The 56,819-nt window shown below is 66.2% G+C and carries 49 protein-coding genes and 2 tRNA genes; 29 read left to right on the top strand and 22 right to left on the bottom strand.

Annotation, left to right across the window (positions count from 1 at the left end; genetic code table 11):
* Positions 1–74 precede the first annotated feature (74 nt).
* The 10 genes from F579_RS0103980 (at position 75) to F579_RS0103935 (ending at position 8,260) form a co-directional block, all read left to right on the top strand.
* Entirely contained in the window at positions 75–932 is an 858-nt protein-coding gene (locus tag F579_RS0103980) for an alpha/beta hydrolase (RefSeq protein WP_019024166.1), read from the top strand.
* 164 nt (positions 933–1,096) lie between these two features.
* The gene (locus tag F579_RS0103975; protein ID WP_026301027.1) at positions 1,097–1,990 is read left to right on the top strand and encodes a hypothetical protein; all 894 of its coding nucleotides are present in this window, start codon (positions 1,097–1,099) and stop codon (positions 1,988–1,990) included.
* 72 nt (positions 1,991–2,062) lie between these two features.
* The gene (locus F579_RS0103970) at positions 2,063–2,809 is read left to right on the top strand and encodes a class I SAM-dependent methyltransferase (protein ID WP_019024168.1); all 747 of its coding nucleotides are present in this window, start codon (positions 2,063–2,065) and stop codon (positions 2,807–2,809) included.
* 5 nt (positions 2,810–2,814) lie between these two features.
* On the top strand, positions 2,815–3,072 hold the full coding sequence (locus tag F579_RS0103965) for a DUF167 domain-containing protein (protein ID WP_231365775.1): 258 nt from the start codon (positions 2,815–2,817) through the stop codon (positions 3,070–3,072).
* A gap of 66 nt (positions 3,073–3,138) precedes the next feature.
* Entirely contained in the window at positions 3,139–4,176 is a 1,038-nt protein-coding gene (gene pyrC / locus F579_RS0103960) for a dihydroorotase (protein WP_019024170.1), read from the top strand.
* Between the two features lie 124 nt (positions 4,177–4,300).
* Positions 4,301–4,765, top strand: coding sequence for a hypothetical protein (locus F579_RS0103955; RefSeq protein WP_019024171.1), 465 nt, complete (start codon positions 4,301–4,303; stop codon positions 4,763–4,765).
* A gap of 7 nt (positions 4,766–4,772) precedes the next feature.
* The gene (locus F579_RS0103950) at positions 4,773–5,264 is read left to right on the top strand and encodes an O-acetyl-ADP-ribose deacetylase (RefSeq protein WP_019024172.1); all 492 of its coding nucleotides are present in this window, start codon (positions 4,773–4,775) and stop codon (positions 5,262–5,264) included.
* A gap of 98 nt (positions 5,265–5,362) precedes the next feature.
* Entirely contained in the window at positions 5,363–6,448 is a 1,086-nt protein-coding gene (locus F579_RS0103945; RefSeq protein WP_019024173.1) for a PA0069 family radical SAM protein, read from the top strand.
* A gap of 57 nt (positions 6,449–6,505) precedes the next feature.
* Positions 6,506–7,312: a hypothetical protein gene (locus F579_RS0103940; RefSeq protein WP_019024174.1), complete on the top strand. Its 807-nt coding sequence runs from the start codon at positions 6,506–6,508 to the stop codon at positions 7,310–7,312.
* Positions 7,313–7,321: 9 nt separating this feature from the next.
* The gene (locus F579_RS0103935; protein ID WP_019024175.1) at positions 7,322–8,260 is read left to right on the top strand and encodes a mechanosensitive ion channel family protein; all 939 of its coding nucleotides are present in this window, start codon (positions 7,322–7,324) and stop codon (positions 8,258–8,260) included.
* Here the strand turns inward: F579_RS0103935 and F579_RS0103930 are convergent.
* Together F579_RS0103930 and F579_RS0103925 are read right to left on the bottom strand one after the other, a co-directional pair.
* Positions 8,257–9,924 carry an ExeM/NucH family extracellular endonuclease gene (locus F579_RS0103930; protein ID WP_026301029.1) on the bottom strand — a complete coding sequence of 556 codons (1,668 nt, stop codon included), beginning with the start codon at positions 9,922–9,924 and terminating at the stop codon, positions 8,257–8,259. The genes F579_RS0103935 and F579_RS0103930 overlap by 4 nt on opposite strands.
* A 23-nt stretch (positions 9,925–9,947) precedes the next feature.
* Positions 9,948–10,379 carry an Rrf2 family transcriptional regulator gene (locus F579_RS0103925; protein ID WP_019024177.1) on the bottom strand — a complete coding sequence of 144 codons (432 nt, stop codon included), beginning with the start codon at positions 10,377–10,379 and terminating at the stop codon, positions 9,948–9,950.
* Positions 10,380–10,637: 258 nt separating this feature from the next.
* On the opposite strand from F579_RS0103925, the gene F579_RS0103920 reads away from it, so the two are divergent.
* Positions 10,638–11,519, top strand: coding sequence for an undecaprenyl-diphosphate phosphatase (locus F579_RS0103920; RefSeq protein ID WP_019024178.1), 882 nt, complete (start codon positions 10,638–10,640; stop codon positions 11,517–11,519).
* Between the two features lie 13 nt (positions 11,520–11,532).
* On the opposite strand, the gene F579_RS0103915 is transcribed toward F579_RS0103920, so the two are convergent.
* Positions 11,533–14,055: an ABC transporter permease gene (locus F579_RS0103915; protein ID WP_019024179.1), complete on the bottom strand. Its 2,523-nt coding sequence runs from the start codon at positions 14,053–14,055 to the stop codon at positions 11,533–11,535.
* Positions 14,052–14,762 carry an ABC transporter ATP-binding protein gene (locus F579_RS0103910; RefSeq protein ID WP_019024180.1) on the bottom strand — a complete coding sequence of 237 codons (711 nt, stop codon included), beginning with the start codon at positions 14,760–14,762 and terminating at the stop codon, positions 14,052–14,054. Before F579_RS0103910 ends, F579_RS0103915 begins: the two co-directional genes overlap by 4 nt.
* On the opposite strand from F579_RS0103910, the gene F579_RS0103905 reads away from it, so the two are divergent.
* Positions 14,761–15,528: an arylesterase gene (locus F579_RS0103905; RefSeq protein WP_019024181.1), complete on the top strand. Its 768-nt coding sequence runs from the start codon at positions 14,761–14,763 to the stop codon at positions 15,526–15,528. The two genes, F579_RS0103910 and F579_RS0103905, sit on opposite strands and share 2 nt — an antisense overlap.
* Here F579_RS0103905 and F579_RS14875 read toward each other — a convergent pair.
* The 5 genes from F579_RS14875 to F579_RS0103880 form a co-directional block, all read right to left on the bottom strand.
* Positions 15,436–15,762, bottom strand: a complete 327-nt coding sequence (locus F579_RS14875; protein WP_081616894.1) for an ATPase — start codon at positions 15,760–15,762, stop codon at positions 15,436–15,438. The genes F579_RS0103905 and F579_RS14875 overlap by 93 nt on opposite strands.
* A gap of 332 nt (positions 15,763–16,094) precedes the next feature.
* Positions 16,095–16,171 (bottom strand) — tRNA-Arg (locus F579_RS0103895).
* A 75-nt stretch (positions 16,172–16,246) separates the two neighbouring features.
* On the bottom strand, positions 16,247–17,152 hold the full coding sequence (locus F579_RS0103890) for an HPP family protein (RefSeq protein WP_019024183.1): 906 nt from the start codon (positions 17,150–17,152) through the stop codon (positions 16,247–16,249).
* A 120-nt stretch (positions 17,153–17,272) separates the two neighbouring features.
* Positions 17,273–18,091, bottom strand: a complete 819-nt coding sequence (locus F579_RS0103885) for an OmpA family protein (RefSeq protein ID WP_026301030.1) — start codon at positions 18,089–18,091, stop codon at positions 17,273–17,275.
* A gap of 2 nt (positions 18,092–18,093) precedes the next feature.
* The gene (locus F579_RS0103880; RefSeq protein ID WP_019024185.1) at positions 18,094–18,918 is read right to left on the bottom strand and encodes a motility protein A; all 825 of its coding nucleotides are present in this window, start codon (positions 18,916–18,918) and stop codon (positions 18,094–18,096) included.
* 139 nt (positions 18,919–19,057) lie between these two features.
* Here F579_RS0103880 and F579_RS0103875 point away from each other — a divergent pair, with 139 nt between their 5' ends.
* The 4 genes from F579_RS0103875 to F579_RS0103860 all read left to right on the top strand — a co-directional run bounded on the left by F579_RS0103875 (position 19,058) and on the right by F579_RS0103860 (position 24,178).
* Positions 19,058–19,642, top strand: coding sequence for a LemA family protein (locus tag F579_RS0103875; protein WP_019024186.1), 585 nt, complete (start codon positions 19,058–19,060; stop codon positions 19,640–19,642).
* 9 nt (positions 19,643–19,651) lie between these two features.
* Complete coding sequence (locus tag F579_RS0103870; protein ID WP_019024187.1) at positions 19,652–21,625, top strand: M48 family metallopeptidase; 1,974 nt, start codon at positions 19,652–19,654, stop codon at positions 21,623–21,625.
* Positions 21,626–21,668: 43 nt separating this feature from the next.
* Positions 21,669–21,755 (top strand) — tRNA-Leu (locus F579_RS0103865).
* Between the two features lie 146 nt (positions 21,756–21,901).
* Entirely contained in the window at positions 21,902–24,178 is a 2,277-nt protein-coding gene (locus F579_RS0103860) for a diguanylate cyclase (protein WP_026301031.1), read from the top strand.
* Between the two features lie 38 nt (positions 24,179–24,216).
* Here F579_RS0103860 and mnmD read toward each other — a convergent pair whose 3' ends face one another.
* The 4 genes from mnmD to F579_RS0103840 all read right to left on the bottom strand — a co-directional run bounded on the left by mnmD (position 24,217) and on the right by F579_RS0103840 (position 29,529).
* Entirely contained in the window at positions 24,217–26,076 is a 1,860-nt protein-coding gene (mnmD, locus tag F579_RS0103855) for a tRNA (5-methylaminomethyl-2-thiouridine)(34)-methyltransferase MnmD (RefSeq protein WP_019024189.1), read from the bottom strand.
* A gap of 60 nt (positions 26,077–26,136) precedes the next feature.
* A complete protein-coding gene (locus F579_RS0103850; protein ID WP_369699492.1) occupies positions 26,137–27,660 on the bottom strand; it encodes a peptidoglycan DD-metalloendopeptidase family protein in 1,524 nt (507 codons plus the stop codon).
* Between the two features lie 112 nt (positions 27,661–27,772).
* Positions 27,773–28,555 carry an ABC transporter permease gene (locus F579_RS0103845; RefSeq protein ID WP_019024191.1) on the bottom strand — a complete coding sequence of 261 codons (783 nt, stop codon included), beginning with the start codon at positions 28,553–28,555 and terminating at the stop codon, positions 27,773–27,775.
* On the bottom strand, positions 28,552–29,529 hold the full coding sequence (locus F579_RS0103840; RefSeq protein WP_019024192.1) for an ABC transporter ATP-binding protein: 978 nt from the start codon (positions 29,527–29,529) through the stop codon (positions 28,552–28,554). Before F579_RS0103840 ends, F579_RS0103845 begins: the two co-directional genes overlap by 4 nt.
* Before the next feature lie 88 nt (positions 29,530–29,617).
* Here F579_RS0103840 and F579_RS0103835 point away from each other — a divergent pair, with 88 nt between their 5' ends.
* On the top strand, positions 29,618–31,009 hold the full coding sequence (locus tag F579_RS0103835; protein ID WP_019024193.1) for a M17 family metallopeptidase: 1,392 nt from the start codon (positions 29,618–29,620) through the stop codon (positions 31,007–31,009).
* An 8-nt stretch (positions 31,010–31,017) separates the two neighbouring features.
* Here the strand turns inward: F579_RS0103835 and F579_RS0103830 are convergent, their stop codons facing one another.
* Both F579_RS0103830 and F579_RS0103825 read right to left on the bottom strand, forming a co-directional pair.
* Positions 31,018–31,821 (bottom strand): creatininase family protein, encoded by an 804-nt coding sequence (locus F579_RS0103830; RefSeq protein WP_019024194.1) that lies wholly within the window; start codon positions 31,819–31,821, stop codon positions 31,018–31,020.
* A 32-nt stretch (positions 31,822–31,853) separates the two neighbouring features.
* Positions 31,854–32,642: an FkbM family methyltransferase gene (locus tag F579_RS0103825; RefSeq protein ID WP_019024195.1), complete on the bottom strand. Its 789-nt coding sequence runs from the start codon at positions 32,640–32,642 to the stop codon at positions 31,854–31,856.
* A 132-nt stretch (positions 32,643–32,774) separates the two neighbouring features.
* Between F579_RS0103825 and F579_RS0103820 the strand changes: the two genes are divergently transcribed.
* The 3 genes from F579_RS0103820 to F579_RS0103810 are packed head-to-tail and all read left to right on the top strand — an operon-like array spanning position 32,775 to position 36,302.
* Complete coding sequence (locus F579_RS0103820) at positions 32,775–33,896, top strand: ChaN family lipoprotein (RefSeq protein WP_019024196.1); 1,122 nt, start codon at positions 32,775–32,777, stop codon at positions 33,894–33,896.
* A 13-nt stretch (positions 33,897–33,909) separates the two neighbouring features.
* Positions 33,910–35,886: a M1 family metallopeptidase gene (locus F579_RS0103815; RefSeq protein WP_019024197.1), complete on the top strand. Its 1,977-nt coding sequence runs from the start codon at positions 33,910–33,912 to the stop codon at positions 35,884–35,886.
* On the top strand, positions 35,883–36,302 hold the full coding sequence (locus F579_RS0103810) for an HIT domain-containing protein (RefSeq protein WP_019024198.1): 420 nt from the start codon (positions 35,883–35,885) through the stop codon (positions 36,300–36,302). The genes F579_RS0103815 and F579_RS0103810 overlap by 4 nt, the downstream gene beginning before the upstream one ends.
* Before the next feature lie 6 nt (positions 36,303–36,308).
* Here F579_RS0103810 and F579_RS0103805 read toward each other — a convergent pair whose 3' ends face one another.
* Entirely contained in the window at positions 36,309–36,959 is a 651-nt protein-coding gene (locus tag F579_RS0103805; protein ID WP_019024199.1) for an OmpW family protein, read from the bottom strand.
* A gap of 92 nt (positions 36,960–37,051) precedes the next feature.
* The gene (locus F579_RS0103800; RefSeq protein WP_019024200.1) at positions 37,052–37,756 is read right to left on the bottom strand and encodes an SDR family NAD(P)-dependent oxidoreductase; all 705 of its coding nucleotides are present in this window, start codon (positions 37,754–37,756) and stop codon (positions 37,052–37,054) included.
* Positions 37,757–37,816: 60 nt separating this feature from the next.
* Here F579_RS0103800 and F579_RS0103795 point away from each other — a divergent pair, with 60 nt between their 5' ends.
* The 4 genes from F579_RS0103795 (at position 37,817) to F579_RS0103780 (ending at position 41,429) form a co-directional block, all read left to right on the top strand.
* Complete coding sequence (locus F579_RS0103795) at positions 37,817–39,337, top strand: DUF1538 domain-containing protein (RefSeq protein WP_019024201.1); 1,521 nt, start codon at positions 37,817–37,819, stop codon at positions 39,335–39,337.
* Entirely contained in the window at positions 39,334–39,681 is a 348-nt protein-coding gene (locus F579_RS0103790) for a hypothetical protein (protein ID WP_019024202.1), read from the top strand. The genes F579_RS0103795 and F579_RS0103790 overlap by 4 nt, the downstream gene beginning before the upstream one ends.
* 12 nt (positions 39,682–39,693) lie before the next feature.
* A complete protein-coding gene (locus F579_RS0103785) occupies positions 39,694–40,086 on the top strand; it encodes a CBS domain-containing protein (protein ID WP_018139706.1) in 393 nt (130 codons plus the stop codon).
* A gap of 68 nt (positions 40,087–40,154) precedes the next feature.
* Positions 40,155–41,429, top strand: coding sequence for a diguanylate cyclase (locus tag F579_RS0103780; protein ID WP_019024203.1), 1,275 nt, complete (start codon positions 40,155–40,157; stop codon positions 41,427–41,429).
* Between the two features lie 79 nt (positions 41,430–41,508).
* On the opposite strand, the gene F579_RS0103775 is transcribed toward F579_RS0103780, so the two are convergent.
* Entirely contained in the window at positions 41,509–42,270 is a 762-nt protein-coding gene (locus tag F579_RS0103775; RefSeq protein WP_019024204.1) for a class I SAM-dependent methyltransferase, read from the bottom strand.
* A gap of 183 nt (positions 42,271–42,453) precedes the next feature.
* Here F579_RS0103775 and F579_RS0103770 point away from each other — a divergent pair, with 183 nt between their 5' ends.
* Positions 42,454–43,797, top strand: a complete 1,344-nt coding sequence (locus F579_RS0103770) for a phosphomannomutase/phosphoglucomutase (RefSeq protein WP_019024205.1) — start codon at positions 42,454–42,456, stop codon at positions 43,795–43,797.
* A 4-nt stretch (positions 43,798–43,801) separates the two neighbouring features.
* Positions 43,802–45,232 (top strand): mannose-1-phosphate guanylyltransferase/mannose-6-phosphate isomerase, encoded by a 1,431-nt coding sequence (locus tag F579_RS0103765; protein WP_019024206.1) that lies wholly within the window; start codon positions 43,802–43,804, stop codon positions 45,230–45,232.
* 27 nt (positions 45,233–45,259) lie between these two features.
* Here the strand turns inward: F579_RS0103765 and F579_RS0103760 are convergent, their stop codons facing one another.
* Complete coding sequence (locus tag F579_RS0103760) at positions 45,260–48,394, bottom strand: error-prone DNA polymerase (protein WP_019024207.1); 3,135 nt, start codon at positions 48,392–48,394, stop codon at positions 45,260–45,262.
* A 113-nt stretch (positions 48,395–48,507) separates the two neighbouring features.
* Here F579_RS0103760 and F579_RS0103755 point away from each other — a divergent pair, with 113 nt between their 5' ends.
* Positions 48,508–49,119, top strand: a complete 612-nt coding sequence (locus F579_RS0103755; protein WP_019024208.1) for a bifunctional 2-polyprenyl-6-hydroxyphenol methylase/3-demethylubiquinol 3-O-methyltransferase UbiG — start codon at positions 48,508–48,510, stop codon at positions 49,117–49,119.
* A 502-nt stretch (positions 49,120–49,621) separates the two neighbouring features.
* Here F579_RS0103755 and F579_RS0103750 read toward each other — a convergent pair.
* Positions 49,622–51,913, bottom strand: coding sequence for an EAL domain-containing protein (locus tag F579_RS0103750; RefSeq protein ID WP_019024209.1), 2,292 nt, complete (start codon positions 51,911–51,913; stop codon positions 49,622–49,624).
* A 590-nt stretch (positions 51,914–52,503) separates the two neighbouring features.
* Between F579_RS0103750 and F579_RS0103745 the strand changes: the two genes are divergently transcribed.
* Both F579_RS0103745 and F579_RS0103740 read left to right on the top strand, forming a co-directional pair.
* Complete coding sequence (locus F579_RS0103745) at positions 52,504–52,782, top strand: type II toxin-antitoxin system Phd/YefM family antitoxin (protein WP_018139190.1); 279 nt, start codon at positions 52,504–52,506, stop codon at positions 52,780–52,782.
* Positions 52,757–53,026: a Txe/YoeB family addiction module toxin gene (locus F579_RS0103740; RefSeq protein WP_019024210.1), complete on the top strand. Its 270-nt coding sequence runs from the start codon at positions 52,757–52,759 to the stop codon at positions 53,024–53,026. The genes F579_RS0103745 and F579_RS0103740 overlap by 26 nt, the downstream gene beginning before the upstream one ends.
* A 37-nt stretch (positions 53,027–53,063) precedes the next feature.
* Here F579_RS0103740 and F579_RS0103735 read toward each other — a convergent pair whose 3' ends face one another.
* Positions 53,064–54,014: a PDC sensor domain-containing protein gene (locus tag F579_RS0103735; protein WP_019024211.1), complete on the bottom strand. Its 951-nt coding sequence runs from the start codon at positions 54,012–54,014 to the stop codon at positions 53,064–53,066.
* A 544-nt stretch (positions 54,015–54,558) separates the two neighbouring features.
* The gene (locus tag F579_RS0103730; RefSeq protein ID WP_019024212.1) at positions 54,559–55,593 is read right to left on the bottom strand and encodes a nuclease-related domain-containing protein; all 1,035 of its coding nucleotides are present in this window, start codon (positions 55,591–55,593) and stop codon (positions 54,559–54,561) included.
* Positions 55,594–56,819 lie beyond the last annotated feature (1,226 nt).

Here is a 56,819-nt window from a genome sequence, read left to right as displayed (position 1 = left end):
TGTCCGAAGGCAATTCATGTGACGGTCTGCCGGTTTGGCTTGCCATCGGACCCCTGCCGGGTCACGATCGGATCATGCTGAACCTGTTCAAACTGGCGCTGATTCTGGCGGTTGGCTACGCCCTGGTCGTGGGCCTGATCTATCTGACGCAGGACCGACTGATCTACATGCCCAGCAGCAATGTGGTCGGCAGTCCCGCGCATATCGGGCTGGAATACGAGGACGTGGCGCTGGAGACCGAGGACGGCGTGCGGCTGCACGGGTGGTATCTGCCGGGCCCGGAAGATGATGCGCCGGTCTTGCTGTTTCTGCATGGCAATGCGGGGAATATCGGCCATCGCCTGGAGTCGCTCGAGCAGTTCCATCACCTGGGGCTTGCAGTGCTGATTATCGACTACCGCGGGTACGGCCAGAGCCAGGGGCGGCCCCACGAGGAGGGCACCTATGAGGATGCCCGTGCGGCTTGGTACTGGCTGCGCGAGCACCTGGAGTACGAACCCGAGGAGATCGTGCTGTTTGGGCGGTCCCTGGGCGCGGCCGTGGCGGCGCGGCTGGCCGAGACCCGGAATCCCGCGGCTGTGATCCTGGAGGCGGCCTTTACCTCGGCCGCCGACCTCGGGGCGGAGGTCTACCCCTGGCTCCCGGTGCGCGCGCTGATCCGGCATGAATACGACGTGCTTGGACGGGTGGGGGCGATCGAGGCGCCGCTGCTGTTCGCCCATGCGCGCGAGGACGAGATCGTGCCGTTTGCGCATGCCGAGCGTCTGCTGGAGGCGAGCGGAGACGAGGCACAGTTGATGGAGATGGACGGCGGGCACAATGATGCCTTTCGGGCGACCGGATCGCGCTACATCGAGGGCCTGCGCGAGTTTCTGGAGGATGCAGGCCTGGAGCTGCGCCCGCGGGATGCGACGAATGGGGACGGGGAGTAGGCGCGGTGCTAAAATCGGCGTCTTTTGTGCCCGTCTTGAACGGCATGGACGCATGAATGCCTCAGCTTGAATTAGGCCCACCGGGGCTCGCGATCAGTCGGCAGGAAGGCCGGGGGGACGCACCGGTACTCACGCTGCGTTTCGGTCCCGTTACCGGGGCCAAGCTGCGCCCGGACGGGATCGATATTGCCCTAGGTCTCGAGCCGCTGGAGATCCCGGAAGGCCGCGAGGCGGCGCCCGAGCTCTGGTATGCGGCGGGCGCGGTGCGCACCGAACAAATCGATGACCTGATGCTGGCGCACGCGGGGGACCGGCTCGTGGGCTGCTGGTATCGGCCGCATGGCGCCGACGAGGACCCCGAGGCGATCACCGAGCAGGCCTATCATGCGATCCTCGAGGCCTGCCAGGAGCGGGGATTCGGGCACCTGGTGCGCGCCTGGAACTACTTCCCCGCGATCAACCAGGAACTGAACGGCCAGGAGCGCTACCGCAGTTTCTGTGCCGGGCGCGCCCGTGTGTTCGAGGCCCTGCCGGATTTCGAGCGGCACCTGCCGGCGGCGACGGCTATTGGTACGCATGTCGATGGCATGCTGATCTACTTCATCGCCATGCGCGAGACCACGCTGCGTATCGAGAATCCGCGCCAGGTCAGCGCGTTTCGCTATCCGCGGCAGTACGGACCGCGCAGCCCGTCGTTCGCGCGGGCGCGGATGAGTCAGGAGGCGTGCGGGGCCGCGGAACTGTTCATCTCCGGGACGGCCAGCATCGTGGGCCACGAAAGCCGGCACGCGGAGGATCTCGAGGCCCAGATCGACGAGAGCCTGCGCAATATCGGGGTGCTGCTGGCGGCGGCCTCCGAGGAGGGCGCTGTGGCTCTGCGCGATCCCGGCGACCTGTCGATGCTGAAGGTCTATCTGCGCCACCGAGCAGACGGTGCTCGCGCGCAGCGGCATCTGCGCGAGTGCCTGGGCGAAGACGTTGACATCCTGCTGCTGCATGGGGATATCTGCCGCAGCGAACTGTTAGTGGAAATCGAAGGGCTGTACCGCGAGGGCTAGCCCGCAGGGCCCCGCCTCTCGCGGGCATTGAACTGGCATTGGGCGCGCGCGGCGCGCAGAAGGGGGAAGTGGATGAATGATCCGGGGTACAAGCCGCATCCGGTACTGAAGGACTATTACGGCGACGAGTCGGAAAAACGGGCGTTTGTCGATGACCTGTTCGACCGAACGGCACCGCATTACGACCGCATCCTGCGTTGGGGGTTTCTCGGCACCGGCCAGGCCTATCGCCGCTACGCGCTGAAGAAATCCGGCCTGCAGCCCGGCATGGGTATCCTGGATGTCGCGACGGGCACGGGCCCGGTGGCGCGCGAGGTGCGCAAGGTGGTCGGTGACGAGAACATCACTTGTGTCGATCCCAGCCGCGGCATGATCGACGTGGCCCGGCGCTCGATCAAGGCGCGCTTCATCGAGGGTCTGGGCGAGCAGCTGCCGCTGCCGGACAAACAGTTCGACCGTGTGTACATGGGCTACGGCCTGCGCCATGTGCGCGACCTGCACGAGCTGTTTGGGGAGTACTTCCGCGTGCTCAAGCCGGGCGGTCGCTGCATGATCCTCGAGGTCTCGCGGCCCAGCACGGAGCGCCAGTTCAAGATGGCGCGGTTCTATTTCCGCGACTTCATCCCGTTTCTCAGCCGTCTGCTGACGCGCGACCCGGACGGCCATCTCCTGATGCGCTATTTCTGGGACACGATCAACGAGTGCGTGCCGCCGGAGAAGATCATGGGCGTGCTGGAGGATGTCGGTTTCCGCGACGTCGAGCGCGATGTGCAGCTCGGCGTATTCAGCGCCTACCTGGCGACGCGGCCGGCCGACTAGGCGGTTTGGCTCGCCTTAGGGTCCGCGTGGCGCCGGGCAGCAAGCGCGATGCGATTGGCCCCTGGATGGGGGATATCCTCAAGCTTCGGGTGCAGGCCCCACCAGAGAAAGGCCGGGCAAACGAGGCCGTTTGTGCCCTGCTGGCGAAGGCGCTGGGTTGCCCGGCCCGTGACGTGAGCGTTGTGGCGGGTGCGACCGCGCGCGACAAGACCGTGGCGATCGAGGGTTACAGCGAGGCGGACTTGCACCGCGCGTTATTCTGATTGCCAGACTCAATCAGCGTTTCCTCAATGGAGCCGCCAGGGCTCCCGCGACTCTTCCAGGATCCCATGAACCGTCTGACGATTACCCGACCCGACGACTGGCACCTGCACCTGCGCGATGGCGATGTCCTCGGCAGCGTGCTGCCGGATACCGCCCGGCGTTTTCGCCGCGCGATCATCATGCCGAACCTCAAGCCGCCGGTGACGACGGTAGAGGCGGCGGCCGAGTATCGCGAGCGCATCCTCGCGGCGCTTCCGGAGGAAGCCGACTTCGAGCCGCTGATGACGCTTTATCTGACCGAGGCAACCACGCCCGGGATGATCGAGGCCGCCAAGGCCAGCGGGTTCATTCACGGGGTGAAGCTGTACCCGGCAGGGGCGACGACCAACGCGGCCAGTGGTGTGTCGGATATCCGGCGATGCTATCCGGTGTTCGAGGCGATGCAGCGGGTCGATCTGCCGCTCCTGGTGCATGGGGAGGTGACCGATCCGGAGGTCGACATCTTCGACCGCGAGGCGGTGTTTATCGAACGCCACCTGCAGCCGCTGATTCGCGAATTCCCGGAACTGCGGGTGGTGCTGGAACACACCACGACCGAATCGGGCGTGGCGTTCGTCGAGTCGGGCCCGGACAACATCGCCGCGACCATTACCCCGCAGCACCTTCTGTATAACCGCAATGCGCTGTTCGTCGGCGGTATTCGGCCGCATCACTACTGCCTGCCGATCCTGAAGCGCGAGCGCCATCGCCAGGCGCTGTTGCGAGCCGCGACCAGCGGGCACCCGCGCTTCTTCCTCGGGACCGACAGCGCGCCGCACCCGCGGCATGCGAAGGAGTCCGCCTGTGGCTGCGCGGGCATCTACTCGGCCCATGCGGCGATCGAGTTCTATGCGGAAGCCTTCGCCTCGGTGGATGCGCTGGACAAGCTGGAGGGCTTCGCCAGCTTCCACGGCCCGGATTTCTATGGCCTGCCGCGCAACACGGACACCATCACGCTGGAGCGGGTGGACTGGACCGTGCCGGAGGCGGTGCTGTTCGGCCATGACCCGGGCGTGCCCTTGCGCGCGGGCGAAACCGTCGCCTGGCAGCTGGCGCGGCATTGACCCCACGGCGTGACCGACACGACAGCGGCGGTGGCGGGTCCGAACCTCAAGCCGTCCCCGTGGTCCCCGGTAGTACAGACATCGTTTGCATCGAGTAGCCAATTTCCGACCCCAGGGAGGGCACATGACCGAACCGGACGTACAACGCGGAACCCTGTGGTTCTGGCTGCTGATCAGTGTGGGCGTGGGCCTGCTGATCATCGCGCTGGGCGTGGGCCTGGAGCCGCATGGCGCGGCCATCCTGCGCGCGCCGCTGGAGTCGCCGGCCGCAGGCGCGCTGGCCTTTGGCATGGTGATGGTCTGGGCCGCCTATGGCTACGCGCTGACGGCCGGGCGTGCCGCAGGCTCGCAGGAGCTGGGCGTGGTGTTCCTGAACCTGGCGCTGCCGGTAGCCCTGATCGTGCTGTGGGGCAACGAGATCTTCGCACTGGCATTCTTCGTCGCCTTTGGCTGGGCCCTGACGCTTATTGGCATGGCGTTTCGGCTGTTCCGGCGCGAGGCGCTGGCGGGGATCATGATGCTGCCGGTGATCGGCCTGAGCATGACGGCCATCCTGCTGTCACTGACGCTCTGGATGGTGCCGGCGTAGGGCAGCCATGATCTCGGTCGTACAGGGCGACATCACCACCCTGGAGGTGGATGCGATCGTCAACGCCGCCAACGAGAGTCTGCTGGGCGGTGGCGGCGTCGACGGGGCCATTCATCGCGCCGCCGGCCCCGAACTCCTGGAGGCGACTCGGGCCCTTGGTGGCTGCCCCACCGGCGAGGCGCGCATTACCCCCGGGTTTCGACTCCCGGCCGAGTACGTAATCCACACCGTCGGCCCCGTCTGGCAGGATGGTCAGGCAGGCGAGGACCATCTTCTGGCCTCCTGTTACCGCGCAAGCCTGGAACTGGCGATCGAATATGGCCTGCGCGAGGTGGCCTTTCCCCTGATCAGCACGGGTGTCTACCGCTTTCCGAAGGACCGCGCGGCGGGCATCGCGCTGGAACAGCTGCGCGCGCAGGAGGACCAGTTTCGCCGTCTGCTGGTCTGCGCGTTCAGTGCGGCCGATGCGGATGTCTACCGCGAACGGCTGGGGCATTGACGCATGCTGTCTTCCAGGGATGCACCGATTGATGTACACGGGCGCGCTCGGGCGCGAGCGTGTACATGGATCAGTGCTTCCCTTGACGGCCCGCGCCGATGAACCAGCGTGATGGACCGGTTCGTGGCCGCGGCGCGACGATCCAGCCCCTGGCGCGTTTCGAGACCACGCACCGCGAAGCATTTGACGATGGCTGGGTGGGCGACGACGAGGAGCCTCGGCCGCTGCGCACCGAGGTGACACCGGAGCACCCACGCAAGGTGCTGTCCTGGAACCAGTCGCCGGATGTCCCGTTCGAACTGTCCCTGAACCCCTACCGGGGCTGTGAACACGGCTGCGCATACTGTTTCGCGCGACCGGCGCATGCCTATGTCGGGCTGTCACCGGGCCTGGATTTCGAGAGCCGGCTGTTCGCCAAGGTCGGCGCGGCGGACTGCCTGCGCCGCGAGCTGGCACGGCCCGCGCATCGCGTGACGCCGCTGGCACTGGGCATCAACACGGATGCCTACCAGCCTGTGGAGCGCGAGTGGCGCATCACCCGTGAGGTGCTGGAGGTGCTGGCCGAGGCGCGACATCCGGTCTCGATCGTGACCAAGTCCGCGTTGGTGGAGCGGGACCTGGACCTGCTGGGACCCATGGCGGAGCAGGGGTTGGTGCAGGTGGCGATCTCCGTGACCACGCTGGATCGAGCGTTGTCGCGCCACCTGGAACCCCGCGCGGCCGCGCCCCAGCGGCGTCTGGAAACCATGCGACGGCTGAGCGAGGCCGGGGTGCCGGTGGCGGTGCTGGTCGCACCCCTGATTCCGGTGCTCACCGACGGCGAGCTGGAATCTCTGCTGGATGCGGCGCGCGAGGCCGGGGCGACCAGCGCCGGATACGTGCTCCTGCGCCTGCCGCGGGAGGTGGCGCCGCTGTTCGAGGACTGGCTGCGTACGCACCACCCACTGAAAGCGGACCATGTGCTGCAGCGCCTGCGCGAGGCGCACGGGGGGCAGTTGTACGATTCGACCTTCGGCCACCGGATGGTCGGAGCGGGCCCCTATGCCACACTGCTGCGCCAGCGCTTTCGCCTGGCCCGGCGCAGGGCCGGTCTGGCAGGCCGCCTTGCGGAGCTGGATACCACACGCTTTCGTCCACCGGCGGCGCCGGAGGCCGACCGCGGTCCGCAGCTGGAACTCTTCTAGGAGTGCGCTACAGTGGTCGTCGAGAACATCGGCAACGGACACAGGACACCACCAGGGATGACCGACAAGGACAAGACAGGGAAGCGGCCAACCTGGTGGGGGCGCTGGTCGCTGCCACAAGGACGGATCGGGCGCTGGTCGGTCGGGCCGCTGGATATCTGGCTCGAACATTCCCCGGCGGAATGGCGCCTTGGGCTGGACCGGCCGCGGGACGCGGCCGATGCAACGCTGGATATCGAGGTGCCGACCGATGCCGAGTGGCCCGAGTCGCTCTCGGAGCGCCTGCGCTTCGCCGGTGCTACCGGCGACACCCAGCCGGAACTGCGTATCGCCCTGGCCGACCGTCCGATGGTCAGTCGGCCGGAGAACCCGTTCTATGTGCCGGCCCAGGGCCGGGTCACGCTGTTTCTCAGTTCGCCTGCCTGGGTCCAGTTCTATCTGGGCGATGCACGGGCCCACGAGTTCCCGGTTTATGCGCCCTCGGACACTTGGTTCGGCCCCAATACGGTCGAGGGGGAACTGTGCTATGCGACGCGCACCCAGGCGCGGCTGGCCCTGGAGGATGTCCCCGAGCGCCCCCATCGCGTGGTCACGCCGCTGACGATCCACAACAAGGCGCTGGATGCGCTGTTCCTGGAGCGCGTGAATCTTCCGGTGCCGCGTCTCCCGGTCTATGCCGATCGCCACAACCGCTTGTGGACCCCGGCGGTACGCATGGAGCGCGAGGAAGACAAGGATATGGCGGCGATGAAGATCGACGCTGGGCCGCCCGCTGAGGCCGAGGGCGCAACGCGGATCGCCGAGCCGCGCGAGGTGGGTGGTCGGCATGTGATGGTGCGGGCGTTCAGCGCCCTGTTTCAATAGGAACGCAGGATGGACGCCTGGATGCAAAGCACCATGGACTTTTTGACCAGCGACGGTTTCCTCGCCGCGCTGCGGGCCTCGCTGTACATCATCGTCGGGTTGATCCTGGCGCGGCTGGTCTCGCGCAACCTGACGCGGGCCTTCGGCCGGCACATGGATGCCCAGCAGATCATGCTGATGCGTCGCATCAGCTTCTACATCATCATCGTGCTGGCGGTTGTCTCCGGGCTGCGCGAGCTGGGTTTCGATCTGACCGTTCTGCTGGGGGCGGCGGGCATCCTGACGGTCGCGCTGGGCTTTGCCTCGCAGACCTCGGCGTCCAATCTGATCTCGGGGCTGTTCCTGATCGGCGAACGGCCCTTCTCGGTGGGCGACATCATCAAGGTGGGGGACGCGACCGGCGAGGTGCTGTCCATCGACCTGCTGTCGGTGAAGCTGCGCACCTTCGACAACCTGCTGGTGCGGGTGCCGAACGAAAGCCTGGTGAAGTCGCAGATCACCAACATGACGCGCTTCCCGATCCGTCGTCTGGACATGCAGATCGGGGTGGCTTATCGCACCGACCTGAAGGCGCTGCGCGACATCCTGATGGGCGTGGCGGACCGTAACCCGGTCTGCCTGGAGGAGCCCAAGCCGCTGTTCATCTTCCTTGAATACGGGGATTCCGCACTGAAGATTCAGCTGTCGGTCTGGGCGCGGCGCGAGAAATTCCTGGACCTGCGCAACAGCATGCACATGCAGGTGAAGGCCGCACTGGACGAGGCCGGCATCGAGATCCCGTTCCCGCAGCGCACGCTGAGCCATATTGATGGTGGGCCGATCCCCGTGCGCCTGATCCAGGACAACCTGAGCGAAGAGGAAACGGAGGCCGCCGAGAAGATCGACGAGGAGGTCACCGAGCCGGAGGCCGACGCAGGAGCGTCAGAGCAACTCCCAGCGCGCGACTAGTCGACCCGCAGGTTCAGCCAGACCGGGTCGTGGTCGGAGGCGCGCCATGGTCCGTCGGCGGGCTGGTTCCCGTCGAATACCAGAAACGCCGGTTCGTCGGCATTGATGGCCCAGGAGCCAGCGTCCCCGACGTGTTCAGCGATTCCCTCGGGGCCGAGCAGGTAGTCCAGTTGCCCGGACTGTCCGCGAAAGACATAGCTATAGGCCTGGTCGGGCTCGTCATGGACCAGATCGTGCTTGCCCGCCTCGCGCAATACACGTAGCGGATCCTCGGCGGCGTAGGCGTTCAGGTCCCCGGCAATGATCACGGGCAGCCCTTCACGACGTTCCTGTTCGATCCATTGCGCCAGGCGTTCGGCCTGGGCCGTGCGCCGCTTGTTCCAGCAGCCCTGTCCACGATCCACGTCGCCGCTGGATGGGCAGCCGACCTTGGCCTTGAAATGCACCGCGACCACCCCGAACAGGGGTTCGCCTTCCGGCGTGCCGAACCATGCGAGCAGTGGCGGGCGATGGTGTATGCGGTCTTCGTCGGCCACGGCATCCAGCAGCTCCAGCCGATCGGGTCTATAGGTAATGCCCACCTTGATGGCGTCGGTACCGGGCGCCGGGTGCCGGACGGCCTCGTAGTGGATATCGCCGTGCTGATTCAGGCGTTCGATCAGGCGTTCGCGGGCGGCGGGCTGGTTTTCCAGTTCGATGGTTGTCATCAGGTCCGCTTTCAGGGGGAGCAGGGCGGCATTCAGCTTGGCCTCCTGTCGCTCGCGCTCGCCGCGACTCGCCGCGCCACGCTCGCCCAGCGTGACAAAGTCGTTTTCCATATTCGCAGTGACGATGCGCAGTGCCCCGTCGGCCGGCGGTTCAGGCGCTTCGGGGCGGGTGCCACCCTCCCACCGTGGCGTTTCGGTCGGGTGCAGGCGGTGGGCATCGAAGGCATGCGTCAGGATGCCGGTCAGGCCCGTGACCTGGCTGCCGACCCGCCGCGTCCCCTGGTCGTCGAGATAAGGGATGGGGTCCGGACGGGCGCGGTAACTGCCGTCGTCCAGCACGATGCGGCGTTCTGCATGGTCGTGGTCGTCGAATGCTCCCGTCTGCCCCGGGTGCCACAGGCGTCCGCCGGCGGCGAGTTTCAGGTTGCCGTAGCGCTCGAGTTCATTGTGGCCCGATACGGTCAGCGTCTGATCAAAGCGCACGCGCACGTCTTCAAAGTCAGACAGTCGTTCGGCGTCGCGCGGGAGCTCGAGCATCACCGCTTCGGGCAGGCGACCGCTGCCGCAGTTCTCGACGCCGTCGATGCGGGCGAGCTGGGGACGGCCGTGGTGATGGCCAAAGCGGCCCTGTACGCGCAGACGATCACCCGGCGTAACCGGCTCGTGGCGCGGGGCATAGACGAACAGCCCGGTTGGCCTTTCAGGGTCGTTGTTTTGCAGGTAGAAGCCGCCCAGCTCATCGTCGCCCATGAAGACCCCGGTGACGATGCCCTCCAGGACGACGGATGTATCGTCCGCCAGTGGTTCCGCCAGCAGCTCGTCGGTCGTGAGGCTGGCGCGGTCGGACGGGCAGGCGGGTGCCAGCGCAAGCGCGGGCGACGCGACAAGCACAAGGGCCGCAAGTAGCAGGGTTGCGGTCCATCGTGGTGGTTGCAAGGAGGTCACGTGCCGATCCATGGCGGCGTCCTCGGGATTGCGGCTCAGGCGCTATAGCGTAGCAGGGACCGAAGGTTCTCGGGCGACTGGGTGACATCGCGCACGCTGTACTGATCGAGCACGGCGAGGAAGGCGTCGCGGGCGTCGTCCAGTACCCCGCGCAGCTGGCAGCCGGGCAGGATCGGGCACATCGGGCTTTCGCAGTCGACGACCTTGAGGTTGGGTTCCATGTCGCGAACGACGGCCCCGATATTGATCGATTCAGGGGCGCGCGCGAGCGAGATGCCGCCGCCCTTGCCGCGGCGGGTGACCAGGTATCCTTTCTGGCCCAGCTGGTGAACGATCTTGACCAGGTGGTTGCGCGGGATGCCGAAGCGTTCGGAGATCTCGGTGACGGTGACGCGCTGGCCGTCGGGCTGGACCGTGAGGTACATCAGGACGCGCAGGGAGAAATCAGTAAAGCGAGTTAGTTGCATGGGGTGACTCGTTGGCGGTTTGCAGGCCAGATCGGCGCTCGCCAGGTCCCGTACGTTCTCGCGGGTCGCACGGGTTCGGTTGGTCGGCTGCCAAATATACGGCTACGTGAATGTATAACGGCACGATAAGCGCGTGCTGGCGCAAAAACAAGTACGTTGGGTATATGAAACCGAGTGTCGGGGCGCGAACCCGGTAACAACGTTTCCCGGGCCGTTTCCGTATACTGCGCCCGCCTTTGGGACAAAACCGGAATCGGAATGACAGTTTGGGTTGCCACCCTGCTCGGTGTCGTGCAGGGCATTTTCATGTTTTTGCCGGTCAGTTCGACCGCGCATCTGGTGCTCACCCAGCACTGGCTGATCCTCAGTGGCGAGCCGCTGCCGCCGCCGGAAAGCCCGGAGATGATCCTGTTCGATCTGGTCGTGCATGTCGGTACGCTGGTGTCGATTGTCTATGTGTTCCGCCAGAGTCTGTGGCGCCTGAGCGGCGGGATCGCCCGCGAGAGCTGGCAATGGGCCTCGGCCGGCGGCAGCGCGGGCCGCGAGATGCTGTTCCTGCGCCTCGCGCTGCTCTGCGGCTTGTCGGTGTTCGCGACGGCCGTGATCGGTTTTACGCTGAAGGCGAGCTTCGAGCACGTGTTCGCCAACCCGACGCTGATCGCCGGTACGCTCACGCTCACGGGCATCCTGCTGTGGTGGACGGACCGTCTCAGTCGCCGTCCGTTGGGCCTGCGCAAGCTGGGGCCGAAGATCGCCACGGTTATTGGTGTGGCGCAGGGCTTCGCGCTGGTGCCCGGGCTGAGCCGCAGCGGGATGACCATCACCTTCGCGCTGTTCTCGGGCCTCAAGCGGCGCTGGGCGGCGGAATACAGCTTCTTCCTCGCCATCCCGACCATTCTGGCGGCCACCGCCGTCCAGTCGCTGGATGTCTGGACGAACGGCAACGGGCTGGGGGACCTGAGCTGGACGCCGCTGATTGTGGGGTTTGTGGTGTCCGCGGTGGTCGGGGTGGTCTCGCTGAAGATGGTGCTGTTCTTCCTCTATCGCGCGCGTCTGAAGGTCTTCTCTTTCTACGTCTGGGCGCTGGCGGCCCTGGTGCTGTTCGGCTTCCTCGACGTGGACATCATGTACGGTCACTGATGGCCGTGGTGCATCACTCGGGGCCGCGCAGGACCCCGAGCGGCGCCTGGCGCAGTACGCTGCGCGTCCCCAGCCAACCGGCCAGCGCGATGCCCAGGGTCCCGCCGACGATCCCGAACACGAACGTCATCGGGTTGATGCGGTAGTCGAACTCGAACACCTGCCAGGCCAGCAGGGCCCCCACCGCGGTGGCGATGATGGCCGCCAGCAGGCCGGCCAGAAAGCCCAGGCTGCCAAACTCGGCCAGCAGCGCCCGCCGGATGTGGTGGCGTCGGGCCCCCAGCGTGCGCAACAGGGCGGTCTCGCGGCGGCGGACGTCGCGCGTGGCCTGTACCGCCGCAAACAACACCGTCAGGCCCGCGAGCAGCGTAAACAGGAACACGTATTCCACCGCCCGCGTGGCCTGGTCCATCACGTCACGGACCTGTTCGATGATCGCGCCGACGTCGATCGCGGAGACGGCCGGGAATTCGCGAAGCCAGCGGTTCTGCTCGGCGCCCATCCCCTCCGGCACATGCAGTGCGGTGATGTAGGTGCGCGGCTGCTCGCCCAGCAGGGCGGGCGGGCCGATCACAAAGAAATTGACGCGGAAGCTGTCCCAGTCGACCTCGCGTACATTGGCGATGATCCCGCGCACCGGCTGCCCGCCCACCCGGAAGGTCAGGCTGTCGCCGATCTCCAGTCCGAAGCGCTCCATCAGCCCGGCCTCTACCGACCAGGCACCGTCGGCCGCCTCGCCGGTCGGCCCGTGGTGGAACCAGTGGCCCTCCGTCACGCGGTTGTGCTCCGGCGGCTCCTCCGCGTAGGAGAGGTTGAACTCGCGATCCACCAGGCGCCGGGTCTGGTCGTCCTCAAAGTCATCGGGCTGGACCGGGTTGTCGTTGATCGCGATCAGGCGTCCGCGAATCATCGGGTCCATCTGCGGGCGCTCGAGCCCGGAGGCCTCGATCCGGTCAGCGAACGCCTCTTCCTGTCCGGGCTGGATGTTGACGAAGAACTGGTTCGGTGCATCGGCGGGGATGCTGGCGTCCCAGGCCGAGAGCAGGTCCACGCGCACAATCGCCAGCAGCAATAGCGCAAGGATGCCGATGCTGAAGGCGACCAGCTGCACGGCGCTCAGTCCGCCCCGGCGGGAGAGGTTGGCGAGACCAAATCGCATGGCCATGCCCCCGTGATTGCGCAGCGGGCGCAGGGCCAGCACCAGCAGCAGGCCCAGCGCCCCGAGTACGACCAGCGCACCCGCGGTTCCCAGCAGGACCCAGGCGGCCAGGCGTGGGTCGGCCGCTTGCCAATACAACAGCGCACCGAAGGCCAACAGGGCCAGTAGCCCCGACAGCCAGACGGAGGCGGGCGGTAGCCCCAGATCACGACGCAGCACGCGCAGGGGAGACACCTGGCCGATGCGCAGCAACGCGGGCAGGGCGAAGCCAATCGCGGTAATCAGGCCCACGCCGAGGCCCGCCGCCACCGGGCGCCACCCCGGCGGCGGCAGGTCGCCCGCCAGCCACTCCCCGAGTAGCGCGGAGAGTACGAACTGCGCGGCGAACCCGATGACCAGCCCGATGCCACTGGCGAGCAAGGCAATGATCAGGACGTGACCAAAATAAAGCCTGAGTACATGGCGCCCGCTGGCGCCCAGCGCGCGCATGACCGCGGCGGCGTCCGCACGACGCTGGGCAAAGTGATGGGCGGCGACCGCGATCGCCGCACCGGCCAGCAGGACCGCCATCAGCGAGGCCAGCCCGAGAAAGCGCTCGGCCCGCTCGATCGCGACCTGCAGCTGTGGGTTGGCGTCATCGAGGCCGCGCAGGCGCTGACCCGGCTCCAGCCGCTCCTCGATCCAGTCGCGGTAGCTTTCGATCTGGGCCGCCGGGCCGGTCACAAAGAGTTCGTAGCGCACGCGACTGCCGGGTCCGATCAGCCCGCTAACCTCGAGGTCCTCATAGGAGAGCATCAGCCGAGGCGCGATATCCAGCAGGGCGCTGCCGCGATCCGGCTCGCGCGTGATCTCGCCGGCCACTTCCAGCGCCAGTTCGCCGACCTCGACCGTATCGCCAACCTCCAGCTCCAGGGCCTGTAGCAGGGCGCCCTCCAGCCAGGCCGTACCAGGTTCCGGCCCCTCGGTGCGTACCTCGGGGTCCGCGTCCGGGGCGGTGCGTACGAGGGCTTCGCCCAGCAGGGGCCAGTCACGGTCCACCGCGCGCAGCGCGGACAGGCGGGAGTCGTCCTCGGGGGTGAACAGCACGCTGGGCAGGGCGGCGGTGCGGGCGGTCTGGAGGCCTCGGCGTTCGGCCTCCTCGAGCCAGTCTTCCGGGATTGGCTGATCGCCGACTACGGCCATGTCCCCGCCCAGAAGCAGTGTCGCCTGCTGCGCCATGCCGCGATCCACCCGGTCGGTGAAAAACCCGACCGCCGCGACCGCCGCCACTGCGACTACCAGCGCCGCGGCGAGCACGCGCAGTTCGGCGCTACGCCATTCGCGCCAGGTGCCGCGAATCCATTCGCGCGGACCGCCGCGCCCGGAAAGCCGCGTCATGCCAGCACGCCGTCCTCGATATGAAGTATGCGATCGCATTGCTGCGCGAGATCGGCGTCGTGTGTCACCAGGATCAGCGCCGTGCGATCGTTGTGGTCATGCGGTTGTCGGGCCAGGCTGAACAGCAGTTCGATGATGCGGCTGCCGGTCTGGCCGTCGAGATTGCCGGTGGGCTCGTCGGCGAACAACACGGCCGGGCGATCCACGATCGCGCGGGCAATGGCGACGCGCTGCTGCTCGCCTCCCGAGAGCTGGTGCGGGTAGTGGGCTTCGCGCTCGCTCAGCCCGACGCGTTTCAGCGCGTCGCGGGCCCAGGCGGAGATCTCGGTTTGCGAGCGCGCCTCGTGCTCGGGGTTCAGTTCAAGCGGGAGGAGCACGTTCTCGAAAGCCGTCAGTGCCGGGAGGAGCTGGAAAGACTGGAACACGAAGCCGACGCGCCCGGCGCGCAGGGCCGCCCGGCCATCCTCGTTCAGCTCACTGATCGTTTGCCCCAGCAAGCGAACTTCTCCGGCACTTGGGGCGTCCAGACCTGCTAGAAGTCCCAGCAATGTGGACTTGCCGGAGCCGGAGGCGCCGAGGATGGCAACCGTCTCGCCGGTGTGAACCGAGAGCGAGACTCCGCGCAGAATATCCAGTACACCGCTGGGGCCGGCGATCCGCTGTTGCAGGTCGCGGGCTTCCAGAACCGAAGATGAGGATGCATCCATGTGGCGTTATTCCCTGGTCATTATTGCGTGGCTCGCGTTGCTATGGAGTCCGCTTGGCCTTGCGAATTCCATCAGCTCGGAAAATTCAGGGGAAGAACCCGCGAAGGTGCTGGTGTTCGGTGATTCCCTGAGCGCGGCATTCGGGATGAGCGATGCGGAAGGCTGGGTGGGGCTTCTGGAAGAGCGTCTGAGCGAGCGCAACCATCCCTGGCGCGTGGCGAATGCCTCGATCAGTGGCGAGACGACGGCCGGGGGACGCGAACGCCTGCCGGAGGTTCTTGAACGCGAGAGCCCCGACCTCGTCATCCTGGCCCTGGGGGGCAACGACGGCCTGCGCGGGCTGTCGCCACGGGCCATGCGCCAGAACCTGGAGGCGATGCTGGAGGCGATCGACGCGGCGGGCGCCCAGACCCTGCTGCTCGGGATCCGCATTCCGCCCAACTATGGCCCCCAGTACAGTCAGCGGTTCGAGGCCGTCTTCGCCGATCTGGCCCGGGAACGCGGGCTGGTGTTCGAGCCGTTCTTCCTGCACGAGGTCGCCTTTCGCGACGGGATGATCATGGATGACGGTATCCATCCGACGCCCGAGGCGCAGCCCTACATGCTGGATGCGGTATGGCCCCACCTGGAGCCCATGATGCGCGGGATAGAAGCCTGTCTGGACGACGCGGTTTCAGTTTCCGAGCGCCCGGCGCAGATCCGTCAGGACGTCCTCGGGAAGGAGTTGGCGCAGCACTGGGTGGACATCGCGTTCGACCTCGGATAGCAGCGGCAGGGTACGAACCAGCGAATGCCGCGAAAGCGGGTCGCCGTACTGATTGGCCTGGATCGGGCGGTCCAGGCCGGTCTCCATCAACGCGATACCCGGCTCGCCGCGGGGACCTTCGTCGAGGACCTCGACCAGTTCCACCATGCGGCCATCGACTTCCCCCTGCACCCCGATCAGTGGGGCCAGGAGATCGACCAGCCGTTCGGCCTGTTCCGTGGTGAGCGTCGCCATTGACGTACCTTACGGCGGATTTTGCGCCGACACCAGTTCGTTAAGGAAACACTGATCGACGTACACGCTCGCGCTCGAGTCGCTCTTGCATGCGAACAAGGCGCGGCGACTGCCGTGCAGTCATTCTGCACAAGGGAGTCGCAACGCCGTGCGCATGCAAAAGCGGCCGAGCCCCTTCGGGGTTGGTACCCCAGGTTCCCCGATCCTGTGTTGCGGCACGTGCTGGTAGAACCACTACCCGCTGCGCACCGCGCCTTGTCTCGGAAAACCTGGGGTGCCAACGCGAGCGTGTACGTTGATCAGTGCTTCAATAAGGAAACGCTAATGGAAGGTGGTGTCCCCGGCAGGATTCGAACCTGCGACCTGCCCCTTAGGAGGGGGCTGCTCTATCCAGCTGAGCTACGGAGACAACCGCGCCGCGAGTATAAGCATGTGTCGGGATTCGCGCCAAAGGGGCCTGGCGGTGCCCAGGCTATGGTGATGGTCACCCTGGAGCGTCCAGGCGATGGTGTGCCCAGGCAACAAAGTCCGTCACGGAGCAGCGGCCTTCCTCGGGAACGCCCGCGCCGCTGATGACGCGATACGTGATCAGCTCGCCATCTCGCGCCAGGACCTTGCGCACGCTCCAGGCGTGGTCCTGGGCGCCGTTGCTGTAGCACTGTCCGGGTCGAATATCCGCAGGATCGATCGCGTCCGGGTGCTCGTGGTGGCGTCGTGCCAGCAGATAGAGGCGGGCCAGGTCGTCCTCGGTCATGTCGAGATACAAATTAAGATCGCGCATCGCGTGCTCCAGGTCGGCCTGGCTCAGGCCCGCACGTTCCAGTGCACCGGATGGTCCGGCGGGCGAGGGTTCGTCCAGACGCGCCAGGGCGGCCGGGTAGCGGCGCCATGGAAACGGGTAGTTGATCACGATGGCGACCATCAGCATCACGGCCACGCTGGAGAGCACCGGGTGCAGGATGAACAGCAGGCCGAGTTCCTCGACCGAGGCCCCGCCGACCACGGCATACAGGGCCGTGGCACCCCCGGGGGGGTGCAGACAGCGCAAGTAGTACATCGCATAGACGGTGAGGCCGACCGCCAGCGCGGCTGCCACCAGCGGGTGGTCCACCGCCTGCCGGACAGCAACCCCCACAATGGCGGCAATGGCGTGCCCGCCAAGGACATTCCAGGGCTGGGACAGCGCGGCCCGGGGTGCGGCAAAGAGCAGGACGGCGGTAGCCCCCAGGGAGGCGAGGATGAGCCCGTTAATGCCGCTTTCGGTGACCGAGGCCGCGACCTCCAGTGACAGATACAGACCGATCACGGCCCCGATCAGGGCGATCAGCTTGTCCTTGTGATTGGTGGTGTCGAGGAAGTCGCCGAGTAGGAGGCCGCGTCCTGTGCGCATGTCTGCCAGTTGCTCAGAAGCTGAATAAGGCGCACATCTTTAGGGGGCGCAGGGTCTGCGGTCAAGTGGTGGGTTGCGTGCTGCGGGATTCCCGGGGCAGGCATGGGAATCCCTAGACCGTCATGGATGCGCGGCCGTTGGAGACTCGAGGATCAGCGCGACGCGCCGGTTCTCGGATCGGCCTCGCGCAGTGTCGTTTCTGGCTACAGGCTGGGTGTCGGCGCGGCCTACCGCGCGCAGGCGCTCGGCCTCGAGTCCCTGATCCACCAGGTAGCGGACGACGCCGCTGGCCCGGGCGGAGGAGAGCTCCCAGTTGGAGGGAAAGCGCTCCGTCGCAATCGGGATGTTGTCGGTGTGTCCCTCGACGGTGATCAGGCCGTCGTGCTCGTCCAGCAGGGGCTCCAGCTGGGCCAGCAGCGTCCGGCCTTCCGGTTGCAAATCGGCCTGACCGCTGGCGAACAGGATCTCGTCCTGGATCCGCAGCTCGGTGCGGCCCGGGTGCTCGACGACCTCGACGCCCTGAGGCGCATGCTCGCGCATTCTGGACGCGGTCGTGCCCATGCCCTCCGGATCGGGGGCGTCCGCTTCCGGCAGCGGTTGATGCAGTTGCCCCTCGAGATCCCCCAGGTCTCCCATCAGTGGCGCGATCAACGGGTCGAGGAGGGCCTGGTGATCGGGGTGGGCGAGCTGTATGGGTTGAGCCGCGCTGGCCAGGGGGCGGTCGTCCCGCGGATCCATAAAGGTCAGCAGGATCACAAAGACGACGATAACCAGGGTGAGCACGTCGAGGTAGGTGAGGATCCAGGCGTGCTCGTCGTCGCGCTGGCGCTCCCCGGGATAGGAACCGAGAAAGGCCTGCTCCGGACGCGTGGCCGCCTGAGCATGCATCTCGGCCTGCATGGCCGCTCGGCTGGAAGTGGAGTATCCGGGGCTGGGCATGCTCAGGTGCGTTCCTGCCGATCGGCTTCATCCGTGTCGGCTACGCCGTTGGGCTCCGTCTGGCGGATCTCGTCGCGGTGGTTCTCCATGAACGAGCGCAGGGTCTCGCGGATGTACCCCGGGGTGCGGCCCTTGCGCATCAGCATGATGCCTTCGAGCACCATGGTCATCAGCACGACGCGGCCCTCGGTGCGGCGTTCCAGCTTGATCGCGATCGGGCGGAACACGAGATTCGCGAGCAGGATGCCGTAGAACGTGGTGATCAGGGCGATCCCGAGGTTGACCGCGATGATGGTGAAGTCGTCGGTCTCGGTCGTCAGCAACAGGTTGATCAGGCCGATCAGCGTCCCGAGCATGCCGAAGGCCGGGGCATAGGTGGCCATGGTGCGAAACATCTGCGCATCGGCCTGTTCGCGGGCACGCAGGCGGGCCATGCGCCAGTTCAGCAGGTCCTGGATGTCGTCCATCGGCGTGTCGTCGATCACCAGCTGGATGCCGGTACGCAGGAACGGATTCTGGACCTGTTCGAGGCGCTGCTGGACGCCGCGCAGGTTCTGCGAATACCAGTAGCGCGAAACCTGGACGATCTCCTCCAGGTCGCGGGCGATGTCGTAGTGTTCCTCGCGGATGGCGTGCGCCCCCGCACGGAAGACCCGCACCACCTCGTGAAAGGGGTAGCTCATCAGGGTCGCGGCGATCGTGCCGCCGAGCACGATGCCCAGCCCCGGCAGGTTCAGGAAGGCATGCAAATCCTGCGAGGAAAAGGCGATCACGCTGCCGAAGACCAGCAGGCTGCCGATGATGCCGAGAAGGGTCGAGAGATTCATTCAGGAATCCGTGAGGCTCCGGGATTGATGGGGGTCAGGGTATAGCACGGCCGCGCCGGGTTCACGCAGTCCCGGGCGTTCGCCGGCGGCGTCGTTCCTGCGTACACTCGGGGCTTTGTTTGCTGAGGGAGAGGCCGGCATGGAATGGGTGCTGATCGCGATTGTGGTGCTGCTCGTGGTCTGGGCGGTCTGGACATACAACCGGCTGGTGACGGCGCGCAACCGCTACAAGAATGCGTTTGCCCAGATCGACGTCCAGCTGACCCGGCGCTACGACCTGATCCCGAACCTGGTGAAGGTCGCGGAACGCTACATGAGCCACGAGCGCGACACGCTGGAAGCAGTGATCCAGGCGCGCAATCAGGCGATGGACCGGCTGAAGCAGGTGGGCGGGGACCCCACGAACACCGAGGCCGTGCGCCAGCTGTCCGGGGCCGAGCAGGGGCTGTCCGGCGCCCTGGGACGCTTGTTCGCGCTGTCCGAGAACTATCCGGACCTGAAGGCGAACGAGAACATGATGCAGCTCTCCGAGGAGCTGACCAGCACCGAGAACCGGGTGGCCTTCGCGCGTCAGGGCTATAACGATGCGGTGATGCAGTACAACATCCTGCGCGAGATGTTTCCGAACACCTTGATCGCAAACAACTTCGGCTTCCGCACCGCACAATTGCTGGAGATCGAGGATCCGCAAAAGCGCGAGCCGGTCGAGGTCAACTTCTCCTAGGGACAGGGCATGAATTTCTTTGAGCATCAGGACCGTGCCCAGCGGCGCACCCGCTGGCTGCTGGGCCTGTTCATGCTGGCCGTGCTGGCGATTGTGGTGGTGATGAACCTGATCGCGCTGGTGTTGTTCGGCCAGGCGCAGGCGACCGCACCGGGCGAACCCTGGCTGACCCGGGAGTTTCTTCGCGACAACCTGGGCGTGGTCGGCTGGACCAGCGCGTTCACCGTGGGCCTGATCGGCCTGGGCAGTCTTTATCGCATGCTGAGCCTGCGCGATGGCGGCGGGGCGGTCGCGCGCGAGCTCGGGGGGACGCGGATCGAGGGGGATACCCGGGACCCGTTGCGTCGACGCCTGATGAACGTGGTGGAAGAGGTCGCGATTGCCTCGGGCGTGCCGGTGCCCGAGGTCTACGTGCTGGAGCAGGAGCCGGGGATCAATGCATTTGCGGCCGGGTATTCGCCTTCGGATGCGGCGGTTGCGGTGACGCGCGGTGCGCTGGAACACCTGAACCGGGACGAGTTGCAGGGCGTGGTCGCCCACGAGTTCGGACACATCCTCAATGGCGACATGCGCATGAACATCCGCCTGGTCGGGATGCTGTTCGGGATTCTGGTGATGGCGCTGATCGGGCAGCGTGTGCTGATGGCGATGCGCTTTTCCCGCAACAACCGCAACGCGGGCGGGATCGTGGTCGCGGGCCTGGTGCTGATGATCGTCGGTTACATCGGCCTGTTCTTCGGGCGCTGGATCCGGGCGTCGGTATCGCGTCAGCGCGAATACCTGGCGGACGCCTCGGCCGTGCAGTTCACGCGCCAGCCGGAGGGCATTGCAGGGGCACTGAAGAAGATCGGGGCCAGCTATTCCGGCCTCAACGCGGACAGCGAAGAGGTCGGCCACATGCTGTTCGTTAACGGCGGGCTGGGCCGGATGTTCGCGACGCATCCGCCGCTGGAGGATCGCATCCGCAAAATCGACCCGGGTTTCGACCCCTCGGAGCTCGAGGCCGTGCAAAAACGGATGCAGGAAGATGCGCGGCGCCGGCGCGAGGAGCAGAAGGCCGAAGCCGCGCGCGAACAGGCCGAGCCGAAGGCCGGGGGTGGGCTGGGGCTACACCCGGAGGCCCTGCTCGAGGCGATTGGCGACCCTGGTCTTGCGCATATCCTCGGGGCGGGATTCCTGGTCGCCGCGGTGCCCAGCGCCCTGGAACGCTCGGTGCATTCCGACCGCTGGGCCGCCGAGGTCGTGCTGTACCTGCTGATTTCGTCCGATTCCGAAGTGCGCGATGCCCAGCTGATGCGCATCCTCGAGACGCGTGGCGAAGACAGCGAAAAGCGGGTACGTGAACTGCTTCAGGAAGTGCCGGAACTCAGCCCGGATCTGCGCATCCCGCTGCTGGAGATGGCCTTCCCCGTGCTGCGCCGACACCCGCCGCAGGAACGTGAAGTCCTGTCGCGTCTGGTCGACGAGTTGATTCAGGCCGATGGACGGGTGTCGGCCTTCGAGTATGCGCTCGGGCGGCTTGTCCGGCGCCAGCTGCGGGATATCGAACGGCCTTCGCAGGCACGTTCGGGGGGGCGCCGTCGGCTGGCCGACAACGGCGGGCAGGCGCGCTACGTGCTCGCGGTTCTGGCCCATCACGGCCATCCGGATGATCCCGATGCGGCGGTTACAGCGTTCAATGCCGGTGTGGCGGCGCTCACGGGGATCATGCCGCTGGAGTCGGAAGCCCCGCCGGAGCTCGAGCAGGCTACTGCCGGCACTGCCTGGGCATCCGTGCTCGACAAGGCCCTGGAGCGGCTCGACCAGCTGCGGGTCAAGGACAAGCGGACACTGGTGGAGGCGATGCTGGCGACGGTTCAGCGCGGCGGTGGTGTTCAGGTGGCCGAGATCGAGCTGTTACGCGCCATGGCCGCTGCATTGCACATCCCGCTGCCCATCGCCGAGATGGCGGACGGCTCGCAGGGGAGCGAGTCGCCCGACTGACACTCCACACGGGGCTTGCGCAGCCGGTATGATGCGAGTCCCCGGGGGCGTGGCGAAACGGGTAGACGCAAGGCACTTAAAATGCCTCGGCCGCAAGGCTGTGCCGGTTCGAGTCCGGCCGCCCCCACCATACCGTTCCTTCCGTCCGTGTTTTGTGGACCTTTCATGCCTCGCGGAAGCATGTTTCTGGGCCTTTGCCGAGCAGCGATCTCACCGTTCACAGGGGGGCGTTTTGGGCGCATAGTGGGTATTCCGCTGGTAGTGACAGGTCTGGGCATGGATGACAGTACCCACACGCGCACGGAAGCCCCTGACGACGCGCCTCGACACGGGGGCCGGGATTCGCACTCCACGGCGGGTCCCTTTGTCCTGGGCCTGGCGGCCGCTCTCGTGTTCCTCGGGCTGTTTCTGCTGATTGACCGCGCCTGGAAGATCGAGCTGGAAGATCGCCAGAGTGCCGCGGTGGCGGGCGAGCTCGCCAGTCTGCGCACTCAGGTGGAAAGCCTGATCAATGGGTTGGTGCATTCGACCATCGGCCTGGCGGCCTACGCCTATGTGCATCCGGACCTGGAAAGCGACGAGTTCGAGCGCGTAGCCGAGCGCATCTACCGCGGGCATGAAGATCTGGTGATCTCCCTGACGCTAGCACGGGGGCCAATCATCGAATTCGTCTATCCCCTTGAGGGGAACGAGGGCGTGGTCGGGCTCAACCTCGCGACTCATCCCGAACAGGCGGATTCCTTTCGCCGAGTCCTGAACGAACGAGAGGTGGTCGTAGCGGGCCCCTGGCCGCTGGTTCAGGGTGGCTATGGGCTCTTGGTGCGCGCCCCAGTGGACACGGATCCCGCTCCAGATGGGCCTTCTCACCTAGTCATTGACGAGCATGCAAACCAGCTGAGTATCAGCAGCATAGCGCTGGATTTTGAGGCCTTGCTGGAGCGTGCGGGCATCGGTGAACAACGGGGGACGCTGTTGCTGGCCCTGCGCGGCCGGGATGGTGTGGGCGAGGCCGGCCCGTTGTTCTACAACCCGCACGGCCTCGACGAAGAGGCGTCGTACCGGCATCGGATTCGCTTCCCGGGGGGCGAATGGCAGCTGCTGGCGGATGTTGACCCGGCGCACAGGGGTACGGATCGCCCGATGGCCTGGTGGGCATTGGGGTTCGTGGGCGCACTTGCGGTGGGCGGCTACACCTATCGCGTCGGCACGGGCATGCAGGCACGTCGGCGCGACCTTGATCGCTACCGGGGTCTGGTGAATCGGCTGGAAGACCCGACGCTGGTGGTGTCGGGGCGACGCATCCTCTGGGCAAACCCGGCGTTTGTTCGGATGCTGGGGCAACAACCGCCTGTGAATACGGAGCTGTCCCAGCTGGATCTTGTGCATCCGGATGATCTCGATCGGCTTCCACCCAACCTCGATTTCACCGATACACCGGCCGAGACGCATGGGCGCGAGGTTCGCATATGCGTGTTTCAAGGGGGCTGTCGCTTTTTCCTGTTGCGCTGGGTGCCTGTGGACTGGGAGCAAGGCCGAGCATGGCTGTTGACGTTTGTCGACGTCAATGAGAACCGGTTGTTGTTCGACGCACTGACGGCGGCGCGGGATCTACAGGACGCGATGTTCGAGGCCATTCCGGGGTATGCCTTTGTGGTCGATTCGGAGGGCACGGTTCGACACGTGTTCGGGGAGGCTTGCCATCGACAGGAGATGGCCCCAACCCTCCTTGGCGACACCCTGGATCAGTTGTTTCCCTCGGACGTGGCGGCGAACTTCCTCGAAATGGTGAACCGGGCGATCGACGAGGGGACACTGCAAACGAACGAATACCGTCTGGACGTGGATCTGCTGAAGCGTCTGGGGATCCCCGAGCATGAAACCGGTGCGCGCTGGTTCGAGGCACGGATCCGGCCTCTTGCGCGCGCAATCAACGGCCTCCCCGCCGTTGTCTGGCACGCGCTTGATGTCACGGATCGGCGGGAACTCGAAGTCAAGTTGAAGACCATGGCCTGGGAAGACCCCCTGACCGGGATGGCCAACCGGGCGGCACTGGATCGTGCGTTCCCGCGGTTGGCGGCGCGTGCCGAGCGTCAGGGGGGACGCCTCGCGCTGCTCTTCATCGATCTGGATCATTTCAAGCCGGTGAATGACCGCTATGGTCATGCCGTGGGCGATCAGCTCTTGCGCCGGGTCGCGGAAAGGCTGAAATCGCACCTGCGCCCGGACGACGTCCTCGTCCGTCTGGGTGGGGACGAGTTCATCGTCCTGACCGCGCCGCTGGAGGAGCGTGAAGAGGGCCTTCACCTGGCCCAGCGGGTTCAGCAGGACCTCAATAATACGTTCGAGGTCCACACCGGTCCTGGCGAATTCGTGGAGCTGAAAGTCACATCCAGTATTGGTGTGGCCTTCTATCCGGATGTAGGCCGGCATCTGTCGGACCTGATGGTCGCGGCCGACCGGGCCATGTATCAGGTCAAGGCGCAGGGGCGCAACGATGTCGGCCTGGCGGGTGATGCACCCCATAACTATGGGTGCTCCACGCCGCGGGCGTAAGTCGCCAACACTCAGCTGATGGGGCGTGTTCTGCGCGACTAGGAAAGGGGGCGTTGCGGGTCGAGGCGGCCAGAGGTGCTGTCCAGCAGCGGTTCCGGCAGACCCAGCAGGCGGTCAGCCAGCAATTCCGCGGCCAGGGGCGCGTACAACAGCCCGCGCGAGCCGTGGGCCACATTCAGCCAGATCCGGCGGTTGGGGTCGTGGAGACTCGCACCGGCCAGAGGCAGGCGATCGCGTACCACGGCACGGGTCCCCGCCCAGCGTTCCAGCGTCTCGACCTGTGCGGGGTCGCCGAGTCCGGGAACCCAGCTGAGGTGTTCGAGGTTGAGCTGGTCGTCCTCGGCGCGGGGAGTGGTGTCGAGTGCTGCGTCCACTGCATCCGGCATCTGTGTCCGCCGATACGTAGCCCCAATCCAGGCCTCGCCCGGACCGAGCGGGATGCAGTACCCCTGTCCCGTCGCGACCTGTCCGCCCCAGTCCGGGAGCGGGGCGCGGATCCGCGTCATTTGCCCGGAAACGGTCGATACCTGTTCCAGTTCCGGGCACAGGGTGTGCAACCCGGGAGCCGCCGTTGCGACGACCACGTGATCCCATGGGAGAGGATCGGCGTTGGACTCGGCCGGTTCGGCTTCCAGTATCAGGCCCTCGTCGGTGAGGCGCAGAGCGGTGATCAGGCGGGTCTCCACAGGCGGGAGCGACTGCGCGAGGGCCGTACAAAACCGGGCGAGATTAAGGCCGCAGCCCCCGGGATAGTACAGGCGTGGCTCCGGACCCGAATCCGGCCCGCCCTCGGGGTCGAACAACGCCCCGGTGTGCTCCCGCCCTGCGCGCAGCAGGCGCTGCACCCGCTTGCGGCCATGGGCGCTGACGCCATGAAAGGAGACGCCTTCCGCCAGCACGGGGTCAATGCCGGTTTGCGCGGTAATTTCGCCGAGCAGGGCACGGGTCGAGCGCATGCCGGCGAGGGCCAGATGATTCAGCTCCGTGTCTTTGGGGTGAGGGTTGGGCAACAGGACCGCGGCCGGGTTTCCGGACGCGCCGCCCCCGGCGCCGGCAGGGTCGAACACCCCGACTTCGCAGCCTCTGTTGTGCAATGCAAATGCAGAGGCGAGCCCGGCAACGCCAGCACCGATGATCGCAACCCGGGGCCGGTTGTGCGAGTCCGGCTCGGTTCCGCGATAGCGCCCTTCCAGGCGTTCGCGTTTCTGACCATGCCCCGGGGCGCGTTTGACTTCGAATCCCACGGCCTCCAGATCCCGGCGTACCTGGCCGGCCGCGGTATAGGTGCCAAAGGTGGCGCCAGGGCGTGAAAGGCGTGCGATCTGGCGAAAGACCGCCGTATTCCACAGGCCCGGGTTCGAACGTGGCGCGAAACCGTCCAGGAACCAGGCATCGATACCGCCGCGGATCTGCGCCAGCAGGGGGGCGGCATCGCCCAGACCGAGCGTCAGGATGGCCCGGGCTCCGGGGAACACAATTCGGTGCAGGCCGCTGATCGGAGGCGGATGCTGCGCGCGCAGGGCCTGGCTGTCTGCGTCGTCCAGGTCCAGGTGCCGATGGACCTGCCGCAGATCGTCGAGCGACAACGGGTGGGCTTCCAGGCTCAGTATCGACAGGAAGGCGCCGGGGGGCGCCTGTTGCCGCCACTGTTGCAGCGTCAGCAGGACGTTGAGGCCTGTACCAAAACCGGTTTCTCCGATGGCAACCGTTCCGCCGGCGGCAAATCGGCGCGGGAGGTCGTTGGCCTCGACGAAGACCTCCAGGGCCTCGGCGCGGGGATCGTCCGAGCCAAAATAGGCGTCCTGGTATTCGGGTGCGTACGGGCGCCCGTCGCGCCAGACGAGCTGCGCCTGCGTCAGTGGTTCACACGGGATAGCAGGAGAATGTGTGGGGGTCACAATCGAAGCGCGCCCCACCTGTAACGAGGTGAGGTGCCAACCTGTAGCAAAAGCAATGCGTTACTGGCTCAGCAACTCGTCGTAGGGCGTGAAAGCGACCTGCGTGTTGCGTTCGCTGTTGTCGAGCTGTGCGAGCAGGGTCTGGCTCAGGCTCTTGAATTTCTCCAGTTCCTCGCCCGCGAGGGACTCGCTTTCGGGGAGTTCGACGCGCATCGGGTCGCGCGGCTGGTTGTTCACGTGGATTTCGTAATGCAGATGCGGCCCGGTTGAACGGCCGGTATTGCCGGATAGCGCGATACGGTCCCCGCGTTTCACGGTGTCTCCGACGCTGACCAGTTGCCGGTGCAGGTGGAGATAGCGAGTGGAGTATCCCTGTCCGTGCTCGATGACGATGAAACGCCCGGCATAGGGGTGGTTCTCGACTCGCGTGACGCGTCCATCGGCGGGCGCGTTCACGGGCGTACCAATCGGCATCGCGAAGTCGGTGCCGGAGTGGGGGGCCACACGACCCGTCACCGGATGCCGCCGACGCGGATCAAAACCGGAGCTGATGCGGTAATTGCCCGAGAACGGGCGACGATCGAACGGTGGCAAAAGGCTCTCGCCGTCCGGCGTGTAGAAGCGGCCGTTGGTATTACGCGCGGCGCGCACCGAAATGCGCTGACCTTCATAGTCAAACGCCAGCAGGCGCAGGTTGTGCGGGGTGTCGTCACCGACCAGGGTTTCCATCTCCAGCAGCAGGGTGAACTCGTCACCGCTGCGGGCATGGGTGCGCACCGGGAGGTAGCGATCCAGCAGCACGGCAATGGCACCGGCCGCGCGTGGCGAGAGATCGGTGCGCTCGGCCAGTGCGGCGGAGATATTGCCCTCGATCTCGGCGCTGATCACCATATGGCTGACTTCGCGACCGTTTTCGACTTCGCCCCGTTCAAAATCCCAACCGTCGTCTTCGCGGACCCACTCGTAGCCGCTGGCGCGGTCGGTCCACAGGCGCAGATGGGTCAGGTAGCCTTCCTCGTCGACCTGCCACTCGATCTCCTGCCCCGGGCGGATGCGATTGAGGATGGAGGCGTTCTCGTCGTCGTCCAGCAGGCGGTACAGGGTCGCCAGCGGCAGATCCCAGTCGCGTTGCCAGAGACTGGTCAGGCGTTCGCCCTGGTCTAGCGTATGGGTGTTCCAGTCCGAGCGATCGTCTTCCACCACGCGGTCGTCGCCTTCGTCGAGGTCGAAGGTTTCGTAGGAGGTGGGGTAGTCGGTCTCGTCGTCAAAGCCGGAATCATTAATCAAATCGGTCGCGTAGGCCACCTTGGTGGCTTCGGCATCGAAGTGCGAACCGGTGTGTTCGGCTGGCGCCGTATGGCGCGACTGCGAGAGACGCTCGACCTGACCATTCTGGCCATTGGAAGAAATGCTGGGGACCATCGGCGACATTTTGCCGTTGGACCCGGCCTGCAGCGCTGCAATGTCCAGCGGCTGAGAGGTTTCTGCGGGTTGCGAAGCGAGAAGGAGACTGGCACTGATCGCTACAGCGAGCCCGGCCGCGCCGAGAAGAAAGACGGGTGGAATCTTTCGTTTGACGCCCATATGGCCTCTACCCGGAAAAGTTTCCGCTTTATACCACGTTTTTTCCGGTAATAAACCCCCTCTTGCCCACGTTGCGCGGAGGCGCGGGCAGGGTGGCGTCGTCGCAGATGCATCAGGACCGGATCCCGATCCCCTTGTTCAACAGTATCAGGGCCGCCGTGTACAAGACCGCGATGAAGGCCACAATTACGGCAAACGAGACCATGATCGGGAAGTCACTGGACCCGAGGCTGCCGTAACGGAATCCGTCCACCATGTAGAGGATTGGATTGAGCATCGACACGCCCTGCCAGAACTCCGGGAGCAGGCTGACCGAATAGAACACGCCGCCCAGATAGGTCAGGGGCGTGAGCACGAAGGTGGGCACGATCGCGATGTCGTCAAAGGTGCGCGCGAACACGCCGTTGATCAGTCCGGCCAGCGCGAACAGGATCGAGGTGAGCAGGACCACGATCAGCATCACGCCTGCGTTGTGGATGCTCAGAGGGCTGAAGAACAGCGAGACCAGCAACACTGCCACGCCGACGCTGAGTCCGCGCGCCACACCCCCGAACACAAAACCCAGGATGATTACGCTGTTCGGAATCGGCGAGACCAGCATCTCCTCGATATGGCGCTGGAACTTGGAGCCGAAAAAGGACGAGACGACGTTCGAGTAGCTGTTGGTGATCACCGCGAGCATGATCAGCCCGGGGACGATGAAGTCCATGTAACGAAAGCCGTCCATGTCCCCGATGCGCTCGCCGATCAACCCCCCGAAGATGATGAAGTACAGGGCGGTGGTGATCACGGGCGGCAGGATGGTCTGCACCCAGATACGCGCGAAGCGCAGCACCTCCTTGGTCACAATGGTGCGAAAGGCGACCCAGTAGTCGTGCAGGTGACGCTCGCTCATTGCGGGTTCTCCGGCTGTTCGGCGGCGCCCTCGGCCCCCTGTGTCAGGTGGCTCGGGGCGGCGTCACTACGGGTCATGCGGAGAAACAGCTCTTCCAGCCGGTTCGACTTGTTGCGCATGCTCTGAACCCGCAGCCCTGCATGGTCCAGTACACGGAAGAGGTCGTTCAGGTGCTGCCCGCGCTTGATGTCGGCCTCCAGGGTCAGCTCGTCGATCTGGCGCAGCGGGATCTCGGAGTCGTGGGGCAGCTGCCGGACCGGCTCGCTGAGGTCCAGGACCATGGTCTCGGTCTCGAGCTTCGCGAGGAGCTGCTTCATTGTCGTGTTCTCGACGATCTGACCGTCATCGATGATTGCGATGTTGCGGCAGAGGGACTCCGCCTCTTCCAGGTAGTGCGTGGTCAGGATGATGCTGCGGCCATCGGTATTGATGCGTCGGAGAAAGTCCCACATCGAGCGGCGCAGCTCGATGTCCACCCCGGCCGTGGGTTCGTCCAGGATCAGCAGTTTGGGTTCGTGCACCAGGGCACGGGCGATCATCAGGCGCCGTTTCATCCCGCCGGACAGGGTGCGTGCCATGTCCTTGCGCTTCTCCCACAGTCCCAGCTCGCGCAGGTAGTGCTCGGTGCGGCGCCAGGCCTCGTGGCGCGGGATGCCGTAGTAGCCGGCCTGGTTCACCACGATCTCGCCGATCGGCTCGAAGTTGTTGAAGTTGAACTCCTGCGGGACCAGCCCGATCGAGCGCTTCACGGCCTGTTGATCGCGGTCGAGGTCGTGCCCGAACACGCGCACCTCGCCGGCCGTCTTGTTGATCAGCGAGGTGATGATGCCGATGGTGGTGGACTTGCCGGCCCCGTTAGGGCCGAGCAGGGCGAAGAAACTCCCGGGCGCAACCTCGAGATCGATGCCCTTGAGGGCCTCGAAGCCGTTCTTGTAGGTCTTGCGCAGGCCGCGAATTTCCAGCGCTGGTGTCATGCTCACATCCTGTGACGGTGGGTGTACCGGCCGGGGCGGCCGACGGGCGTTATTATGGCCGTTTTGACCGAGCCGGGAGGAAAGCCGCGTGGATTCTGCCTTTGTTGAAGCCGCCGACGATGCCATCGATCTGGTGCCCGTCACCACCGACACCCTGGAGTCCCGTCTCGAGGCGGCACCGCCAACCTGGCGCGCCTGGGCCGAGGCGGGGCGCTTCGAGGGCAAGGATGGGCAGGTCCTGCGCGTGCCGAACGAACGCGGACAGCTGACTGCGGTGCTGGTGGGGTTCGATGCCGAGACACCGCTGTGGATGCTGGCGGCTGCCGCCGAGACCCTGGCTACGGGCCATTATCGGCTCGAAACGGACGGGCTGGACCCGTTAACCCAGGAGCAGGCGGCGATTGGGTGGGGCCTGGGATGCTACCGCTTCGACCGTTATCGGGCGGTCGAGGATCGGTCGGCGCCCAGGCTGGTCTGGCCCGAAACGGTCGACCGCAAGCGGGTGGGGGCCTACATCGAGTCCATCGCCATGACCCGCGACCTGATCAATACCCCGGCCGCCGACATGATGCCGGCCAATCTGGCCCTGACCGCGCGCGAGCTGGCCGAGGCCTTTGGCTGCAGCCTGCACGTGGTCAGCGACAGCGACGCGCTGGAGAAGTCGTTCCCCTGCGTGTACGCGGTGGGCGAGGCGAGTGCACACGGCCCGCGGGTGATCGAACTCACCTGGGGCCCCGCGGGTGCCCCGTCCGTGGTGCTGGTGGGCAAGGGCGTCTGTTTTGATTCCGGAGGCCTGAACCTGAAACCGGGCAACTCCATGCGCCAGATGAAAAAGGACATGGGTGGGGCCGCGATCGTCCTTGGCCTTGCGCGTCTGATTATGGCGACGGAACTGCCGGTTCGGCTGACGGTACTGATCGGCGCGGTGGAGAACGCGGTGGGTTCGCGTGCGTTCCGCCCCGGCGATGTACTGACCGCGCGCAACGGCAAGACGATCGAGGTGGACAACACCGACGCGGAAGGGCGGCTGGTACTCGCGGACCTGCTGGATCGGGCCGGGAGCTTCCACCCGGACCTGCTGGTGGACTTCGCAACCCTGACCGGCGCGGCCCGCGTCGCGGTGGGGACCGAGATCAGCGCCGTCTTTGCCAGCGATGATGACTGGGCGAAGTCACTGGAAGCCCCGGCCAGGGCCTGGGACGACCCGGTCTGCCCGCTGCCGCTGCATGCCCCGTATCGCTACATGCTGGACAGCGATGTCGCTGACATCGTCAACAGCTCGACTGGTGGCTATGCCGGCGCGATCACGGCGGGGCTGTTCCTGAAGGAGTTCGTGCCGGAAGACGTGCCCTGGCTGCATTTCGACATCATGGCGTTCAACGTGCGCGCCCGGCCGGGCCGCCCCAAGGGGGGTGAGGCGATGGGGCTGCGCGCGCTGTACGGGGCGCTGGAAGGGCGCTACGCCCGCCAGAAAGCGTAAGCGGGATTTCAGCGAGACAGTCGCTCCATCGGGAAGGCAGCGGTATCGATGATCGCCTGGGCCAGGCCCTCGGCGTAGTGGCCGATTAGCGCCTGACCCAGCTCGGGAGTGGCGCGATCCGCGGCTCCCACCACGCCGCCGGGGTTGAGGTCGTCCGCCATCCAGGCGAACGTGGTTTCGCCGGTGGCGCTCAGGCGCCGGGTCGTGCCCTCGAGATCCTCGCCCAGGGAACGGGCGTCTTGCGCGCGATCCATCTGGACAAGTGTCGGTGCCAGCACGCGCATCATCGCGGTCTCGATCAGGCCGCCATGCAGCCCATGTCGACGCTCGTGCTCGGGGATGTCGAGGGTGTTCGGCAGGGGTTGCAGGAAGTAATGGTGCTTGGTGACCAGCAGTCCATGGTCCCGGCGCAGGTCCAGCGCGGCGAGCTCCATAATCGCGGTGTTGCCCCCGTGACTGTTGGCCAGCACCAGGCGGCGAAAGCCGGCATGGGCGACGGCCGCCCCGATCTCGCGCATCACGGCCAGCGCCGTTTCCGGTGTCAGGCTCAGCGTCCCGGCGAAATGGGTGTGTTCGGCACTGGTGGCGATCGCCATCGGCGGCAGTATCAGCGGCTCGAGGTCACCCGGGAGGCGTGGCGCCGCCGCATCCAGCAGGCCCTGGCCGATACGCAGGTCCGTGTCCAGTGGCAGGTGGGCGCCATGCTGCTCGATCGCGGCCATGGGCAGCAACACGACCGCGTCGCGACGGGCATGGTCGGCAACGGCCTCGGTGGTCAGGTCCTGCCAGCGGATCAGATTGCGGGTGTCCATTCAGGCAGCGTTGTCCGCGAGCGCCGCCCGGGTCAAGCCCCGCGCAGCCGGGCGTAGATGTCGCCGGAACCTACGCGCTCCACATGCTGGTCCAGCCAGGACCGTATGGCGTCCGCTGTCTGCCAGGTGTCGAATCGGAAGCGCCGCTGTTCACCCACGATCAGGTTGTACTCGTAGTCCCCCAGGGCGGTCAGTTGTGCAAGGCAGTCCTCGGTGACCTCTTCGGCACCGGCGACGAACTCGAAGGACAGCGCCGGGACGGGCAGGCTGAGCCCGCGCAGGACCTCCGCTTCCAGACCCTCGACATCGATCTTGCAGAAGTCCGGCAGTCCGTGATCGGCGATGAGCTGGTCCAGGGTGACCATCGGGACCGCGATCTGATCGTCCCAGGTCACCTTGCGGAAGCTGCGATTGCGTTTCGCGATTTCGCTTGTGAAACGTCGCGAGACCGAAGAAACGGTCGGGGTGCTGCGACTGACCTCCAGTTGCGCGGTACCATTCTCGGGCCCCACGGCCTCGCGGCGAACGCGCACGCCGGGGAGCCTGGAGGTCGCCTTGCGCAGCAGCCGCAGGATATGGGGCTGCGGCTCGAGCGCGATCACGCGCGCCCCGAGCGCGGCGAAGGCGCGGGTGCGATCCCCGATATGGGCACCGATGTCGAACACGAGATCATCGGGCCGCACGAATCCGGCGTAAAGGCGGCGCAGGCCGGCCTGACGCCCGGGTCGCCAGTAGATCGCCATGGAGCGCAGAGTGCCCAGCCATGCCTGCAGGCGCTGGAGGAGGCGGTTGCGCGCGGCGGTGTTCTCGGGAGTGTCCATGTCGGCAGGCTACCGGACGCGGAACGTGCCGGCCATCACGGGGTCCGACAGTAGGTCGATCACCGGGGATGGAGCCCCAGAAAGGAGAGTGGCATGCAGAGCAGAGGAATCCGACGGCGGGGCATTGGCGTAATGCTGGCCGCGATGCTGGCCGCGCCAGTGATGCCCGGCGTGGCCAGCGCGGCCTGTCCGGCCCCGGGACAGTGGGCGACGCCGGCCGGCGACGAACTGGACCGCGCGGAGCTGTTCGCCGAACTGGCACAGGCGGATGCGGTGCTCCTGGGCGAGCGCCACGATCGCATGGATCACCATCGCTGGCAGCTGGGAACTCTGGCAGCCCTGCACGGACAGCGCCCGGACATGGTGATCGGGCTTGAGATGCTGCCGCGCTCCGCGCAGCCGGTGCTGGATCAATGGGTGGCCGGCGAGCTGGACGCGGATGCGTTCCTGCGCGACAGCGACTGGTATACCCATTGGGGGTTCGATCCGGAACTGTACTGGCCGATTCTCCATTTCGCCCGTGTACATGACGTCCCGCTGGTGGCGCTGAACGCAGAACGTGCGCTGGTGCAGCGGCTCGGGCAGGAAGGCTGGGACGCGGTACCGGAGGACGAGCGCTACGGCGTCAGCCAACCGGCTGATCCGCCGGAGGCCTACCGCGAGTATCTGGTGGAGGTGATGGAACGCCATCCGGCGGGCATGGAGCGCGACTCCGATCGGTTCATCGGCTCACAGTTGGCCTGGGACCGCATGATGGCCGCCGGTATTGCCGAGATCCTGGAGGCTTCGGACGAGCCGCCGCTGGTGGTCGGGATCATCGGTTCCGGCCACCTGCAGTATGGTCATGGCGTGCCGCATCAGCTGGCGGATCTGGGCTTTGAGCAGGCCCCGGTCCTGCTGCCCCGTGAGTACCGGGAAGACTGTTCCGCGGCCGATCCGGATCTGGCCCGGGCGGTGTTCGGCATCACGGATGGGGATCGCTTTGACCGCGCTTCGCCGATGCTCGGCGTACAGCTGCGCGGCGACGAGGACGGCGGCGTGATCATCCAGGGCGTGCAGGCAGGCTCCGTGGGTGAGGCCGCAGGCCTGGAGGGGGGCGACCGAGTCCTTCGCGCCGGCGACCAGCCAGTGGAGCGTCCGTCGGATCTGCAACGGATCGTGCAGCGCGTGACCCCGGGTACGTGGCTGCCGCTGGAGATCGAGCGCAACGGCGAGGCCGAAGAGCGCGTAGCCCGATTCCCGTACGCCGAGTAAACGAGGGGGCAATATGCGCGCGGCATGGTGGATCTCGATTGGCCTTCTGGCATCGCTGGGCTTCGCGGTCTCTTCGGCCGCCGGTAACGACTACGCCGAACTCGATTCCGACTTCCCGCTCGGCCTGAGCGTGGACCTGCACCCGGGCGAATCGAGCTTCGACGGGCGTCTGACGCTGGACCTGGAGCTCCTGGACCGGGACCCGCCGAGCCGATTGCGCCTTGATCCCGCCATGGGGATTGATGCCGTGACCCTGGATGGTGAGCCCATCGAACACGAGCTGACCGAGTCGGGCTGGCTGGAACTGGGGAGTGTGCTGTCCGATCGCGATGCCGGGCTCCTGGTGATCGCGTATGGCGCGCGGTTGTCGCGGCCCGATCAGGCGCGTCCGGGCTCGGGATTCCTGGGCGAGGAGGCCGGGTTCCTGCCAGCGGGTGCGGGCTGGTATCCCGCGCTGGAGGACGAGCCCGTGCCCATGCGGATTCAACTGACAGTGGACGGTGGCCAGAAGGCCGTGGTCTCCGGCTCGCTGATCGATGACACGCGCGAGGGTGTGCGCTATCAAGCCCTTTACGAACACCCCGCTGCGCGCCATCTGGCGCTCGCCTCCGGCATTTGGGAGTTGGGCGTGATCGAGGGCGATGGGTGGCAGGTGCGCACCCTGTTCCCGCAGTCGCTGCATGAGGCCTTTGGCGAGACCTACCGCGAGAAGACCGCCGAATACATCGAGCGATTCGAATCCGAGATCGGGCCGTATCCGTACAGCAGCCTGACGGTGGCGGCCTCGCCGCAGCCGGTGGGGCTGGCGTTCTCCGGCTTTACGCTGCTCGGCGAACAGGTAATCCCGCTTCCGTTTATCCCGCACACCTCGCTGGGGCACGAGGTCCTGCACATGTGGTGGGGCACGGGGGTTTATGTCGACCGTTTGGGCGCGAACTGGTCGGAGGGGCTGACCACCTACATGGCGGACTACCAGTTCAAGCGCGAGGCGGGTGAGGGGCGCGAGGAGCGGGGACAGTGGCTGCGTGACTACGCGGCGCTTCCGGCGGACGAGGATCGCGCGCACGGTGAATACCAGGGCGGTAACCAGGGCGCGCGGCGCATCGCCGGCTATCACCGGGGCGCGATGATCTGGCGGATGCTGGAGGACTGGATTGGGCGCGAGGCGTTTCTGGAGGGTGCTCGCACGCTCTACCAAGATTGGAAAGGACGCGAGGCCGACTGGGATGCACTCATCGCGGCCTTCGATTCCGCCACCGACGAGGATCTGGAACCGTTCTTCCGCCAGTGGGTCGAGCGGCGCGGCGCGCCGGCGCTCGAGCTGGCCGATCTCGCCGTCGACCAGGACGAGAACGGGTGGACGCTGTCGGGCACGTTGCGTCAGTCCGGCGATGACGAACCCTGGGATCTGCGCGTACCGCTTGTGGTCGAGAGCGAACAGGGGTCGGAGACGTTCTGGCTGGCGCTGGCCGATAGTGAAAAGTCGTTCGTGGTCGAGCTGGATGCCGCGCCGTTGCGCGTCGCTGCGGACCCGGACTGGCGGCTGTTTCGCCATCTGGCCGATGACGAATCCCCGGCGATCCTGCGCCGCGCCGCACTGGACCCGGACACGCAGGTGATCGCGCTGGGTTCGGCGCGGCCGGTCGAGGTCGCGCCCTGGCTGGGGCGGGCACCCGAGCAGAGCCAGAACGTGGAAGGGACCCGTATCGTACTGGGCGAACCCAAATCGGTGCGCGAATGGCTCCGCGCCCGCGGCTGGCCGGAATCGCCGACGGCGATCGACAGTGATCTGCCCGAGTCCCCGGACGCGGCCGCCTGGGCCGTGCCCGGCGAGAATGTGATCGTGATTGCGGGTCCCGATGCGCAGCAACGCCGCGCACTGGCGGGCGAGCTGCGCCACCGGGCGCACTACAGCTATGTCCTGCTGGAGGGGGACGAGCGCAGCACCGGACACTGGGCCACGCCGGGGATCTGGAAGGAGCTGCAATGAAGGAGGCGTTCGCGCTGGATGCGCGCCTGCGCGCGGACACCTGGTTCGTTGCGGACTGGCCCCTGTCGACGCTACTGCTGATGGATCACGCGGCGATCCCGTGGTTCATTCTGGTTCCGCGTCGCGCAGGCCTGCGCGAGCTGCATGAGCTTGGGCCCGACGATGCGGCGATTCTGGCCCGGGAGTCTTCGGCCCTGGCGCGGGCGATGCAGGCGGCGTTTGAGCCCGAGACGCTGAATGTGGCCAAGCTCGGCAATATTGTCGGGCAGTTGCACCTGCACCATGTCGCCCGTCAGCCGGGCGATCCGGCCTGGCCGGGCCCGGTCTGGGGTGTCCCCGCCGAGCGGGGTCTGGAAAAGAACGAGGCCGAGGACCGCATGCAGCGGGTCCTCGGCCTCGTGGAAGGGCTCGGTTAGACCGGTTTAGAAGCGGTAGCCGACATTCATCCCGAAGGTCCACGGATCGATCTCGACCGTGCCGATACGCTGACCGTCCAGGCGGGCCGTGCTCTCGATATCGATCCAGCGCACCTCGGTGTTCAGGAACCAGTTGTCGTCCAGGGCGATGTCGATCCCGGCCTGCAGGGCGACACCCCAGGAATCGTCGAGGCGCAGGCGGCTGTCGGACAGCGCACCGCGGGTGGTCGTGTCAAAGAAGTGGGTGTAGTTCACGCCAGCCCCCAGGTATGGGCGGAACGCCGAGCCGGTGTTGAAGTGATACTGCAGGCTCAGGGTCGGCGGCAGGTGGCGGGTGTAGCCGACATTGCCCAGACCTTCCAGCGCGATGTCGTGCTTGAACGGGATCCCGACCAGCAGCTCCAGGCCCAGGTTGTCGGTGAACATGTAGGTCGCAGTGCCGGTCGGGCGCGTGCTGGAACCGACGTCCACGTTCAGGTCGGCCGGGGTCAGTTCGCCATTGTCGGATTTGGGCGAGATGTAGGTCAGGCCGCCGCGCAGCAGCCAGTCGCCGGCGGAGACATCCGCGCTGGCGGCAGTCGCATGGGCCGGGATCAGGGCCGCCGGGGCCAGCAGGCCGGCCAGGGCAAGGGCACGAAAGGTCAGGGTACGGCGCATGTTCGGTTCCTCCGACAATGTGAATGTTCGGAGGTACTATTGCCCGCCTCTCATTAGCGCTTGTTGATACAGATCATGCGCGACGTCGGTTTTCAGAACGGCAGCCGCTGGCCCTCGAAGTCGTAGAAGCTTCCGGAGTCCGTCGCGTCCAGACGATCCAGAACCTTCAGGAGTTCGCCGCTTGCGTATTCCGGTGCGAGCACCTCGGGAGCACGGGCCCGATAGGGCTCCGACAGGCGGGTTGCACAGGTCCCGGGCTGCAGGGCGATCACCGTGGCCTGGCGATGGCTGAAGCGCAGCTCCAGCGCTGTCGTGCGGACAATCTGGTTGAGCGCGGCCTTGGCGGCGCGGTAGCTCACCCAGCCGCCCAACTGGTTGTCCTCGATGGAGCCGACGCGGGCGGACAGGGTGGCCAGGATGCCCTTGCGCAGACGCGGCAACAAAGGTGCCAGGTGCTTGAACAGCAGGGCCGGGCCGATCGCGTTGATGGCAAACGAGCGCGCCATAATGGCCGGATCGAGATCGCGCAGACGCTTCTCCGGGCCGTGGCCGTCGATGGTCAGGATGCCGGTGGCGTCCAGGATTAGATCCCATTCGGGCGCTTGTTTGCGTAGCCAGCCAGCGGCGCGTTCGATGCTGGTTTCGTCGAGGAGATCGACGGGCGGTTCGCTGTGGCGGCCAAGTGCCACTACGCACCCGCAGTTCGGGTCTTTTTCAAGATGCTCAACAAACGCGGCGCCGAGCCCGCCCGTGGCACCGACGACCACGGCGCGATAGGGTATCTGCAGGGATTCCATACTGCCTGCGACCGCCGCGCGGGGAATTGATTCCGGGGCCATGCCTCGGCAAGGGAGCGCATGAACTTTCTCCACACGCTGGGCCATGCGGCGCGCAATCTGGCGCCCATCGTGATCGTGGTCGCGGTGTTCCAGGCACTGGTGCTGCGCACGGTGCCGGATGGCTTGCTGTCCATGGTGATCGGGCTGGCCATCGTGGTCTTTGGCGTGGCGCTGTTCCTGCAGGGCCTGGAGATGGGGATCTTCCCCATTGGCAAGAACCTTTCAAACGCGCTGGCACGACGCGGCTCGCTGCTGCTGCTGATGGCCTTCGGCTTCACCCTCGGCTTTGCCACGGTGATCGCGGAGCCGGCCCTGATCGCGGTCGCGGAGCAGGCGGAGCTGATCAGCGAGGGAAGGATCGAGGGCCTGGTCCTGCGCCTGATTGTCGCGCTGTCCGTGGGTGCCGTGGTCGCGCTGGGCATCTTGCGCACGGTCATGGGCCACCCGCTGCACTGGTACATCCTGACTGGCTACGTGCTGGTGGTGCTGGTGACCTTCTTTGCCCCCGAGGAGATCGTCGGTCTGGCCTATGACTCGGGCGGGGTCACCACGAACATCGTGACGGTGCCGCTGGTGGCGGCCCTCGGCCTGGGCCTGGCGGCGTCGATCAGCGGGCGCAACCCGCTGCGGGACGGCTTTGGGCTCGTGGCGCTGGCGGTGATGGTGCCGATGATCACGGTGCAGCTGTACGGGATCATCGTGTTTGCCGGTGCGGAGGTCGATGCCCCGGGCAATGGCGAGACCGCGGCCATGGACGCGGACACGGATCTTCCGGGCGCGGGCGAGGAACACTGGCTGTCCGCGATGGGTATGGATCTGTTGCTGATGCTGCGCGACGTGGCCCCGATCATCGCGGTGATCGTGGTGTTCCAGTACTTCGTGCTGCGCAAGCGCATCCCGTATCTGCCGCGCGTGATCTTCGGCTTCGTGCTGGTGGTGCTGGGCCTGTACGCCTTTGTGGTCGGGCTCAAGCTGGGCCTGTTCCCGATCGGCGAGAGCATGGCCGAGCAGTTGATTACCAACGAGCTGTTCCTGTGGGTCTACCTGTTCGCGTTCTCCATCGGCTTCGCGACCACGATGGCTGAGCCGGCATTGATCGCGATTGGGCAGAAGGCCGAGGAAGCCGCGCGCGGTTCTCTGCGCGGCAATGTCATCCGCATCCTGGTCGCGCTGGGCGTGGCCATCGGCATCACCATCGGTGTCCACCGCATCCTGGCCGGGGACTCGATCCATCACTACATCATGGGCGGTTACCTCCTCGTGATCGTGCTGACGATCCTCGCGCCCAAGCAGATCGTGGCGCTCGCCTTTGACCTGGGGGGGGTCACGACGTCCGAGGTGACGGTACCTCTGGTGACGGCCCTCGGGATCGGCCTGGCCACCCATCTGGAAGACCGCAATGTCCTGATCGACGGCTTCGGCCTGATCGCCTTCGCGTCGATCTTCCCCATCGTCACCGTGATGGTCTACGCCATCCTGGTGGACATCTACGAGCGCTGGACTGGCAGGGGCGGCGCGCAACAGGAGGATTCACCATGAGATTTTCGGCATTGATCGCCGTGCTTCCGGATGACCTCGAGCAGCGGGCCATCGAGACGGCCAAGGCCGCGGGCGCCGGCGGCGTCACGATTATGGATGCCCGCGGTATCGGCGCGGAGGCACGCAAGACGTTTCTGGGCATGACCTACGAGGGCAGCCAGTCGGTGCTGATGTGGGTACTGGAAAAGAAGGTCGCGCTGAACGTGCTCAAGGCCGTCAGCCAGGACCTGGAACTCGAAGGCGACCCGCGCGGCGTGGCGTTCACTGTGGATATCGCCCACCTGGCCGGGATCGGGCGCAAGCAGATCGAGCAGTTCCAGGAACACGTGAAGGAAGAAATCTGAGAGGACTCGAGCATGCTGGTAAGCGACATCCTGAAGCCCAATGTGATTACCGTGTCGCCGCTCGCGCCGCTGCGCGAGGCGATGCAACTGATGCGGCGGCACAACGTGAAGTCCCTGGTGGTGGACAAGCAGCACGAGCACGACGCCTACGGGATTATCACCTACACAACAATCCTGAAGACCATCGTGGCGGAGGAGGGCGATATCGACCTCTCCAATGTCTATGATGTCTGTGCGAAGCCAGTGATCACCGTGCCGGCCGAGATGGACGTGAAGTACGTGGCGCGGCTGATGGTCAATCAGGGCATCCGGCGCCTGGTTGTGCTGCGGGGCAATACCCTGGAAGGAATCGTCACCACCAGCGATATCGTGGGCTCGATTCTCGAAATGGCGGATATGGAATGAACCTCCATGCCGCGGGACACTCGGACCGGTAGTGCCGGTCCCAGGCTAATCCATTTCAAAGGAGTCCCGTGGCCACTGTCGCGTACATCGAGGGGTTCGAGAAACTCCGGCTGCTGGATGCAGCCATCGACCAGTCGCGCCACTCCGTTCTGATCACGGACGCGGACCTCGATGACGGGCCGCGCATTGTCTACGTGAATGCCGGATTCGAACAGATGACGGGATACGCGGCGGGCGAGGTGCTGGGCGAGACGCCGCGCCTGCTGCAGGGCCCGCGGACATCACGCGTGATCCTCGACCGCCTGCGCGCTGCACTCAGTGCAGGCGAGACCTTCGATGGCGAGGCCATCAACTATCGCAAGGACGGCAGCACGTACGTGGTGCGCTGGCATATCTCCCCCGTGTATGCCGAAGAGGCGCCCAAACGAATCACCCACTACGTGTCCCTGCAGCAGGACGTGACGGATGAACGGGCGCGCGACGAGCAGCTAAGGCTGTTGTCGACGGCGGTCGAGGTGTCCGGGGATCCGGTGCTGATTACCGATCCGGAAGGCACGATCACCTACGTCAATGCCGCGTTCGAGGAGCTGATGGGCTACTCGCGCAGCGAGGTGCTGGGCGAGAATCCCCGGCGTTTCAAGTCGGGCCGCCAGGATGCGGCCTTTTATCTGGGCATGTGGCGGGCCCTGGAGCGCGGCGAGACCTTCCGGGGCGAGTTCGTGAACCGGCGTCGCGATGGATCCCTGATCCATCTGGAGCAGACGATCACCCCGGTGCTCGATGACCACGGCGAGATCTCGCATTACGTCGCGCTGGGCAAGGACGTGACCGACCGGGTGCGCATGGAGGACGAGATCCGCCGTGTGGCGCATACCGACTGGCTGACTGGCGTCGCGAACCGGCTAAGCCTCGGGAACACGCTGGAGGCGGAGATCGAGCGCAGCCAGCGCTATGGTCGTCCGCTGAGCCTGATCATGTTCGATCTGGATCACTTCAAGGCGGTAAATGATCAGTACGGCCACGAGGCGGGAGATGAGGTCCTCAAGGCGCTGGCGCAAACGGTGAGCGCGGAGTTGCGCGACGCGGACACCCTGGGTCGCTGGGGTGGCGAGGAGTTCATCATCGTGGTGCCCGAGACGCGGCTGGTCGGGGCGACGGCCCTGGCCGAGAAACTGCGCCAGGCCATCTCCACCATGAGCGTGCCCGGGGTGCCAAGTGTGACGGCGAGCTTCGGGGTCGCCGAACTCGCCTCCGGTGACAGTGCCAAGCTCCTCGCGCGGCGCGCGGACGAGGCCATGTACCAGGCCAAGCAAGCAGGGCGTGATCGGGTCGTGGCCCTGTAGGGCAGCGGATTATTCAGACACAAAAAAGGCCGGCAGACGCCGGCCTTTTTCATGCGTGCGCGGACGCGCCGTTCACGGCTTATCCGCGGCGACGCAGCACCCAGATTTCCAGCAGGGCCCAGTCTTCGCCGGGGTAGTTTTCCTGCTCCAGCGGCGACAGACGACGGTGACGGGTCGCGGTACTGCCGACAAAGTCCAGACGATTCAGCAACAAACGCTTGGTGGCGTCCGCTTTTTCTAGTGCGAAGGGGTTGAGAAAATTCACCAGCATGTAGCCTTCGCCCTTGCCGCGCGCGAAGGCGTCCACCAGGCTCTCGATGGCCGGCGGATCCAGATAGACCAGCGACGCGGTGGAGATGACGATGTCCGCCTCTTCCATCGACTGCTCGATCGCGTTGCGCGTCTCGGCGTCGGCCTGGTTCAGGTCGGCCTCGAAGGTCTGGTCGAACAGACCCGCGCTCTTGCCGTAGGCCAAGGCGTTGCCGGAGATGTCGATCCCGGTCGTCTTGATGGGCAGGCGGCGCGGGGCGGCGACCGTCTTGCAGGCCTGTTCATCGGCCCAGTTGGCGCGGATTGCCTCGACATCCATGCCGTGCACGGCCGCCATGGTGGTATTGCCAAAGCAGCAGCACAGGTCGACGTAGTTCAGGGTCTTGCCCGCGTCGGCCTGCTGCTGTGCCCAGGGGAGAATCAGCCGGTCGAAGGTTTGCCGGTTGAAGTCGTCGGAGATGTAATCGAGCGCGTCGATGATGCGCTCCTTGAACGGCACCGGGGTCTCGGCGACGTAGATATCGTCGAAATGCTGCTTCTTCTCCTCGGTCTTCACTTGCGGCTCACTCATCGGCTTCTCCTCGTTTGATAAACCCACCATGGTCGGGGGTATGGCTCCTGATCGTCAAGTAACGGCACTCGCCTCGTTGTAACCCCCGTCGCATCATGCCGCGGCTCTGCTATGTATCATGAGGAGAAAGGAGTGCGCGCTGCCGGCGGGGCCGGGAGTCGGAGGGGGCCGGAAGGGAACTGCATGAAGATCGATTGCTTCAAGGCGTATGACGTACGTGGCCGCGTGCCGGATCAACTCAACCCCGAGGTGGTATATGCCATCGGACGTGCCTTTGCCGAAGAGGTCCGACCCGGCCGCACGGTGGTTGGACACGACATCCGTCTCTCCAGCCCGGCCCTGGCCCAGGCCCTGAACGAAGGGCTCACCGCCGGCGGTAGTGATGTCGCCGACATCGGCCTGTGCGGGACCGAAGAGGTCTACTTTGCGACTGCGCACTACGGGGCTGGTGGCGGGGTGATGGTTACCGCGAGCCACAACCCACTGGATTACAACGGGCTCAAGCTCGTGCGCGGCGAGGCGCGACCGATCAGCGGGGATTCCGGGCTGCACGCGATTCGGGCATGCGCGGAGCGCGGGGACTTCCGCCCCATGCCGCAGGGCCAGGTACATCCGCTGGACCACCGGCCCGACTACATCGTCCGGCTGTTGGCATCGGTCGACCGCGAGGCGCTGCCGAAGCTGCGCGTAGTCGTAAACCCGGGTAATGGCGGTGCGGGCCCGGTGCTGGAGGCACTGGAACCGCATCTGCCGTTCGAGCTGATCCGCGTGAACTTCGATCCGGATGGCCATTTCCCCAAAGGCATCCCCAACCCGTTGCTGCCGGAGAACCGAGCGGCCACGGCCGATGCCGTGCGCCAGCATGGCGCGGATCTGGGTGTGGCCTGGGATGGCGACTTCGACCGCTGCTTCCTGTTCGATGCAGCGGGGCAGTTCATCGAGGGCTATTACATCGTGGGACTTCTGGCGCAGGCCTGTCTGGAAGGGCACCCCGGCGAGCGGATCGTCCACGACCCGCGGCTGACCTGGAACACCATCGAGATGGTGCGGGCCGCCGGAGGCGAGCCCGTCCAGTCCAAGACGGGGCATGCCTTCATGAAGGAGCGCCTGCGCCACGAAGATGCCATCTACGGTGGTGAGATGAGCGCGCACCACTACTTTCGCGACTTTTACTACTGCGACAGCGGGATGCTGCCGTGGCTACGGGTCGCCGAGTTGATGGGGCGCCGTGGCCAGTCGCTGGGCGAAATGGTGGCCGAACGCATGGCGCGCTACCCCTGCAGTGGCGAGCTGAACTTCGAGGTCACGGATGTTGAGGCTGCAACCAATCGCGTCCTCAAGGCCCTTGAGGGCCAGGGTGGGGCGGAGGATCACACCGACGGGGTCAGCCTTGAGTTCCCGGACTGGCGCTTCAACCTGCGCAGCTCCAACACCGAGCCGCTGCTGCGGCTGAACGTCGAGACCCGCGCCGACCCGGCCCTGCTGGAGCGGCGCGTGGAAGAGCTTTCCCGCCTGATACGGGGATAAAACGATGGCGCCTGCCGATATCCAGAACCAACTACAGCCGGTGATCCTGGCCGGCGGTACCGGCACGCGGTTGTGGCCGGTGTCGCGCAGCCATTACCCGAAGCAGTTCCTGCCCCTCACCGGCGACCAGACGCTGCTGCAGCAGACCGTGGGGCGGCTGGAGGGCCTGCAGGCAGCGTCACCATTGGTGCTGGCCAACGTCGAGCACCGCTTTCTGGCCGCCGAACAATTGCGGGCGATTGGTGTCGAGCAGGCGCGCATCCTGCTGGAGCCGGAAGGACGCAACACGGCCCCGGCGATTGCCCTGGCCGCGCTGCAGGCCCGCGCGGAAGGGCGCGACCCCTTGCTCCTGGTCCTGGCCGCCGATCACCACATCGGGGATGCCGATGCCTTCCAGGCTGCCGTGGGTCGCGCCGTGGCGCTGGCGGAGGCCGGCTATTTGGTCACCTTCGGCATCGTGCCCGTGACGCCCGAGACCGGCTACGGCTATATCCAGCAGGGCGAGTCGCTGGGCGAGGCCGGTGCACGGGTCGCGCGTTTTGTCGAAAAGCCCGATGCCGCCACCGCGCGCGAGTATCTGAGCCAGGGGGACTATCTCTGGAACAGCGGCATGTTCGTGTTCCGCGCCTCGCAGTATCTACAGGAGCTGGAGCGCTTCGAGCCCGAGATCGTGACGGCCTGTCAGTCCGCGCTGGAGGGCGCGCGCGAGGACCTCGATTTCCTGCGCGTGGACCCGGAGTCGTTTGCTCGGGCCCCGAACATCTCGGTGGACTACGCCGTAATGGAGCGCACCGACCGCGCGGCGGTTACGCCCCTGGCCGCCGGCTGGAGCGATATCGGGTCCTGGTCCGCGCTGGCCGGGGTACGCGGCACCGACGCGCAGGGCAACACCCTGCGCGGCGATTGCCTGCTGGAGGACAGCGAGGGCTGCGTGGTCGATGCCGACGGCCTGCTGGTTGCGGGGATCGGCCTGCGAAACCTCGCGGTGGTCGCCACCCGTGATGCGGTGCTGGTGGCGGATCGTGACCGCGTGCAGGACGTCAAGCGCATCGTCGAACGGCTGAAGTCGGACAACCGCAGCGAGCATGTGGACCACCCGGCGGTGTATCGCCCCTGGGGCTGCTACGAGTGTGTCGACGTCGGGCGGCGCTATCAGGTCAAGCGCATTACCGTAAAACCCGGGGCGAAGCTCTCGCTGCAGATGCATCACCACCGCGCGGAACACTGGGTGGTCGTCAGCGGCACCGCGCGGGTGCGCAACGGCGAAGAGACCTATCTGGTGACGGAGAACCAGTCCACCTATGTGCCGATCGGGCAGATCCATTCGCTGGAGAACCCGGGCGCGATCCCGCTGGAGCTGATCGAAATCCAGTCCGGCAGCTATCTGGGCGAGGATGACATCGTGCGGCTGGAGGACCTCTACGGCCGCGTCTGAATACCGCCCGAGGAACAATCCCTCGTACTAGCCGAAGTCGCGGGAGCGGGTGGTCAGCTCGCCCAGCCAGGCGCTGCGGTCGATCAGGCGCTGCACGATCAGGTGGCCGACCCCCTCGCTGTACTGCCATTCCCCGTGGGCCTCCAGCAGGCGCCCGTGCAGGACCTCGGCGCGAAAGCGCTCCACCCGGTCCGGCCAGACGATCAGGTTCAGCGTGCCGCTCTCGTCCTCCAGGGTCAGGAACACCGTGCCGTTGGCCGATCCCGGCCGCTGGCGGGTGATCACAAGGCCGGCATAGCGGGCGCCCGGGTGCCCGGGGCACTCCAACAGCCGGGCGGCGGTGCGTAGTCGCTTGCGTTCCAGGAACGGGCGCATCAGCGCCAGCGGGTGCGGGCCCAGGCTCAGGCCCTGGGTGGCGTAGTCCTGCACCAGATCATCCACCGCATCCGGGCGCGGCAGTAGCGGGGTCACGTCGGACTCGCGCACTGTGTCGGCCGGGGCGTCGGCGAACAGGGGCAGGGGTTCCTCCACCGCCTCGGTCGCCCAGCGCGCCTGGTGGCGGTTGCCGGCCAGGCCCTTCAGGGCGTCGGCGCGGGCCAGGCGGTTGGCCTGAGCGCGGGTGAGTGCAGCGCGGGCGACCAGGTCCGGCACGTCCGCGAACGGGCGCTCGGTGCGCGCGGCGACGACACGCTCGGCCACGGCCTGTGCGAGCCCGCCGACCCGGTTCAGGCCCAGGCGCAGCGCCAGCGCGTCGCTCCCGGCCACCGCTTCCACCGTGCAGTCCCAGTCACTGCAGCGCACATCCACCGGGCGCACCTCCACGCCGTGGCGGCGCGCGTCGGCGACGATCTGTGCCGGGGCGTAGAAGCCCATCGGCTGGCTGTTCAGCAGGGCGCAGGCAAAGATCGCCGGTTCGTGGCACTTGAGCCAGGACGAGACCCAGGTGATCAGCGCAAAGCTGGCCGAGTGCGACTCGGGAAAGCCGTATTCGCCAAAGCCGAGGATCTGCTTGTAGAGCTGCTCGGCGAACTTCTCCGGATAGCCGCGCTGCCGCATGCCGTCCATCAGGCGTTCGCGGTAGCGTGCGAGCTGGCCGGTACGGCGCCAGGCTCCGATCGCCCGGCGCAGCCCGTCCGCCTCGCCGGCGGAGAAGCCGGCCGCGACCATCGCCAGTTCGATCACCTGTTCCTGGAAGATCGGCACCCCCAGGGTGCGTCCGAGCACGCGCTTCACCTCTTCGTTCGGGTAGCGCACCCGCTCCGGGTGGGCGCGGCGCTTCAGATACGGGTGCACCATCTCGCCCTGGATCGGACCGGGACGCACGATGGCGATCTCGATCACCAGGTCGTAGAAGTTCGCCGGCCTCAGGCGCGGCAGCATGCTCATCTGCGCGCGCGACTCGATCTGGAACACACCCAGGGTGTCGGCCTTCTGCAGCATGCGGTAGACCGCCGGGTCCTCGGCGGGGATGTCGGCCAGGCCCCAGTCGCGGCCCCGGTGGCGCGCCATCAGCTCCAGCGCACGGCGCACGCAGGAGAGCATCCCCAGCGCCAGCACGTCGATCTTCAACAGCCCCACCGCGTCGAGGTCGTCCTTGTCCCACTGGATCACCGAGCGTTCCGGCATCGCGGCATTCTCGATCGGCACCAGCTCGTCCAGCCGGCCCTCGGCGATCACGAAGCCGCCGGTGTGCTGCGACAGGTGGCGGGGGAAGCCGCGCAGCTCGGCGGTCAGCGTCTGCCACTGCCGGGCCAGGGCGCCGTCCGGGTCCAGCCCAACCTCGCGCAGGCGCTCGGCGGGGATGCCGTCGTCCCACCAGGCGAGGTTGGCGGTCAGCGCATCCAGCCGCGCGCGCGAGATGCCCAGGGCGCGGCCGACGTCGCGCAGGGCGCTGCGCCGGCGGTAGCGGATTACCGTACAGGCCAGCGCCGCGCGCTCGCGGCCGTAGCGCTGGTAGATGTACTGGATCACTTCCTCGCGGCGCTCGTGCTCGAAGTCGACATCGATATCCGGCGGCTCGCCACGCTCGGCGGAGATGAAGCGCTCGAACAGCATGCTGGAGCGCGAGGGATCCACCGCCGTGATCCCGAGGGCATAACAGACCGCGGAATTCGCCGCCGAGCCGCGCCCCTGACACAGGATCCCGCGGCCGCGGGCAAAGCGCACGATGTCGTAGACCGTCAGGAAGTAGGGCTCGTAGCCGAGCTGCGCGATGATCTCGAGCTCGCGCTCGATTTGTTCGGACACCTTCGGCGGGATGCCGTCGGGCCAGCGCCCGCGTGCGCCCTTCAGGGTCTCCTCGCGCAGATAGGCGGCCGGGCTCGTGTCCCGGGGCAGGGGATCGGTCGGATAGCGGTAGGTGACCGCGTCCAGCGAGAAGTCGCAGTCCTGAGCGATGCGCACACTGGCCGCGAGCCAGCGGGCGGGATACAGCGCCGCCAGGTCGTCGCGTGGGCGCAGGCAGCGCTCGCCGTTGGGGAAGCGCGCCGGGGCCGCCTCGGCAACCGTGGTGCGCAGGCGCAGCGCGGTCAGCACGTCCTGCAGGGCACGCCGGCCGCGAGAGTGCATGTGTACATCGCCGCAAGCGACGATCGGGAGTCCCGTCGTCTCGGCGAGCTGCCGTGCGCGGTTCGCGAGCGTGGCATCTTGCGGCGTGCGCAGCTGGCTGACCGCCAGATGGGCCTGCCCCGGCGCGGCCCATCCGGCCAGCCAGTGGGCTGCTTCGGCGAGCGTTGGCTCCGCGATCTCGGGTTCGATGCGCAGCAGGACGTGCCAGCCGGTACGGGCCTCGGCGGGCAGGGCGTCGAGGTCCGCCTGTGTCAGGTGGTAGTGCCCCTTATCCGCCGCCCCGCGCGCCCGGGTGATCAGACGGCACAGCGCGGCATAGCCCGCCGCATTGCGTACCAGCAGGGTCACGGCGGGGCCGTCCGCCAGCCGGAAGGTCGCCCCCAGGATCAGGTGCAACCCGCAGTCCTTCGCCGCCGCGTGCGCGCGGACCACGCCGGCCAGCGAGGCGATATCGGTCAGCGCCAGCGCGCGATAGCCCAGCGCCCGGGCCCGCTCCACCAGCTCCTCCGGGTGCGAGGCCCCGCGCAGGAACGAGAAGTTGCTGACCACCGTCAGCTCGGCGTATTCCGGCGGTTTGGGGGCAGTCGCATCCATATACTGTTTATATAAACAGTATATGGGGTTGGCAAGAAACCCTGGCTTCGAGCCGGTGCGCCGGCTCCGGTATGGTAGGCCCGCTACCCGCCGATCCCAGTGACGAATCCCCTATGCGCAGCGCCCTCTACAACCTGCTGATCCTCCGCCTTACCTCGCAGTGGTATGCCGAGGTAATGCGGCGGCTGCCGGACGGGGCGGCTCTGCTGGACGTAGGCATCGGCACCGCCGGCGCGCTGCTCGCCAATGCCGCCACGGCGCGCGCGAAGGGGCTCGTCATCACGGGGATCGATATCGACGCCGACTACATCAAGCACGCCCGGCAAGCCCTGCGCGAGTCGTCCCTGGCCGATCGTGCCGAGGCCCGACTCGAATCTATCTACGACCACACGGGCGGCCCGTACGACGCGATCTATTTCTCCGCCAGCTTCATGGTCCTGCCGGACCCCGAAGGCGCACTGCGCCACTGCCGCAGCCTGCTGAAACCGGACGGGAAGGTCTTCTTCACCCAGACCTTCCAGACCTGCCCCTCCCGCTGGATGGAGCGCTTCAAGCCCCTGCTCAAGCGCATCACGACCATCGACTTCGGCCGCGTGACCTACGAAGAAGCGTTTCGGGAGCAGGTGGCGGGAGCGGGGTTCGCGATCGACGAGTTCACCACGCTCGGACGCCACGGCCCGCGCGCATCCGTCCTAGCCATCGCCCGACCCGCCAGCTCCGACTGAAAGCACGTCGGTTCCTCGGCGAGGCTGGGCTCTACCCACTGTAGGAGGCGAGCCCTCTCGCCGATCGGGCGTGCCCGGTGCCCCATCGCCCAGGGGGCTGGGCTCCTACGGGAGAAGGGACCTTGTGCGGCATGCGGCACGCCGATTCCTCGGCGAGGCTGGGTCTTACCCACTGTAGGAGGCGAGCCCTCTCGCCGATCGGGCGTGCCCGGCGCCCCATCGCCCAGGGGGCTGGGCTCCTACGGGAGAAGGGACCTTGTGCGGCATGCGGCACGCCGTTTCGTCCCCGAGGCTGGGGCCTATCCACTGTAGGAGGCGAGCCCTCTCGCCGATCGGGCGTGTCCAGCACCCCATCGCCCAGAGGGCTGGGCTCCTACCAGAGAAGGGGGCTGTGGCGGTAGGTGAACAAGATGGGTGACCTCTTCCGCTAACGCGCCGGCCTGCTCAATCCGAAGGTAGATCTCGGGCCCTCCTGCGACTGAAGGCACCGCTGCACCGTGCGCTAGAACTCGATGTCGTAGCGCAGTTTCTCGTCCGGCTGGCGCAGGAAGTTGCCCTGCACCAGGTCGATCTGCGACTGCCACAGTAGGGCCAGGCCGTCTACGTCCTCCACATACGCCGCCATGGTGCGCGCACCGCTGGCCCGGGCGATATTCAGCAGCGGTTCCAGGCGTGTGAGCTTGTCGGCGGCATCGTGCAGCCCGTGGGTCAGGGGGCGGGCCACCTTTACGTAGTCGGGCTGCAGGCTGCGCAGGAGCTGGGTCGGTTGTTGGCTGGAAAGCCCGAAGTGCTCCACGGCCACCCCGACCTGGATGTCGCGCAGCGCCCCCGTGATGCGTTCGGCCTGTTGCAGGTCCGCCACGATGTCCTCTTCCGCCAGTTGCAGCACCAGTGCCCGGGCGGGCAAGGCCGCCTGGGCGAGGATGCGCCCGAGCCAACCCGCCAGGTCCTGGTCGCGCAGCGACCCGCGCGACAGTTTGACGAAGAACACCGAGTCCGGATGGGTGCGCAGTCGTGCGCCCAGGATGTCCACTGCGTTGGCCAGCACCCAGCGGTCCAGCGCCCGGTCGAGGTCCAGGTGTCCGGCCATGTTCACGAACGGGCCGGGCAGCTGGGTGTGGCCTTCCGGGTCGCGAATCCGGAGCAGGACTTCGTAGCGCTCCGTGTTGTCGGAGCCGGCGATGTTGGCGATGGGCTGATACACCAGGAACAGGCGCTGCTCGTGAATCGCCCGGGTGATCACCTGGCGCCAGTGCTGCTGCTGGGCGGCACCGCACTCCGGCGTGATCAGCGCCGGGTCCAGCTGGATACGGTTGCCGCCCTCTCGGCGGGCCTGCGCGCAAAGCGCCAGAGACTGGTCCACTGCATCTGCCGTGGGAATGTCGGCCAGTGCCGTGATCCCGATGCTCAGGCCCGGGTACGGCGCGTGGCTCGGGGCACCATGCGGCGCCGGGACCTTCGCATAAAGGGCATCGCCCCAGCTTGACAGGGCTTCCGCGTCGGCTCGGTTCAGCAGCACGAGGGTCGCGTTCTCGCTGAATCGGGTGATGCGCTCGCCCGCGGCCAGGCCTGACGCGATTCGCCCCAACAGGCGACGCTGAAGCAGCGAGAAACCGGCCACCCCCTGTTCCCGGATCAGACTTGGGGCCTCGTCCCATTCGACGCAGGCGAGGGCGACGATTCCGGGCTGAGTGGCCAGCTCCGCTCGCCAGTGGTCCAGCAGGGGCGCCAGGTCGCCGGAGCGCAGGGTGGCGGGGGCCCGCCCGGCCCGACGACGTCGGCGGCAGAGGCGCGCCTCGGAGCGGACACGCGCGGGCGCCGCCTCCGGCGATATGTGCGCAAGCCGAGGGCCCGGCTCGGCTCCAGGGCCTTCTGGTGGCGTCAGCAGAACACGCGGGATGTCGAACAGCGATGGGTCCTGATCAAGGGAGCGGGACAGGGCCGAGGCCTGGTCGGCCGCGATGTCCACGTCGATCACAATGGCCTCGGGCAGGCTCTCCAGCGCGTGGGCCAGCACGTCGTCCTCCGGCGAGAGACGCTGGATGTCGAGCGCCGTGGCCTCCTGCAGGGCGCGGGTAGGGGAGACCGACTGCCCCGTGGTGACCAGCATGATCCGCAGCGGGTCCCACGGGCTGGAGTCCACCAGGCCCTCCAGTGTCGCGGCCATTTCGGAGGGAATCGTGGGCATGGTCAGGACCGCGTCCCAGTCGTCCAGCGTCGTCGGCTGGTCTCCACTTTGGGCTGCGTGCAGAACCAGGATGTTGGGCAGGCGGGTCTCATCATCCGGTGTCGGCGGGCCCGGCGGCGCCGCCAGGACGACGCGTGCATGAGGCGTTGCCGCCGATTCGGCATGCACCGCCTCCTGCAGGTTGGCAAAGGCGTCCACCCGGAAGCCGCAGGCCACCAGTTGCAGCGCCAGTTCGTCGCGCGTCGCGCCGGCGGACCCGAGTAACTGGACCCGCAGCCGGTCGGGAATCGGAGTGGGCACACTGCCAGGCTCCGGAGCCGCCGGGAGCCCCTCCGACGCGGCGAGATCATCCGGAAGCGTCCCCTGCAGGCGCAGGATCAGGGCGCCAATGGTTTCCTGCTCGTTGGAGTTGGGAGGCAGCGGGCTTTGCAGGTGCTGGGCCACGCGCTCGTCAATGCGCCGTGCGGTGTTCAGCGATTCCTTCAGCGATGTCCCGGCCAGGCCCCCGGCGATCACCCGGGTCAGCGCGCGGATCTCCCCCAGGTCCACATGGCGGCAGCCCCGCTGCCGGATCATGTACCACCGGTCGGCCAGGTCGGCGACCATCCGTGGCAGTCCCCGGACAAAGTCCCGGCTGGTGGTGTTATCGGATGGAGCTGGAGAGGACTTCGCCTGCGGGGTGCTGCCGGAAGCATCGGCCATGTGATTCGAAGTCCTCTTGGAATGTGCTTTGTGAACTATAGACAACCCTTCCACGCATGGTTGGGTTTTTTGGTACTGCCTCGATCCATTAGCGATCTGCGCGGGAACCCAGCCCTCAGCGAAACGGCGATACCGCCCCAAGGCGCTTGCGCCTGAAGCCACACACGAAGGGGCTCGCGATCCTGCCGGTCGATAACTTGGAGCTCCAATGCAGCCGGATAGGCGGCGTGGAGCCGGAGGAGGGTGGGCTTCCTCATTTTCATGCCGCCGAGGCTGGGGCCTGCCCACTGTAGGAGGCGAGCCCTCTCGCCGATCGGACGTGTCCAGCTCCCCATCGCCCAGAGGGCTGGGCTCCTACGAGAGAAAGGGGCTGTGGCGGCATGTGAACAAGATGGGTGTTCACTTTCGCATGCTTCCAGCCATGTTTGGCGATTGAATCACCCCCAATAATTGGTCTATTCTCGTACTGAATTACCGTACGGTTCGGAGCGACCATGGAAACAGTAAGCGTCAACCGGTTTCGTGAGAACCTGAAGGCCTTTGTCGAGGAAGCGGTATCCACGCACACCCCGCTCAAGGTGACGCGGCGCGCGGGTGAAGCCTTCGTAGTGATGAGCGCGGATGACTGGGAGCGGGAGCAGGAAACGCTCTATGTGCTTCAGAACTCCAGCTTGATGCAGCAGATTGCGGACTCCGCCGCCACCCATCGGAAGGGAGACGGTTATCGACCCACGGAAGGGGAGATCGATGAGATCACTGGTATTCGAGGGTAATACCTGGGCCGCGTACGAAACGCTCCGGGAGCGCGACCCAAAGCTGCATCGAGCCCTGCGCCGGATCCTGAAGGAGATGCTCCGGAACGACCCGGCCACCGGAACCGGGAAGCCGGAACCCCTCCGGCATTCGCTCTCGGGCTTCTGGTCCCGACGTCTCTCCGCCCGGGACCGACTGATCTACCACTTCGACGATCAAGCCATCTATATCTTCGCGATCGGGGGCCATTACGACGCGTTGTGATTCTTGCCCAGGTTGCCCTTCCCCGGAGGCCGAGGGATTACGGGTGTTCGTGCTCTTCTTCGGAGCCCAGCCAGAAGTCCAGGCGTTTGGCCAGAAACTCCTGCCCGCTCATGTAGTGGGACCCGTCACAGGAGAAGTTGAGGCCAACCATGCCGTTGAAGATATTGAGGGAGCCGGAGCGCAGGTAGATCGTGTCGTCCATGAAGCGCAGCTCACGGAAGGTACGGAACACCGCTGCTACCTGCTCCGTGGAGAGTAATGCTTCCTCGGGGTAGGACCGCTGGGGATAGGCGAGACAGATCCCGGGATCCGTGAGGTCCTCGTAGTCCAGCAAGCGGTAGCGGAACGGGTCGTCGCGCAGCCACAAGGTGGCCCGGGAACTGGCGAAGTGCAGCTTGCCGTGGAATACGCCGTGGGCGGCCACCAGCTCGGTCAAGAGGTCGAGTACCTCGTCGATACGGGTGTCGAGCGGGCTGTCCACCCGATGCTGGTTGAACAGACCCCTGCGGATCGCTGGATCCCCCTTCAGCTGCATCCATTGGTCCGGCTGCTGATAGAGGTCGCGGGTCAGGGGCAGCTCCCGCAGGTCGAAGTCCGCCCCCAGGAATCCCAGCAAGGTGCCGTCGCTTTGGGTCAGACGTTGCACGGCCGTCAGGGTCGGGCGGCGCCGGTTGCGGCTGATATAGGCCGACGACATGGAGAAATCGGCCCCGGCCAGGGCATCGGCCATGTAGGGCCGGGTGCTGCGATCCCGTCCGGCCTGGTCTGGCAAGGGGCCTTCCGGGGATACGTTGGCGGTCACCTGGTGAGCGTGCTGATCGAGCACATAGAGGTACTTGCAGGACGGCAGCGCGCCCAGGGCCACCGCGAGCCGCTGCTCCAGAGCCTCGCGATCACCCCATCTCTCGGCGCAGGGGCCCACCAGCCGCGCCAGTGCGGTCGACAGTTGCCCCTGGAGCAGCAGCCGCTGCCGGGCCACCGCCGTCATTGTCGCTTCACTCATGGCCTTCGCTCGGAGGATACCGTTGGGAACGCGCCCGCCAGGCGCGGAAGTCTCGCGAGGGTGCCGCAGGACCGGCGGTGGCGCAACAACCGACTCGATGCATCCTGTGGTCGGATAGCGCCAGGCCGTTGGGTGTGTCGCCATTACGGCCTTTCAGTGGCGTCTTGATGGGAATGCTCGTAGAGACAGCTACCACAACGCGGCGCGCGTTCAACAGCTCCAGGCCCGCCCCCTGGCCGAGACAGCGGCAAAAGACAAGCGCTGACCCTATGGACAAAAGGCAAGGCCTGACCGCGGAGCCCCTTGTAGGAGGCGAGCCCCCTCGCCGATCAGACGTGCCCAATGCCCCATCGCCCAGAGGGCTGGGCTCCTACGAGAGAAGGGGCTGTGGCGGCATTTGAACAAGGCGGGTGTCCTCTTTTCCTGCCGAAATACGAGTCCGGCGCTGTCCCCCTAGGGGTAAAGCCGCAATCGTCAACGAACGTTTGTAGCCGCTTTTCAGGTTCCAGGATTAGTCGAAGTCAGGATGCTACTGGTCGGCGGAATTGCCAGGCTGCTCGAATACCACCCACTCGTGGGCGCAGTCCTGGCAGGCGCCGGTGTAGGTCGGGCCGGATTTGGTCACTCGGACCTTGCGGGACTGGCAGGCCGGGCAGGGGACCTTCATTGAGGTGTTCGTGCCGCAGGAGTCGCAGCGCACGTAGTAGCCGTACTTGCCGTACATGCCGGTCAGCTTGTTTTGCTCGCCGCATTTCTTGCAGGCGAGGGTGGAGGCCTGACTCGGGTTCTTAGCCGGGGAGGGCGTGGCTTGTTTGGGCTGCGGTTTCGGCGTCGACGGTCGCTGCGTCTTTGGTGCTGGCTCGGGCTTAACGGAAGGGGGCCGCTCATGTACCTGCGGGGCCGGCTCGGCCACGGCCGAAGTGTTCGCGCTTGGCCCGAGGTGGCTTTGGAGCAGGAAGTCGCCGATGCCTTCGATTTCCTTTTGGCTGAATCGTGCCCGGGCAGTCACCAGTCCCTTGGCTCGTGAGCCAACGAGCTCGCGTACCTTCTCCGCGACGAACTCGCTCTTCACCACGCGGTTCGCGATCGCACGAGGCATCTCATCGCGATGCAGGATCGCGCTGCTGGATACGGCGCAAAGCGTCCTCCAGTCACGGCCGCCAATCTGGGTCTGGAGGCCCAGCAGTCGGCCGAGAAACTTCTCCACGTTCTGGCGAAGGAGATCCTTGACCAGGGCCTCTTGCAGCTCCGCCTGCCGCACAGGGGAGGGCATGCCGTACCAGTCGCCGCGGTAGCTACGCGACCACTCTCCATGGCCGTTCACCTTCACTTCGCCGTAGATGCTCTTTGACTCGATGATGACCAGCCCATAGGGGTGCACCACCAGGTGGTCGATCTGCGCGCGCTCACCATTATGCTCGATGCGCAAGTCGTTGATGATCCGCACGGTCTCATCGTCGCCAAATTCGCGCCGCAGGTAGAACGCTACGTTCTGTTCCTGCTGGTGCCCGGCCTTCGAGCGTTCATCTTGGCCGCTTAGGCCGTCCTTCTCCTTAAGAATCATCGAATCTCCTGAGTTGAGCCGTACAGCCTCTCCGTCGTCCCCTTACACGATTTCCGCCAGGCGCCCCCAGCGGCCGATTTCAGCGTCGAAATGGGCGCTTTAAGACGTTGAACGAGCCGTCCGGGGACGTTCATCGTCTGCAATACAGATGGTTAACGCGGTCCGACCCCGTTAGCCGTTCAGCAGTCGCTGCCGGGCCACCGCCGTCATTGTCGCTTCACTCATGGCCTTCGCTCGGAGGATACCGTTGGGAACGCGCCCGCCAGGCGCGGAAGTCTCGCGAGGGTGCCGCAGGACCGGCGGTGGCGCAACAACCGACTCGATGCATCCTGTGGTCGGATAGCGCCAGGCCGTTGGGTGTGTCGCCATTACGGCCTTTCAGTGGCGTCTTGATGGGAATGCTCGTAGAGACAGCTACCACAACGCGGCGCGCGTTCAACAGCTCAGGTCGGCCCAAAGGGCGAGGGCGCCTGGAAGACGATGGGTGTCCTTTTTCTTCTATTCCACGACACACTAGTTACCGTGGTCCGTTCTGTGGCGGTGGTCTGGCCCCGTTATCAAGCTACCCGACGCCGCCCTCTGGCTTGTTTCTAAACCTTGCACATTGTAGTGTTGAAATCGGGCCAGGGATAGGGGGTGCGAATGATTGAATTTTACGGCTTAGTGGCTGCTTCCTTGGTGCCGCCGGCACTTCTGGGGATGGTTTTAAGGCGCCTTGGTCGGTCCCTGCCACTATGGGCTACCATTATTCTTGCGCTCCCTTACATGCTGGTCATCGTTGCGGCCTTAGAAGTTATCGGTATGAAAGCCCCGCAAACCTCTGTCGTAGCAGCCTTGGGAGGTATAGGATTCGTACTTGCGCTTTGGATGTTCAGGGTTTCAAGGAAAGGAGCTTGTCCATGAAAAAATGGATTGTCTACCTTCTGTCTCCGGTGGTCTTTGCAGGATGTGCACAGTCGAGTGGCGTGATGCAAATGGGACCCGATACCTATTCGGTCTCAATGCATGCTGCGCCTGCACGTGGGGGTATACAGGGTGCGCAAAGGTTGGCGATGGACGAAGCCGCCACTCATTGCCAGACGCTCGAGAAGGAGCTCCTTGTGACAAATGTAAGTACTGCCCCATCTTCGCATCTTCCGGGCGGTACCGCTGAAGTTACTTTCTATTGTCTCGATGAAACGGATCCGGCTCTACAGCGGCCAGAATATCGAACACGGCCCGATATC

The organism is Thioalkalivibrio sp. ALJ21 (genome assembly GCF_000378605.1).
Classification (GTDB): domain Bacteria; phylum Pseudomonadota; class Gammaproteobacteria; order Ectothiorhodospirales; family Ectothiorhodospiraceae; genus Thioalkalivibrio.
Note: the sequence above shows the minus strand (reverse complement) of the source record. Positions and strands in the feature narration are given on the sequence as shown.

Excerpts from the sequence above, each read along its gene's own strand:
- F579_RS0103980 (WP_019024166.1), top strand. The coding sequence starts at position 75 with ATGCTGAACCTGTTCAAACTGGCGCTGATTCTGGCGGTTGGCTACGCC.
- F579_RS0103970 (WP_019024168.1), top strand. The coding sequence starts at position 2,063 with ATGAATGATCCGGGGTACAAGCCGCATCCGGTACTGAAGGACTATTAC.
- pyrC (WP_019024170.1), top strand. The coding sequence starts at position 3,139 with ATGAACCGTCTGACGATTACCCGACCCGACGACTGGCACCTGCACCTG.
- F579_RS0103955 (WP_019024171.1), top strand. The coding sequence starts at position 4,301 with ATGACCGAACCGGACGTACAACGCGGAACCCTGTGGTTCTGGCTGCTG.
- F579_RS0103950 (WP_019024172.1), top strand. The coding sequence starts at position 4,773 with ATGATCTCGGTCGTACAGGGCGACATCACCACCCTGGAGGTGGATGCG.
- F579_RS0103945 (WP_019024173.1), top strand. The coding sequence starts at position 5,363 with ATGAACCAGCGTGATGGACCGGTTCGTGGCCGCGGCGCGACGATCCAG.
- F579_RS0103940 (WP_019024174.1), top strand. The coding sequence starts at position 6,506 with ATGACCGACAAGGACAAGACAGGGAAGCGGCCAACCTGGTGGGGGCGC.
- F579_RS0103935 (WP_019024175.1), top strand. The coding sequence starts at position 7,322 with ATGGACGCCTGGATGCAAAGCACCATGGACTTTTTGACCAGCGACGGT.
- F579_RS0103930 (WP_026301029.1), bottom strand. The coding sequence starts at position 9,924 with ATGGATCGGCACGTGACCTCCTTGCAACCACCACGATGGACCGCAACC.
- F579_RS0103925 (WP_019024177.1), bottom strand. The coding sequence starts at position 10,379 with ATGCAACTAACTCGCTTTACTGATTTCTCCCTGCGCGTCCTGATGTAC.
- F579_RS0103920 (WP_019024178.1), top strand. The coding sequence starts at position 10,638 with ATGACAGTTTGGGTTGCCACCCTGCTCGGTGTCGTGCAGGGCATTTTC.
- F579_RS0103915 (WP_019024179.1), bottom strand. The coding sequence starts at position 14,055 with ATGACGCGGCTTTCCGGGCGCGGCGGTCCGCGCGAATGGATTCGCGGC.
- F579_RS0103905 (WP_019024181.1), top strand. The coding sequence starts at position 14,761 with ATGTGGCGTTATTCCCTGGTCATTATTGCGTGGCTCGCGTTGCTATGG.
- F579_RS0103910 (WP_019024180.1), bottom strand. The coding sequence starts at position 14,762 with ATGGATGCATCCTCATCTTCGGTTCTGGAAGCCCGCGACCTGCAACAG.
- F579_RS14875 (WP_081616894.1), bottom strand. The coding sequence starts at position 15,762 with ATGGCGACGCTCACCACGGAACAGGCCGAACGGCTGGTCGATCTCCTG.
- F579_RS0103890 (WP_019024183.1), bottom strand. The coding sequence starts at position 17,152 with ATGCGCACAGGACGCGGCCTCCTACTCGGCGACTTCCTCGACACCACC.
- F579_RS0103885 (WP_026301030.1), bottom strand. The coding sequence starts at position 18,091 with ATGCCCAGCCCCGGATACTCCACTTCCAGCCGAGCGGCCATGCAGGCC.
- F579_RS0103880 (WP_019024185.1), bottom strand. The coding sequence starts at position 18,918 with ATGAATCTCTCGACCCTTCTCGGCATCATCGGCAGCCTGCTGGTCTTC.
- F579_RS0103875 (WP_019024186.1), top strand. The coding sequence starts at position 19,058 with ATGGAATGGGTGCTGATCGCGATTGTGGTGCTGCTCGTGGTCTGGGCG.
- F579_RS0103870 (WP_019024187.1), top strand. The coding sequence starts at position 19,652 with ATGAATTTCTTTGAGCATCAGGACCGTGCCCAGCGGCGCACCCGCTGG.
- F579_RS0103860 (WP_026301031.1), top strand. The coding sequence starts at position 21,902 with ATGGATGACAGTACCCACACGCGCACGGAAGCCCCTGACGACGCGCCT.
- F579_RS0103850 (WP_369699492.1), bottom strand. The coding sequence starts at position 27,660 with ATGGGCGTCAAACGAAAGATTCCACCCGTCTTTCTTCTCGGCGCGGCC.
- F579_RS0103845 (WP_019024191.1), bottom strand. The coding sequence starts at position 28,555 with ATGAGCGAGCGTCACCTGCACGACTACTGGGTCGCCTTTCGCACCATT.
- F579_RS0103840 (WP_019024192.1), bottom strand. The coding sequence starts at position 29,529 with ATGACACCAGCGCTGGAAATTCGCGGCCTGCGCAAGACCTACAAGAAC.
- F579_RS0103830 (WP_019024194.1), bottom strand. The coding sequence starts at position 31,821 with ATGGACACCCGCAATCTGATCCGCTGGCAGGACCTGACCACCGAGGCC.
- F579_RS0103825 (WP_019024195.1), bottom strand. The coding sequence starts at position 32,642 with ATGGACACTCCCGAGAACACCGCCGCGCGCAACCGCCTCCTCCAGCGC.
- F579_RS0103820 (WP_019024196.1), top strand. The coding sequence starts at position 32,775 with ATGCTGGCCGCGATGCTGGCCGCGCCAGTGATGCCCGGCGTGGCCAGC.
- F579_RS0103815 (WP_019024197.1), top strand. The coding sequence starts at position 33,910 with ATGCGCGCGGCATGGTGGATCTCGATTGGCCTTCTGGCATCGCTGGGC.
- F579_RS0103810 (WP_019024198.1), top strand. The coding sequence starts at position 35,883 with ATGAAGGAGGCGTTCGCGCTGGATGCGCGCCTGCGCGCGGACACCTGG.
- F579_RS0103805 (WP_019024199.1), bottom strand. The coding sequence starts at position 36,959 with ATGCGCCGTACCCTGACCTTTCGTGCCCTTGCCCTGGCCGGCCTGCTG.
- F579_RS0103800 (WP_019024200.1), bottom strand. The coding sequence starts at position 37,756 with ATGGAATCCCTGCAGATACCCTATCGCGCCGTGGTCGTCGGTGCCACG.
- F579_RS0103795 (WP_019024201.1), top strand. The coding sequence starts at position 37,817 with ATGAACTTTCTCCACACGCTGGGCCATGCGGCGCGCAATCTGGCGCCC.
- F579_RS0103790 (WP_019024202.1), top strand. The coding sequence starts at position 39,334 with ATGAGATTTTCGGCATTGATCGCCGTGCTTCCGGATGACCTCGAGCAG.
- F579_RS0103785 (WP_018139706.1), top strand. The coding sequence starts at position 39,694 with ATGCTGGTAAGCGACATCCTGAAGCCCAATGTGATTACCGTGTCGCCG.
- F579_RS0103775 (WP_019024204.1), bottom strand. The coding sequence starts at position 42,270 with ATGAGTGAGCCGCAAGTGAAGACCGAGGAGAAGAAGCAGCATTTCGAC.
- F579_RS0103770 (WP_019024205.1), top strand. The coding sequence starts at position 42,454 with ATGAAGATCGATTGCTTCAAGGCGTATGACGTACGTGGCCGCGTGCCG.
- F579_RS0103765 (WP_019024206.1), top strand. The coding sequence starts at position 43,802 with ATGGCGCCTGCCGATATCCAGAACCAACTACAGCCGGTGATCCTGGCC.
- F579_RS0103760 (WP_019024207.1), bottom strand. The coding sequence starts at position 48,394 with ATGGATGCGACTGCCCCCAAACCGCCGGAATACGCCGAGCTGACGGTG.
- F579_RS0103755 (WP_019024208.1), top strand. The coding sequence starts at position 48,508 with ATGCGCAGCGCCCTCTACAACCTGCTGATCCTCCGCCTTACCTCGCAG.
- F579_RS0103750 (WP_019024209.1), bottom strand. The coding sequence starts at position 51,913 with ATGGTCGCCGACCTGGCCGACCGGTGGTACATGATCCGGCAGCGGGGC.
- F579_RS0103745 (WP_018139190.1), top strand. The coding sequence starts at position 52,504 with ATGGAAACAGTAAGCGTCAACCGGTTTCGTGAGAACCTGAAGGCCTTT.
- F579_RS0103740 (WP_019024210.1), top strand. The coding sequence starts at position 52,757 with ATGAGATCACTGGTATTCGAGGGTAATACCTGGGCCGCGTACGAAACG.
- F579_RS0103735 (WP_019024211.1), bottom strand. The coding sequence starts at position 54,014 with ATGACGGCGGTGGCCCGGCAGCGGCTGCTGCTCCAGGGGCAACTGTCG.
- F579_RS0103730 (WP_019024212.1), bottom strand. The coding sequence starts at position 55,593 with ATGATTCTTAAGGAGAAGGACGGCCTAAGCGGCCAAGATGAACGCTCG.